The following is a 57,671-nucleotide window of genomic DNA, read 5'->3' on the forward strand; positions in this document are numbered from 1 at the left end:
ACCTAACACAGTAGAGGGTAATGGAAGAGCTTGCAAGCCTTTTTTAATGCATTTATGCTATCTATGCACAAATACTTCGCAATATTCTGTACTTTTATTCTGCACTAAACAATTCATGCCCCGATTCCAAAATAAAGAGCCCCTCAAACGAGCGACTCTAATCCTTTTCTTATCTAACATCAAAATGCTCTTCTTTTAACCATGTACTGTTTCCAAGACATAACATAGGTTGTCCCATACCAAGCTGCACTTAAAATAAAATACGGTGTTTTATCATTAATTACGTTACCCGTAAAATATCCACTGCCTTATGAAATACACTGTCTTACTTTTAGGTGTCACTTCAATAAAAGCCCACTCTTTTTTACCGAATCCAACGAATGATTTTTTCGTCAAATTCTACCCAGCCTTTATCTTTAATGTAAATCCAGTTGTTATCTCTAAACTCAATTTCCCACTGACCAACACCTACACGATCACGTATGCCACTGTTATAATTAGCATGATGGTAACACTCTAATCCATCCCATTCATTCCAAATGACACCTTTACTTTTACCGTCTTTTTCGATACGCATTGCTGTTTCGGGAACCCAACTATCATTTGCAATTTTGAACCAAAATCTTTTTCCATCCCATGCGGCCTCTAAATAAACATGCCCACTTTCAAGAGGAATCTTTCCTACTACTTCTGCAAACTTATTCGGCTCTTTATATACCCAAGATTGGCGTTCAACACATTACAGCCAACCTAAGTTATTGGTTAGCCAATCAGAAGGTAACGAGACATTCTGACGTGTATCTACATCTGTAGGATCAGTTCCTCCATTAAAATCCACATATTGTTTAACAATTTCAGCGTAGAAAAATTCCCCACCATTGTATGCCACAGCGATAGGGTGACTATACCGGACCATAGTACCATTTGTATTTCCAAGAGATGGTGCAACAACAGTTTTAGAATACTGATTTGCCACCTGTAGTGAATGCTGTTTATTGTTATAAGCCTTATTAAAAAGAGGTGATACATTTTGATAATTGATTTAACCACTGAAAGAGAAAAACGAAAACACCCCATTAAACAATTAGAAGTTAAAAAGGTACCTATCGTTGAAAGAATTTATGAAGTAGATGGAGAATTTAAATTTGAAATTTCGGATTTTAAAGAAACTCCCGTAAAGTGGTTAGATGATTAAATCTAACCACTTAAAAATTACCAAGAGAGAGGTGGCTAGCTTCAGAAAGTTTGGGGACACTTGGGAATTTCGAGTTAGATATAAAGATCCGTATACCCAAAAGTACAAAGAAAAATCAAAACGTGGATTCAAAGCTAAAAAAGAAGCTCGAATTGCGGGTGAATAGCTTCTTCCAGAAACAAAAGTGTTTCACCCACAAAAAAACCCTCAACACGTTTCGCGTCAAGGGTTCGAGTCTCTTATATTAATCGCGCTCCCATTGGTGAGCTTGTGTACGGAACATATCCCATTCAATTTCTTTCGCTTTAATGAAATGTAAATGGCCACCTAACGTACCGCAACTTACCTCACCTACTGTTTTTCATTTCATATTTATACTAATATAGCTCGTAAATCAACTATATATATTCATTTTAATTTCTCGACATATAGGTCGCTACTATGCAGGATACAATATGTACTCCTTTTGTTTTAAACATTGCATGTGGCAGGAAAAGGCCCTGACCGTTTCTATGCGCGGCCAGATGCTCTCGTCCCCTCCTAAAAAGAAAGAAGGTTTTTATGTCGGTTTTTCAATTTGTATTTATTTAGTTCTGTCAAGACGTGCTACTAATACCTACTATCTCTAGACGCTAACTTCTACCTGATTTCCTAACAGTTTACTAAACATACCTCTTTCTTCTTTTGCCAATTGGACAAAGGCTCCTTTTTGAACGATTTCTCCCTTGTCTATTACGATCACTTGATCAGCATTGCGTATCGTTGATAAACGATGGGCAATCACGATAATGGTCATCTTTCCTTTTAATCGTTCTAGAGCAGTTTGAATTTTCGCTTCATTTTCCGTATCTAACGCACTTGTCGCTTCATCTAGCACTAGAATTGAAGGTTTTCTTAAAATAGCTCGTGCTAGTACAAGGCGCTGTCGTTCCCCTCCAGAAAGCCTAACTCCGCGATCTCCAATGAATGTATCAAGCCCTTGCGGAAGTCTTCGTACAAATTCAGCAGCTGCCGAAAATTCCAGCGCCTCCCAAATTTGTTCTTCACTTGCATTTGGTTCAATCATTAACAAATTTTCTCTTATGCTTGCATTGAATAAAAATGGATCCTGCGGAACATAACTAATAGATTTTCTTAATGACAATAAATTATCACTTGTAAGCGGAGTACCATCTATTAATATTTGTCCTTTTTCTGGCTGCATGAGTCCCATTAAAATATCAATTAAGGTACTTTTTCCAGCTCCCGAAGGACCGACAATAGCCGTCATGCAGTTGGAAGGTATCTCGAAATTGATATTTCGAAGAGCATATAATGATTCCTTCGAATTGTAGCGGAAATACATATTCCGGCATTCAATTCCTTGTTCTATAGACATTGGTTTTACATCTTTGTATTGTTGTTCTATATTCTGCAGTTCCGCGGCTTTGTTGCATTCTTCCTGCAATTCGATTAAAGACTTAAAAGCAGGAACACTTGCAGCAAGTTGTTCCAGGTTAGACTGAATAGTTGTAAATCGCGGCCATAATCTAGAAAAAATAAGGATAATTAATATTAATTGCGCCGGCTGAGCTTGGAATAGTTTTACAGATGCAAAAACAAGAAATGCAATTAGAATAGACGATGTAACTTTATAAAAAAGTTGTGAGCTATTTTTCAATTTAATAAATGCCAGTTGCTCTTGCTCTATCTTTTTGCACCAAGTATGTAACCATGTATATCTAGACTCTTCCAACATATTACTTTTAATATCTTTAACTCCATTAAAATAGTCTGTTATACCCCCAAGATAACTTCTGGCTATCTCAGATGTTCGATTTCCTAGCGCTCTTGACTTTTTGATAAAATGTCTAGAAAAATAGGCAAGTACTAAACCAGCGAATAGTACAAAAATTGTTATCTTTACAGATAACCATAAGGCAATTCCAAACTGTATTATTGTAAAAATAAGAGCAGTTAACATCTGAAAAAATAAATTTGTTCCATTTACAACGCGTCCTAATTCATCGGTCATTGCACTAATAAGATCAGACTTCCTCTTTTTCACAAAGAAAGTCCAATTAGCCTGTAATAAAGCACGATAAATTTCCAATCTTATATGATTTGTAAAATTTATAAGAATTTTTGTATTGCGAAGGGTAAGATTTTGCTGTAAGAGGGACTGAGCTATTACCAAAAAGATATAAATGCCTAAAATAAGCAACAAACTTATTGTTTCAGGAATATTGTGCAGAAATTTAAACATCTCTGGAACTGGAGTTGAACCACTATTTACCTTTACAACTCCACTGATACTTATCATAGGAATTAATAAAAGAATTCCTATTCCCTCCAAAAGACTGACTAAAGCCATCCCTAATAAATTTATATACAATATTTTCCCAGAAAAAGAATGTAACTTCTTTGCAAAATATAAGAGATGTTCCACTATTTTGTCCTCCTCATGATAATTCGTGCTTTCTTACTCTTCTCCAGATGCATAAAATAGGACGTAAAGGAAAGTACAACATATGAAGTTGCTTAGGTAACGGCAATGTTTCAGCATCAATTGGATAGGGATAAAGGCAACTTATAGTATATAAAAACTTTTGCTGATAAGACATTAATGAAAATAAGTGACGACTATGATACATTGCTACATCATCTGGAACTGGATCTGTATGTAAGTTCACCATTCTTTCCAAATAAAATACTGCTTCCTGCGCTAACGTCTTCGGACGGTTTCCAGATAACAATGGTTCCACTTCTTCAATTAATGGAGTTTTTAGTAACTGCGAAGTTAAAAACAATGCTTGACCACCTATATGGAAGTAATAATTTTTCTTCAATAACTTAATAGTTTTTTCCCAATCAAGTTGTTGCTTTACAATTTGATTAATGTCTACTAACCAACGCAGCCTTGACCAACCATGACGTGCACCATGAGAAACTAGAAATAAAAATAGATCCTCTCTACCTAAAATGTAAACAGGGGTACTAGTAAGAGAACTTATTCTCTTTCGATTCCATAGTTCCTCAAAATGTGGTTCCTTTCCTGGACCAGGATTTAATCTCCAATGAATTTCGATCTTAATGTTCTTCTGAGGATGAACATATGTTACATGATGATGTCTCCATTTCCAGTCGTTTAAAACGCTCTCAATATAATCATCTTTAACATAGCCAAGGTTTAATAAAAGTTCTTCCGCTCTATCAAGATTATGTAAAGGAATGAGAACATCCAAATCACTCGAAGTACGTAGAGAAATATCACCATAAAGATCATCAGCAAGTACAGGACCTTTTAAAACAAGGAGACGAATTTCGTTTTGAGCAAACAATTTACTCATATGTTCCATTTCTGCACTTAAATGAAGCATTTGAAATGTATTCATCTTAAAATATTGATGTAAAGTTTGTATGACATGTACAGGAACCAAATTTCCATCCAATTCTTTCATCTTTGGATAAATGAACGAATACACACGGTGATGAATCGTTAATTCGAGAAATTTATCCCAATCAATGTTTGCAAACCAAGCCTTATCGATTTCTTGTAGCTCCACAGCAGTTTCTCTTTTCATAATTTCCAGCTGCAATTTGAGCTCCTTAGGCACACATTTTAAATCAAGCCCACAACTATTATGCATGATATTCTCCTTCAAGATTTTTCAACCAATTTTTCTAGCAAATTTACTAACTACAGTGAACCTTTTCATTTCTTCTGCTCCAGTAATATAAAAAGGACCGCTACGCAACCATGCATGAGCAATCATATTTCCGTTCTCATCCTTCGCAGTTCCTAAATATAGTGTACTCTCCATTTGTCGTCTCTCTAGCATTTTCATTCCAGCTATAGCCCTTACAAGACACTTACTTTCCCAAAAGGTATGACGGCTCATAATATGTATCGCTTCGGAAATATCTCTCAATACAAATTTATTAGACTCATTATAACTTAAAGATGTTTCATTCATAGGAACACCTAATGTAGGAGCAATCTTAGAGAATGGCCTACCTTTAAGAATACGAGCCCATCCCAAATAAATATAAGCCTCTATAAATAAAAGTATTGTTTTCATATCTAGTGAAAGAAACGTTCGTATCTTTTTTATAATATTCATACATACTTCCCTACTTCTTATCTAGGATAAAATACTAGACTACTCGGCTGCCTATTCTACGATTTCAATCAAAGCTTCATCTAACAAGAGCTCTAAAAAAGAAATAACTTGCTTTTCACATGTAGACTGATCTATCTCATACTCTTGCATTAATTCAGTAATCACTTTGGTAACCGCTATTGGTTTCTCTATAAGCCCCCATATAGTTCCACCTACTTCACCTAAATTGTAGTATTTCCCATTAGAAATACTTAACATCACTTTTTCTCCATCCATATCACTTACTATATTCCCTGGGACTTGTGTAATAAATTGATTTAATAAATCCTGTTTTTTCGACATCACTTATTCTCCTTTATTTACAGTGTTTATTACTAGGTCAACTAGTTGCGGAGCACTAAATCCAGACAACGGTCGACATAATCGATACACAGCAAGCTTATTTACAATATTTGTAGAGATGTGAAAGTGCCAGTCCATTAATCCTAAACGTGGAATAATAAAATTACGATAAGTTTGACGGAAAATGGTATGTAAACGTTCCAGTTTTTCAACTTGTTGTATTTCAACTATTTCGTTCTCTGTCTTCACTAGTTCAAATACACCCGCAAGTGGTACTGGGGTAGAAAAGTAATGAGAAGAAACTGGGACACTATATTTATTTTCTCTACCATATATTGATTTATATTGACTTTTATCCATACCAAAATTATCAAGACTCTCTTGCCACAGCTTTTGCTGCGGATATGATGGTGTGACAAAAGGAACATTCTCATGAGAAAGAGATACAGGTATTACATCATCACTTAGAAGTTTATATCCTCTCTTTAAAAAAGCTGAAGCCAACGTCGACTTTCCAGCACCTGACTCACCTACAAAAGCATATGCTTTCCCATCAATTACTACAGCACTGCCATGCAGAGGAAGTATTTTGTTTTGCATCAATACCACACCCATACACGTTCCAAGAATATAGAGACGGACCAAACTATCATCAGCACCATCGAGTGGGCAAACTGTTATCCTTTTTCCCTCTTGAGCGGAAAAAAAGCCCACCTCAGGAACATAAAACATCACTTGATTATCTTTAACAACATGTTTATATGGTGCATCTACTAATTCAGAGGGAAAACTCGATATATTATCAATTAGAATTTCAATGTCTATTGAAACCTCTTGTTCATTTATTTGATGTAATTCCGGCAAAGGAATATCACTTGAAATTTTGAAATCAAAGGCTTTATACATGACCTTTTTTCCAGTTTCTAGCATTATTTTCACTCCAATATATCCATGGTTAAATGAAAGACCTTTATACAATAAAAAAGTATAAAGGTCTTTTTAGCATATACGAACTTAAAAATAAGAACATTTTACATAGTTTCATAGATATACATTCAGTAAGATAAATTGTATATGCTACTCCTTACTCAGCTAGTAAAGCGGTTCCAAGTATTAGGATCTTTTGGATCAACAGGGTGACCAGGGTTATATGCTTCATCAGTATATGGACCATAAACTGTTGAAGCCATTGTCATGTTAACATCAAGTACTTCTAATACAGGTTGTTGCCATTCCTTTTTCATATTCTCACCTCCTTTCAAGTAAATTGTTGAATAAATCGATAAACAATTAAGCTACGCATTAAAATCTTATAATCAGGATCGATTGCACGTTCTAAAAGAGGCCCCTCTTTAGCTTTTAATAGCGCTTTCTTTATTGCTTGACCATCTAAAAATTGTAAAGCCCTTTGATCTGTACTCATTCGCTCTAACTCTTCTATAAACGTATTCCAGTGCGGACTCATTCGATGAACCCAATCTGCTCCTTGTACACCTCGAATGTGTTGATTTAATCGTACTTTATCAGGCAAATACTTTTCGGTAGATCTACGAATCAAAGCACGATCCACACCTTTTTGTACATATTGCTCTTCTGGTACAGATAAGCAATAACGAATCACACGAATGTCATTACTTGGATCGCGTTTCCACAATGAGTAGTGCAATGACAATTTTGTTGCCACTGTATTACTTGCATTCCAGTGAAACAACTCTTCAAAGTGACTTTTTCTTTGTTCATATATGTTCGCTGCAGAAAACCATCCCGTTTCATCAATTCCATATTCCCTAAGTTTATTAAACACATCCATCTTTTTTGCAAAATCCGGATTAATTACCATCGGAAATATATACGGCGTACCTGATGAGAACGCTCGATCAATAGACGGAAATGCCAACCTCGCAATGAATGGTAACCTCCGCAATCGAGCCCCACCTACATTTTTACTATATTGATTCAATTCTTGGGCTAGGCGAATCCACTTTAGCCTTTTTAAAAGAAGAGCATAATAATCCAGAGCTGATCCCCATGATATAGATAGATTTCCTCTTCCACCATTTAAAAGGACTCCAACGTCTTCCTTGTACCCTTCCTCAAACATTCCTTTCATCCAAAAAGAATTCTCAAAGAATTTATATGGCATCTCCATTATTCCGAGGAAATCCGTTATTTCAGAAAATGGATCCCTTCCCTTAAAATCTAAATAATTGTCTTTTATACCTCCTACATATCGTACCGTTTCTTTAATAAGCGGTCGCTCATCCGGCATTAGATGTTTAGGTGTAAAATCCTCAAAATCATTTGATGGTATGTAGCTAAATGTATGTAATGGTTTGTTTTCTTCACGTAAAACTTTGGCAGCAAAGCTCGCAATAGAACCCGAATCCAATCCTCCGCTTAGCTGTGCTCCAACTTGTCGGTGAGTTCGTACTCGAGATGTAACAGCCTCTTGAAAAACTTCTTGAAATGCTTCTACATACTCTTCATTTGACTTTAAGCGAAGCTTTCTTTCTGGAACTAGCGTACAATATCTCGAAAGCGTTACTTTATTCCCAACTACTATAATACTATGAGATGGTGGTACTTGTTCTATATTTTTATAAGGCGTTATAGTGGTGTCGGCTACATCAACCATTCCACATATAGCCAAATATTCAGCAAGCCACTGTTCATTTAATTGCTTTTGAATGTAAGGTAAAGACAGCAATGGCTGTATTGTCGTACAAAAAGCAAATTGTTGTTGATTGGAGCAATAATACAGAGTTCGGCTCCCAGAAAAGTCTCTTGCTCCAAACATTTTTCGATTTCGCTCATCCCAAATCATAAAAGCAAAATCGCCTACCAAATACTTAGGAGCTTCTTCCCCCCACTTTTGATAGGAGAGCAAAATTAACTGACTATCTGTTATCTTTTTTCTATCAGCATAATCCACTTGTAACCTCTCGAATAACTCCTCACGATTATCGATTATAGCATCTGCTGTAATCGCCAATTTCCTTTCGTAATCATAAAAAGGCAATTGTTCACCAATAGACTCCGGTGTGATCCATTGTGCGTGACAGCCAAGGAAAACGCTTTCTTTGTGCCATATTTGAACATCATCAGCGGGATATTTTTGTAAATCCCTCATTAATCTAATGCCGTATTCAACCGGTATAGACTCGTTGTTAAAATGTAAAATTCCAGTTATAGCACTCATTTTTTCCTCCTGTTTTGCAGCAAATAAGTAAAATCCAATCGGATAATGTGAGACGTCTATCAATGAGGTTTTCTTCATCTCCACCTATTTTCTATGGATTCCTCAGAATCCGGTGGGAAAGGTTACTGACCGCTAATATGTAATTCACTCTCTATATTATTACTTATATTCGTTCTATTTAAAGAACAATTCTATTTTGTTCAACAAAAACCACAAATAAAATCTATGAATTGATTCTTCACATATGATTTTTATTATATCACTATTTTTGTTCTGTAAAAAGAACAATCACAAGATATAAACTATCACTTTCCCTTTGTTATGTCAATTCATATTCCAGATTTTCAATTAAAAAAGTTTTTGTTCTTAATGTTCATTATAAAGAATTTTTCGCCTTAAAAGTATATTTTATCCATTTCTTTAACTTTTTGGATACACACGAGATTAAGATTATATATTCTTCTATTTGAACAAAAATATTTTCCGCAGGATAAATATTTTTGTTTATCACTGTTCTGTATAACGAACTTGTTTCCATTTTATATAATGATATTCTATTTGTAAATATTTTTTTTATATAATTCGAAATAAATATAACTATAAAAACACTCTTCCCCCTTCCTCATTGCAATTTAAGCGATGAGGGAAATTTCGGAATATTTCGTATTCTATTTTTAGTCCCTTCATTTCTTGTTTTAGATCTAATACCATAAATAAATTCTCTATTTTGTGATAAACTGAAACTTTCATCAGCGGGAGATTAAACACATCTAAGTAGACAACAGCTTATCTCCCGCGTAACTTCATTATTTTCTTTCGAACTTTAAAATGGGGGTAATGCTGTTACTTTTCATAAAAACGCTTACATTTCTAGGTGAAATAAAATTTACTATAGTTAATCTGAAAGATGGTGGTAAAAAAATAATTAGAATGTTACTGTCAACAAAATAAACAAGCTGCACAGAACAGGTGTATGCGAATAAGAAATTTGTGTCATCATAAGAGGAATTAGTCTTCGTTGCTATATTAAGTGATAACATTAGAGAATGAAAGGAAATCTATCTTTTTATGTGTAATTTCTAAATGAAGATAAACTAATTAACACATTTCATACCATAATAAAAAAGAATAAGCCATTTTCTTACTTATCTGCTCCTGCATTCTGCCACTTAATAAAATCAATTAATACTTTATAATCCCCAAGCTTTTCTTTATTAATCCCTGCCTTTTTTAATTCATATATAAAATCAACCCACTCTTTTTCAATCTGCTGTTTTGTTTCCGTATTTGTTTCCGTATTTGTTTTCGTTTCGAGTAATGTATTGAGATCTGCTTCTAATACCAACGCTATCTTTTCCATCACTTGGATAGACGGGTTCTGATTTATACTTCTTTCAATATTACTTAAATAAGATTTTGAAATTCCAGCCCTCCCCGCTAATTCGGATAAAGTAAGTCCCCTTTTCTTTCGAAATTGATAAATATTTCTCCCAATCATCCGTTTATAGTCCTCCCTCTATAAATATTCCTTAGTCCTATCTTTCTATATCGTATAATTCTCTATAAGGGATTCTATATAAATACATTTTGATTTTTCGACATATAGATTACTGCTAGGCAGAAACAGGCCCTGACCGCTTTTATACATGGTCAGATGCTTTCTCTCACCTAAAAAGAAAAGTTTTATGTTGGGTTTTCAATTTGTATTTATATATTTTGTAAAAAAGTGTAATTATAATAGATAAAATTATTAAGAAGTAGTAACACAAAATAGATAATAAGTTACACATTATTGAATATACACTTCCTTGTACTTATACAATTTAGCAAGGAAGTTCAGTTCAACATTATGTTTTCACTTTTAACACTTGTATATAAAAGAAAAAAAGCGATCACCATAATATTTATATATAGTTATAATTATATTATAAATAGGGATTGCTTTGCTATTCCATTTTACAAAAGAAGATAGATTCCCCTATATTTAACCCCCAAGTAAAAAGAACCTTCTGAATTTACAAATCTCATTCAGAAGGTTCTTTATTTTATAAAAGATTTTTAATACATTGAATAACCCTTTGTTGATCTGTCTCTGTCATGTTGGAACCAGAAGGAAGGCAAATACCCGTTTTAAATAATTGTTCAGAGACATCGTTATTTTCGCTATGAGAATAATATTTCACTCCTTCAAAGAGCGGTTGCATGTGAAGTGGCTTCCACACAGGGCGAGCTTCAATATTCTCTTCAGCTAAAGCTTCCAATAATGATTGAATAGATATACCTGTTTCTTTTTCATCGATTGTTAAAGCTGTAAGCCAACGATTCGAATGAGTATTTTCTAATTCAGGCATAAAGCAAAATCCAGGTATACTAGATAATTCCTGGTAATATCGTGCAAATACTAATCTTCTAGCATTCACTCTATCTTTTAATACCTCTAATTGAGCTCTTCCAATACCAGCTAATATATTACTCATTCGATAATTATATCCCATCTCGCTATGCTGGTAATGAGGTGCTACATCCCTTGCTTGGGTTGCAAAAAAGCGCGCTTTCTTTAATGCATCAACGTCATCAGAAACAAGCATTCCTCCACCAGAAGTTGTAATAATTTTGTTGCCATTAAATGAATAGATACCAAATTTCCCAAATGTACCACTGGCTCTTCCTTTATATGTAGAACCAAAAGATTCTGCTGCATCCTCAATAATAGGAACATTATATTTATTAGCTAAAGAACAAATCTCATCCATTTTTGCGCTCTGCCCATATAAGTTAACAACGATAATAGCTTTGGGCAATTTCCCTTCTGTATGAGCATCAGAAAGCGCACGTTCTAGAGCTTGCGGCGACATGTTCCATGTTTCCGGCTCTGAATCGATAAATATTGGTTCAGCCCCTAAATAAATAATTGGATTGGCAGTCGCTACAAAAGTAAGACTTGAACAAAACACTTTATCCCCTTTTTGAACATCTAATAACCGCAGAGCTAAATGAATAGCGGCAGTACCTGAACTAACCGCTGCAGCATCTCTAGTTCCAACAAAAGATGCGACTTCTTTTTCAAAAGCGTCCACATTTGGGCCAAGAGGGGCAATCCAGTTTGTATCAAATGCCTCTTGAATATATTTTTGTTCATTGCCGCTCATATGCGGAGTAGAGAGGTAGATTCGTTTTTTCTGTTGTGTTAGTACCATTTTTATCACTCCTAGTAACTCAATTCATTAATAATTTTGGCAGGGATACCAACTGCTGTACAATTAGGGGGAATGTCATTTATTACAACAGTTCCTGCTCCAATAATAGACCATTCTCTGATTTTAACACTTGGAATCAGAGTAGCCGCTGCCCCTATATGTACCCCTTCTTCAATGATGATAGATCCTGTAAGTGTAACATGAGGAGAAATATGCACAAAATCACCTAATATATTGTCATGTTCAACAACAGAACCCGTATTTATAATAGAATGATTGCCAATTTGAGTATCAGCATTAATCACTGCATTCGGCATAACAACTGTACCGTTTCCTATCTTTGCATTCGGACTTATAACGGCTGTTTTATGTATTAACGTGGCATAACAATTGTCAGGCAGACCCAATTTTTCGGCAATTTTTTTTCTAACTTTATTATTCCCTATTGCGATAACAAATTTTATTTGATTAAAATCGTTAATCATTTCATATACAGTTGAAATTGGACCGAAATAAATATTATCTACTATAGTTATATCTTCATATCGATCATCTAAATATCCAACAATTTCATATTCCTTGTTTGATAAAATAATATCCCGTATAACTTTACTGTGACCACCTTGTCCAATCATTACAATTTTCATTCACTACCTCCTCTCACAGTTTATTTCATACCCGTAAAACGTTCCATTGTTACATGACCATCTTGATTTATTCCTTCTGATTTAAACACTTTTATTAGTGTAAGAAATAATATTTTCATATCGATTAAAAAAGATTGATTATTTACATACCATACATCTAATTCAAATTTTGCTTCCCAAGTAATTGCATTTCTCCCATTCACTTGTGCCCACCCAGTAATTCCAGGTTTTACATGATGTCTTTTTGCTTGTTCACTAGAATATAAAGGTAAGTATTCCATTAATAATGGTCGCGGTCCTACTAAACTTATATCACCTTTCACAACATTTATAAGTTGTGGCAATTCATCTAAACTACATTTCCTAAGAAACTTACCAAATGTGGTTAATCTCACTTGATCAGGCAAGAACTCGCCCTTATTATCTCTTTCATCAGTCATTGTGCGAAATTTGTATAGATGGAACGGTTTTCCATGTAGTCCTGGACGTTGTTGTTTAAATATTATCGGTGATCCTAATTTCAATCTAACCAATACGGCTACTACAAGGATAACGGAAGATAAACACAATAATACAAGCAAAGAAATCAATAAATCAAAAATTCTTTTCATTAATAATCATACTCCTATCCAAGATTCTTGCAAGCGCCTTTTCACAGATCAATAGTATGAAAGGCTCTCGTTCTATATAAATCCATTTAGATTTTTCAATTGGTATTTATATACGTATCATTTCACAATAAATCTTAGAATCAATTTTTTAATCACTACTTATTTTTTAAAATTCACAAATTATTTTGATGTATACATAATCGAAATGAGGTATTGTTTAATTTCTTCGATTAAACGTTCTACTTCCACATTTTTGGATTCTTGACCTCTTTTGTATATATACATGAGTATCTCTTTAAATTGCTGCTGAGTTAATCTCTCAGAAATGTTCATGTTTAAGCCTCTCTTTCGAAAAAGCTGTTTGCATATACAAATTCTAGCTATTTCAAATGAAATTTGTATTTATTTCCCATCCCGTTACCAACCATTATTTCACTCTCTAAAATCCCTTATAGTATATAGTTTTATTCCGCATAACCATTTGGATTATTAAACTGCCATCTCCATGAATCTTCACACATCTCTTCGATTCCTTTTTTAGCAACCCATCCCAATTCTAGTTTAGCCTTTGATGCATTTGCATAACAAAGAGCCACATCACCTGGACGACGATTTACAATTCTATATGGAATTTTCTTACCTGATGCTGTTTCAAAGGCGGTAGCCATTTCTAATACACTATAACCACATCCGGTCCCCAAATTATACGCTTCTACCCCTTGAGATCTCGATATCTTTTCGAGTGCTTTCAAGTGTCCCATTGCAAGATCTACAACATGTATATAATCTCTTACAGCTGTACCATCTTGTGTTGGATAGTCATTCCCAAAAACGCTTAATTCACTTAATTTTCCAACAGCTACTTGTGTAATGTACGGGATAAGATTATTTGGAATACCTTTTGGATCTTCCCCAATTCGCCCGCTTTTATGTGCTCCAATCGGATTAAAGTAACGTAAAAGCGCAATGCTCCACTCATGATCAGACACATACAGATCACGTAATATTTCTTCGATTATCTGTTTTGTGCGCCCATAAGGGTTCGTTGCTCCAAGTGAGAAATTTTCGGAAATCGGTACTTCTTCCGCCATTCCATATACTGTGGCTGAAGAACTGAAGACCATTTTCTTTACACCATGCTTTTTCATGACTTCACATAGTACAAGAGTGCCTGTAATGTTATTATGATAATACCAAAGTGGTAACGTAACCGACTCCCCTACCGCCTTCAGTCCTGCAAAATGGATAACAGCATCAATCTCATTTTCACAAAAAATGGTATCTAACATCTCTTTATCTACTAAATCTGCCTGATAAAATGTAAAATCTTTTCCTGTAATTTCACGAACACGTTTTAAAGCTTCTGGTTTACTGTTTGAAAAATTGTCAACTACGATTATCTCGTTTCCGGCATTTAATAGTTCTACACACGTATGCGTTCCAATGTATCCTGCTCCGCCTGTAATTAGAATTTTCATATGTTTTTTCCTCCTCATTATCAGTATCCTTGTTCATACATTCTTTTAATTGAAACGTGATCAATCTTTACATTAGGTATAAAAAAACATCCCGGTTCGTTGTTGTAAAATAACGAAATGAGATGTTTTTTTATGATTTTGTGCCTTACTGGTTAAAAAAGTTATCTGAAACAATAGCTATCTCAAGATTTCTAGAAGCCTAAATACGCTATTAAAGTGAATATGCTTATAAAAATATATCTTCATTTTAATTTTTCGACATATCAGTCACTACTATACAGAATACAACTTGACCGCTACTTACTTTCTCCTTTTGTTTTAAACCTTGCGTGTGGCAGAAAAAGACCCTGACCGCTTCTATGCATGGTCAGATGCTCTCGCCCGCCTAAAAAAAAAGAGGGTTTTATGTCGATTTTTTAATTTGTATTTATATAGTGATTCTTTCTTTATAATATGAATCTCCACTTAATTAATAACAGTATTATCTATCAATCTCGTACTTGCATTTATATCAGTAGATACATTGTTAAATACACACCGTGCTATCGTTACCGCTTTGTCCTTCGTTAACCACCGTAAGCTAACTGCAGTGTTTTCTAAATAACTATGTGCAATGATGGAAACGGTGGAACTATCTGTTTTCTTGATAATAGAGTTTAAAAATGTACTGTGATTATTTACAACGTTTCCTTCAAAATTTATGCCCACGTTTTGAAATAAGCAGGTGTCTGCATTAATCTTCCTCGTATATTGGGCATTATTAGAACCTAGTGATAGGTCTCCACCGATTCGGCTAGTTTTTGCTCTTAAGAACTTGCCGTTACTTAAATTACAACATTCCAAATCTGCAGCACCTTCTATCAAAGTTAATCCTTCTACTGTGATAGGTCGTCCAGCATAATTAGCAGGTGGCTTGATGTTAATGTCATAGTTCTTGACGATAATGTTCTTAAGAACCCCTCCTGTCATAATGACTGAAAGGTTTTGAGCTACAGTATTATCGACTCTCCACTCTCTTTCAATCGTAATATTTGAAATGTAACATCTACCATAATCATATCTGCTTATATTGAATCCTGTTGTTCCCCCATCTGTTATGGCTACCGGCGGCCCACTTAATGTTTCAGACACTTGGAAGCTTGTTGGTGTTATATTTACTGTATAATACAGTTTATCTACACTAATTCCAGTAGGAACCTTTCCAACCCATTGTTCGAAACATACCTTTGCACCATTTCCCATTCCATGCGGTGAACTATAAGTAAATGTTCCAGTAGTGACATTTACAGCAGGGGTTCCAAAGTAGCCATAAATACTCGAAGCGGAAAGTGAGCCATTCTTTATTTGACAATTTGTAACAACCGCTCCCCTAATATCTTGTAACTTTATATTCCCGTTATTACAAACTACTCCATTGACAAAGTTATCTCCTTTAACAGTGAGTTCACATCCAATAAAAGTGTTATTGAGATATTTAATATACCAGTTATCCTGATAAGAACTAACTCCTCCAACATTAGAACCTTCGAATATATTATTTTCCAAAACTACATGAATACCATCAACGTTTACTAAATGCCCACGTGCATTGCTATAAATGTGATTATTATAAATATAAATTCTAGTGTTCAATTCAAGTCCTGATTGATTTAGTTCAGGCCGCCATGTTGGTATATTACTTTGAGACCACATAGACTCAATATCTATTCCAAACATAGGGGCAGTTCCATCTACTGTAACGCCATCATCAGCCTTACCAATAAAATAAATTTTGTTATCAAAGATGTAGGTATCGTTCGAACTACCAAGAGTAATACCTTGTCTTCTACAGTTGTGGATATCGCAGTTATGAATGTAAATACACGATCCCATCTGTTCTTGCGTATAGTCAGCTGGATTCAGTTTATATTCTAACCAACCCGTGGAAACAGCGTCGCCAGTACAATCACTTATTTCTACATGATCTACTTCAACATGATTTGAACCTCTTATTTCTATCCCTTGTCCCCACTCGTGTGTATAATTCTGACCGTCGACCTTTGCATTGATTTGTGCAATTTGGGCATCACTCAAAGGTGAAGATGTAATATCAATAACAAATATCATCTTATTGGCAGCCTCTATTGGAGCAAACCAACCTCTTCCTGACGGAGATGTTGGAGCAAATTGTCCATCTGTTTTAAATCCAACTAACGTACTAGAAGAAACCGTGTCTTTATATTGATAAAAACTATATCTCGCAGCAGTTACTCCAGGAATGGACCATAGTCTGAAAGATTTTAGTAATCCAGGATTTTCATACCTATCCAATACCTCACTACGGATAAAATTCGGATTACTATTTAATGACCCGTCGGGATTTACACCTCCCCTAACAAACTTTACACCTATTTGATATATATGCCCCTTTTTGTCCCCGACTATTTTTCCACCAGAAATCCTAACATTTCTAACGCCTTTAACGTCAAATATTCTATACCAGGGTGATGAATTCACTTCTAGCTGTAATACACATCCATCCGCCATTTCAAAATGCATATCATTTGGCATGATAATACATGAAAATGATGTACTATCAATCTTTAACTTATATGTGCCACCTGGTAATATAACATGATTATAGCCTTGAGATTGAGCCCAAACTAATGCTTGATTTATTCCTGTTGTTGTAGCAGCAGCATTCGTCCCATCATTCTTAATATTCCACCTAATTAGTTCTATTACATATACAACACTTGAAGCATTTTCTGAACTTGAAATTGAAAGCTTTTTAGGAATCCACTTTGATTTAACATCATCATAAGTTAATACATCACCATGGGCAGGAGACATATTTGTTAAATCAACATCACTCATATCTCCAAGATTAGCGTTTAAATAACTTGTCATGTACTTACACCCTTCTTCTTTTTTTATATATTATGCTTCTATAAATTAAATAGATTGGGTGTATGAGTTAGGATGAAAAAAAAGAAAAAACCATTCTATGAATAGTTTTTTCTTTTCCCCTTTTTAACAGATTTATCCCGCTATTCGTGGGCAGTAAGACCCCCACTGATGGAAGTTTCACTTTATTATAAACGAAGAATCCCCATAAAAATGTGGTAGTGTAGCTATCTTTTGTACATATCTGAAGTTTCTAATTTCAGGACACTTTATTTTTTCAACTACACTCCATGATCGTAATGTTTAAAATATATACCACCTGACTGAAATTAATATGAGATTCCTTTACCTAATTTAAAACGCTTCAATAACTTGCCCACAATGCTTTTCAAAATACCAAATAAATACTTAAACTCATCTGTCTTACGAAAAATGAACACATAAATTATATTTGGCACTATTAGACAAACAATGCCTTTTAAAACTAAGCCCCACCAACCATTTGACAATATAAAGCTACTTATAAATTTTGTTATAAGATAGGTCCCTATACATACAACTACATAATACGTGTATGTTTTATAATAATTGATAATAGGTTTTTCGAACACCTTCTTATACACTAGATAAGGAGTAAACCAAAATGGAACAGTTAATACACTTATAAGTGTACCAATAAAAACACCTACTATACCTATATACTTAACTAAAATAATAGATAGAATAAGGTTCACAGCAGCTTGAAACAATGGAGCGTATCTATCCTCTTGAAAAATTCCTGCTGTAGTCTTCACAGTTGTGATCGCATTTCTCATTCCTCTTTCATAGAAGATAACCATTAATACAAATAATATACCTTCACTCATTAAGAACTTCGGACCTATCCATAAAGTAATAAAGGGCTCTATAGTAACACACAACAGTATACTAAAAAACGAATATAACCAAAAATTGAGAAGTGTATAGACTTTATATATACTGTAAACTTTTTCCGAACTCTCTTTTGCTACTAAATTTCCTACACTATGATAAATATTATTAAACACCTGATAAGTAAAGGTTCTACAAATATCAATTAACATATTGTAATTGGAATACAATCCAACTGCTGCTACACTTACAAATGATGAAATGATAATATTATCTGTGCCTAACACTAGGTAGTTTCCTATATTTTGTAGAACAATCGCTTTTACATTCTTTATAATACCACTTTTCGTTTCGCTATCTAATTTACTAGTCACTTTCTCTTTTAAAAATGGATACAATTTACTTACTATAACTGCTAAAAGGATACTCGTAGTTATAGTAATAATACTATCTATAATTAGATATAAAATGTAGTTTTTTGTAAAATGCAATACCCCTATCTTAAGACAAGTGGATATAATAGAAGATATTGAATATACCCCTGTTACAACATAACCTTTCTGACAAACATTTAAAAATGAACTTCTATGCGAGTACAAATACGGTGCAACTGTGTTCAGTAAAAATATAGCATAAATGAGATGAACATGTTCAACACTTGAGTTTTTAACAAAATAACCTAGAAAAGGCATTAATGCGAGCCCTAATAACAATACTACTAAGGCGATTACCAAGTATGCATTTCGATACAAGCGCATAAGTACTTTTATTCTCTGCTGATCATTCTCGGCTACTGGTTTGTAAAGACTATACATTATACTAGAACCTATTCCTGCCTCTGCTAAAGACAGCATAGACAGTATGTTGGTAAGTAATCCGTTTATTCCTAAGTACTCAACGCCTAAGCTATTAATGAATACAGTTCTTGAAATAAAACTTAATGACGTAATAATAATTTGATTACCAAGACCAGCGGTTATATTAATTATCGAACTTTTTACTCTCATATTTTAAACCTACTTCATCATGATTTTCTTACATTTCACTAAAAATATAGAAAAGATTAAAGTAACAGGTTGAATTTCCAAATATTTCGCAGCCTGTCCTAATTTTAAATTAGACTTCACAAAATCATAGTATAAATTATAATAAGACAATCTGCCTTTTACATTACATTTATAAAACTTAATTTGCTGTTTTATATAATATGCTGTACCTTTAGGACTTTTAGCGAATATCTCTTTCATATTTTTCGTTAAACCATCCTCAAGATAATCACATATATAAATGGTTTTATTAAACCACCTTATTTTATAACCATCATGGGCCATTTTCTCCCACACTGTAGCCTCGGTTATAAATTTCTCTCCCTCAAATTCACAAAACTTATATTTTCTAAGGATGTTCGTATAAAAGACTTCTGCTTTATCACCGGTTATATTATATTTTGTACGTTCAAGTGAAGTTGCATCTACATATTCACCTTCAAACGTTGTTCCTAAAAAGTCAGTAGCCTGCCTTCCTCTATTACCGGAAACACCACAAAATAATTCTTTATTCTCCAAGTTTCGTTCCCAATTTTCTATGTTCTCTAATGCATCTTTTGTCAGATGATCATCAGAATCGACAATGAAGAACAATTCTCCCTCTGCTAAGTCAGTAGCTTTATTAATCGCTCTATGTTTTCCACCATTTTCAACTTTATAATACCGTACGGGGAATGGATTTTCTTCTACTGTCCATAATCTAAATAACTCTTCTGTGTTGTCACTTGAACCATCATCAATAACTAACCATTCAAAATCTGTATATGTTTGTTCTTGTAATGATCTGTACAGTTTTTCTATAATATAGCCTCTGTTGTATGTTGGAGTGAATACTGTTATTCTCATTTAATCCTCCCATTTTTACTGACCATAATCTTTTCTTTTCATCTATTTACAATAATGATTTAAAAATAAGCCCTTATTTAAGGATTTCTTTTGATAAAGGTACTTGTATTTGATGCGTTTGTTTTCGAAACCCAAAACGAATTTTCTTACGTAATGGCTCTTCGTAAAATTGATACATGATTGAACTGAATAATAAAGAAATTATTAAACAAATCAAAAAGTTAAACGGATTTGCTAAATGAAGAAAATCTAAATATCGAATCACCAATTGGTGGATCATATAGAATGAGAAACTAATTTCACCCAAATAAACAAACAACCTCTGTGATAATATTTTTGAAATCATACCACCTTGAAATGCAAAGGTAAAAATTAACAAACACCATAGCGGAACAAAATATACACCGCGAACGATTCCTACGTCTAAGTTTGCCGAATACAATAATAAGACAATGAATAACAATAAACATAGGAGTTCTAAAACAGTGAATATAGTCTTGTTTAAACTTGCCTTATTGGATTTTTCAATATAAATCAATCCTAAAAGCATCCCTGTTGAAAATTCGAACAATCTAACTCCTGGAAAGATATGTAGTAACCAAATATAAAATGGATTATCTACATCCAAACTTTTATTTAATAAAAATAAAACTCCCCATACTATCCAAAATATCAATACGGATTTAACTATATTTTTGTTAACTTTAAGTTTTGTAAATATCCATAGCAGAAAAGGAAACATAAAATAAAAGAACGCTTCAACTGATAACGTCCATGAAACACCATTAAAATTAAAATAAGTACCCTGACTTGGAAAAAAACTTTGTAACAATAGCAAATTGATAATTGACATAAAAGTAAGTTTTACAAAATATAAACTCTTGGGGTGAAAGTATAAAATAACCAATGGTACAGAGAGCAAAAAAGTTAGTACATGAACTGGATATACTCTCGAAAATCTTGCTTTATAAAATTTTTTAATATTATTTTTATTGATTTCTATAAACTTAGAATGATAGTTATAGACTAATATAAAACCAGATAAAACAAAGAAAAACTGAACGCCCGCTGAACCTAATTGATACTGGCTAAACACCCGCATATGGAATAAGAACACCATTAATGCAGCAATAAATCTAAATGACGTTAAAGAATTTAGCAAATAAATTCCTCCTTTTTCACTTCTCCAAAAACAATTTATTTGAATTCTCAAACTAGCTATTACCTTTGTTAATGGATATTCCTTATACAAATATAAGTAAAAGTTTACCTCTTACTTATATATAAATTGATTAATCTCATACAAAATCCTTGCGTAAACGGCAATATATTGAACAACATAGAATATACTCCTATGTCTTTTGTATCTCCTTGCGAAAAGTCAACTGCTCCATTTCTCCTCGTAACCTTCATCAAATAACTGATAGCTTTATCGGTACTATTTAAACATTCTGTAGAAATCTCATCTATTTTTGAGGCGTTTAACAGAAACCAGCCTAATGTAGCTGTTGCAGAAGAATCCGGTCTACATTCACTCCTAGTTACAGTCCAGTTCCAGCTTCCATTATCTTGTTGAAAGTTCATAGCAGCTTTTGCAAATCTCTTTACACATTCTTCTAAAACAAGTTTATATTGATTATCTTGTGGTAATTCACTCCATGCATCTATAAGGCCTATAGCAAACCACCCAAGCCCTCTTCCCCATCCATATAATCCAAGGGGAACTTTATTTTCTAACTTGTACACATGACTTGGAATATAATGTTCATCTAACATTCCATACTGCTCATACTCTTTAATTTGTTTTACTGCTAAATCTACACACTCGTCTTTATTATATTTAGTACCGTAAGCCACTAAAAATGGACATATAAAGCCTATAGTATCTACATATCTATAACTTTTCATATACTTTCTATACTCTACTGATCCATCTTCACCTATATGCTCTTTTATCATTTCCCAAGTATAGTCCAATGCTTTCCTATACTTATCTGTCTCTATAAAATCTATCTTCATAATAGAATATGCTAGTATAGCCCCATCTACATACTTTGGTTTTTCTATCCATTGACCATTACTATCAAATTTCGCATCCAAAAATTTTACAACTGCTTTTTTTACTTCCTGATCATCATTATATTTTAAGTACTCAGACAGCCCTAAAACTAAAGACGCTTCTTGCCAATGTTGTATAGTACTTTTTGTATAATTTTTTTTCAGCATATCTATTACAACTAATCTTGTATTATCTGTTACCTTTATTTTTGGTACATTCAATAAAAATTTAGATCCTTTATTCGTAATAGCTTTATTCCATAACGATTTATCATCGTATCTTCCCATATGAATTCTTAGTACCCAATCTTTTACTAAAGGTACTAAGTCTATAGCTATCGTTATGAAAAGAATAATAATTATCGTGTAACTCAAAATTTGAAATATCATCTCTATAAAGCCCTTTCGATATAGAAATAGTTTAGTTTACTTAACATATCCTATAGTATTCTCCAACTCTTCAACCATCTTATTACACATGTCTAGCGTTATATTCCCGCCAATTGTCCAATCTTTATCATAAACATGAGCAGTTTCCATATTTAATCTGTGCTTGTTAATATAATCCTCAGTTTTCCCGATTATTCTAGCTGGGTTACCGCCAACTATAGACCCTTCAGGTACTGATTTAGTTACGATACTTCCTGCAGCTACAATAGCATTCTTCCCTATTGTCACCCCAGGCATAATTAAGGCCCTTGCTCCTATAAATACATTGTCTTCTATTTTTATTTTTGCTATTTTTGTATAATCTAAATATCGTTTCGTACTAGCGTCATGTGCCAGAAGATACACTTGGGGCGCAAACGTCACATTATCACCAATTTCTATTAACCAGCAATGTGCATAATCGATTGTGCTCCCAGCTAACCCAGAACAATTTTTCCCTACCTTCATACCTCGTTGCAAACACGCTTCTACTGTTAGATCTTCACGGGATAGCATTCCTAATCTTATCATTAACGACTTTTTTATTCGATTAAACATTGTTACCCCCAATAATTTTTATATTTTACTATTTATTAATTTATACAGATTATCAATTTCATCTTCTGTCCCCAGTTCCTCTTCTGTAAGACTATTAATAAACATCCTTCTCAATATTTCATCATTTATTAATTTCTCAAGATTATCAGCTACTGAGATGGCATCCATTTCTGCAATCAACCCATCGATGTTATTTCTTATATGATTGCCCGCTGTTTCAAAATTAGTAATTACTATTGGTTTTGCCAATATTTTCGCTTCATCTATAGAAATTGATTTACCTTCATATCTCGAAGTTTGTATATATATGTCTGATTGCCTTATGTATGGATATGGATTTTCTTTTAAACCTAATAGTATTATTCTTTCTTCTAAATTTCTTTCTTTTATACTTCTTTGCAATTCGTTTCTTACATTACCTTCTCCAATGATATACCACTTAATGTCATACCCTTTTTTAACAAGCCTATCGACTGCTTCTAAAGAAATATCTAATCCCTTTTCTTTAGCCAATCTGCCTACAGAAATTAACGATATGCTTTTGTCACCTTCTGTTTTAAACTCTACCTTCTCTAATGACATTTTCCTTATCATTTTTGAAGAAACGATATTGTATATACATACAAATTTTTTTTCATATTCAGGAAAGTTCGTTTTTAGAATATTAACTAATTCTTCTGATACAGTAACGATGTAATTTAATTTACCAAAATAAACTTTCTCTTTTTTATAATCAATCCCTAACTTATTATAATCTGTGTGTATCCATCCAATTTTTCTTTTTGCTTTTACCTTATCTACACAAAAATATATAGGGTTTTTTTCTTGAAACCCTATAGCTGCATCATACTCTTTATTCATTTCACTTATTGAGTTTGACATATATTTCCATAACTTTTGTTCAATGATAGCTCCATTATCTTCTGTTTTAGCTAAATATCCTAATACAATCCTATAAAAAGCTGTTTTAAAATCTCTTTTTTTAATTAACTCTATTAATGATTTCTTTATAGGCATATCAAAATATTTATAGTTCATAGGCTCGGGTAGTAAATGAACTTCCTTTGGTAGCTTATTTATAAATATCCCTTCATGCTTAAATAAAAACAAATCTACATTGTACAAAGAATAATCTATCGTTTCCAATAAGGATATTAGCGATTTCTCAGCTCCACCACAGGTTAGATTATTCATTACAAATAATAAATTTTTTTTCATGAATCCCACCCACTAAAAAGTCTCATACAGCTTATTTATTTCTCCTTCTGTCCCTAATTTCAATTGGGATAAATTATATTCTAATCGTTCTCTTAAACTTATATCTTTTACAAGCTTTTCAACCCCATTTGCAACAGCATCTGCATTCATATCTACAATTAAGCCATCTATGCCATCATTTATCTGATCTTTTGCAGTACTGAAATCCGTTACAATTATAGGTTTGTTTACTATTTTTGCTTCATCTATAGCAATAGACTTTCCTTCAAATCTAGATGTTTGTATATATATATCAGCTTGCTTTATATATGGATATGGATTGGACCTTAAGCCTAATAAATGAAACGTTCCTTCTAACTTATTTTCTTTAATTAAATTCGTTAATTTCTCTCTCTCTTCTCCTTCACCAATAATATTCCATTTTACGTTATATCCTCTATCTATTAATTTTTTACAAGATTCTATAGCCAATTCAAAATTCTTCTGATAATGTAATCTTCCGATAGAAAGTAGAACAATTTCATTCCCTTTTCTATCATACACATCGATATTATTTTGATTGGCCATTTTATTTATCATTGTCGGTGAAACGATATTATATATAACCTTTACTTTATTCTTTTGGCTCGGAAATCTATTTTTTAGTTTATTTGCGCATTCTTCCGAAACAGTAACGATATGGTCTAACTCTTTAAAGTAATCAATATCAAAATTTGGATCCATACCTAATTTGTCATAATCAATATGAACCCATCCTATTTTTTTAAAAGCATTTACTTTGTCTACACAAAAATATGTAGATGTTTTTTCTAAAAATCCTATAGCTACATCATACTTTTTTGGTAATTTATCCAAAGATTTGGAGACATATTTCCAGTTATATTGTTCCCTTATTGATATATTTCTAGCATTTCTATTTCTTATAGCAAACATTACTCGATTATATGCTAGAGCCATTTTACGCTTTAATATAAGCTGCTTAATAGATTTAAATAATGGTAAAGCAAATAAATGGTAATTATCTGGAAGTGATAGAATTTGCACCTCTTTTGGTACAAATTCCATAAACATTCCATCATGTTTTAACAAAAACAAATCTACATTATATAAATTGTAATCTATTTGAGATAATAAATTTACTAAACTCTTTTCCCCACCAGCAGCCGTTAAACTAGGTATAACAAATAACAAATTCTTTTTCATTGATACACCTCACTTAACTAGTTCAGCTAAATATTCTACCGCTTTATATGACATCTTCTTTATATTAGGGATAGATTTCTGTAATGTCTGTCTCAATTCTGTTTCTTCGCTTACCATCTCATCAAATTTAGCCTTTAGCTTTTCACTGCTTGATATTTCTTCTAACCCTAAAACTAATTTTTCTTCTCCAAATATATCTTTCGATATTCCTTTTGACTTTATGCTATACCCTAACACCATAGTCGGAACATAATTCGAATAAGCTGCTATAGTCGCATGTGTTCTAGCTCCTATGAAGAATCTCATTCTAGCGATATATCCCTTGTATTGTATTGCATTTAAGTCATTTGGCAGTATGATTACTCTCCCAGTATTTTTGAATTCCTCATAATATTTATATAAAACTTCATAATCGTTATTTCCATCGATTATAACATGAGGTGTGAGAGCAATTGTTAAATCTGTAGTATTTAATATATGATTTATTAATTCTCTTACTGCAGCTTGGGAATCTTTATTTCTCTCCCATACAAGTGGGCTAAAGTTTAAACCAACTGTATTTCCTTCTTGCCATCCTTTAGGAAGTTCAAGCTCCTCTTTTGCCATAGTAAATGCTGGATCAGCACATAATTTAACATTATTAAGCCCCTTACTTTTTAGCATATTATAAGTAAGGCTTTCACGAGCTAGTATGGCATCAAACAACTTTAAGTCTTCTAATTTTTTCTCAGACATGTCCTCTTCACCGATCGAACATCCCCATAAAACCAATTTTTTCCCTTGTGCCTTTACTCTTCTATCTATCTCATACAATGCAGGCTGCTCTCCGTAACAATAGTTATCTCCGCCTATAGATAAGCATACATCTACATCTTTTATACGTTTAATGATGTTATTTTCCATTTTAGCTAATGCATAAGATTCATCATTAAAAAACTTTACCTTAAGTAAAGCCATCCACCAATCATATGAAAACTTCTTTATATCACTACTAGAACCATCATATATTTCATCCAACTTTGGAATAATCTTGTCCGTTTCTGGTTTACTTGATACTAAGTACACTTTTGTGTCATCTGTTTTTTCTTTTATAATACTCGTAGAAGAACGAACGATTGCTTCGCACCCTCTGTTTAAACTGCCTCCATGGGCAAACATCATAATTTTCATATTAAACTCTCCCCATACTATTTACTTCGAAATCTACTGTAAGCAACAGCACAATATAGTCCCATTGCCGACTTTTTCCTTATCATGTTTATTACAACTTTCTCATATCTTCCTAACTTACTATAATTTTCACTGCAATAGACAGGTAACGCTTCTCTAACATATTTATTTCGAATCATATTTTTTACATATCTATACCTCGTACTAAAACTTACATCTTTAGATGGGGTAAAGTAAATATATATATAAGACATTACACTATTTATAAATTTTATGGATTTTAGCTGGTGCGCTTTTACTTTGTCAACCTTATCAGTATATATTTGTGGCAATTCCATGATATATACTTCCATAGCTCTCTTAAAATAATCTTTTTCTACTATGTTTCTAGTAGCACTGCCAGTTACCTCTCTATAATGGTATCCAGTATAATTTATATATTTCATACTAGTTGCATGATTAAAAAATTCGATGTTAAACATTCCATCTTCTCCTAATGCAACTTTCTCCGGAAATTTCACATCATTTTCATTTATTATATTTTTTTTATAAATTTTATTCACTGCAGTATTTAAATGATCTGTCTTAAGAAAATAAGGCAATAGTTCTTGATCTATATATTCTTTTTTAAGAACAGTATCTACTGGAAATGGGTACTTTATTGCTACCTTATGTCCTTCCATTTCACCGTTAATATTTGATATAACTACATCACAATCATCTTGCTTTGCAGAGTTATATAATATTTCATACATTTCTCTCTCTATGTAATCATCAGCATCAACAAATCCAACATATTCCCCAGTCGCTAAACACAGCCCTTTGTTCCTTGCAATGCTTACGCCCTGATTTTCTTGATTTATAAGTATTATCCTACTATCTAATTCTTTATAACGCTCAATAACTTCTCTACTATTGTCCGTCGAACCATCATTAATAAATATAAATTCACATTGCTCTAGTGTTTGATTTAAAAGTGATTCTACACACTGTGTAATATATTTTCCTGCATTATAAACCGGTATTATTACACTTACTTTTATGCTCATGCCTAAATCCCGCCTCTACCAGGAAACCCTGCATTATAATAATCAATACATTTTTATTATTATCAGTTCATCACCAAAAGACAGAGGTAACATATAGATAGATGTACACTCCACTCCGAGTGGACGCTTTCCGCGGGAGTCGCCACTTTCCGTTCCGTGTATGAAAGATGTTTCATTTTCGAAAAATCAACCCCATGTTACGGTGAAGAACCTTATTATCTCCTAAATTTATATCCAGTTTAAATTTTCGACATCTTTGTCTAGCTCTGCTTTTCTTTTTTATAAGTCGCTGCTATGTAGAATACAACATGACCGCTTCTATGTATGGCCAGATGCTCTCGCCCGCCTAAAAAGAAAAAGGATTTTTATGTCGATTTTTAATTTGTATTTATATAATTTGTTTTAGGTTTCAATAATTTTATATAACTTATTTAACTCATAACCATTACTATAATCCCTACTTTTTAGATGATGAATCAATGTATTTCTAAGCTGATCATCTTTATATAGAGTTTCAATTCCTTTAACTAACCCCTCTATACTTGAATCGCATATTATACCTTCAACCCCATCTTCCAACTGACTAGCTGCAGTAGGATAATTCGTAATCAATATAGGTCTTTCAAGTATTTTAGCCTCTGTAACTGTAACTGCTTTTCCCTCATATCTAGATGGCTGCACGTATAAATCGCATGCTTTCATATATGGATATGGATTGGTTTGTTTGCCTAATAATATAAAACTATTTTCTAAATTGTTCTTTGCTATTCGTTCTCTAAGAATAGATTCATCTGCGCCATATCCAATCACATACCACTTTATATTATTAAATCCTTTGTCGTGTAACGTTCTAAGTGCTTTTATAGCACGATCAAACCCTTTGGCGTACGACAATCTTCCAACCGATACGATATGAAAAGTAAAATCATCTTCCTTATTAAAATCTACAACATTAGCAGCCATTTTTCGAATAAACTCTGGTGAAGTAATATTTTCTATAAGCAAGATTTTCTCTTTCAATGATGGATATACATTCAAAAACGCTTTTGTACATTCATCTGATATAGATGCAATATAATCAAACTTATTCCACATCGTAAGATCTATTTCATTATCAATTTCTAACGTACTGTAATCTGTATGGATCCAAGCTATTTTTTTATCAGCATTTACATTATCAGCTAAAATATCGTGTGGCCATGCATAACTAATTGCAAAGTCATACTTTTTTTTCTGTCTAGGCAAGAAATATGATACATATTTTGAAACAAGCTGCATCTGAATATATCCTGATCCTTCTTTTAATTGCCTTTGTTTTGATTTTCTACCTGCGATATACTTGCTTGCTATTCTTATAATTGGTGCTAAAAAGTAACCTTCTCGTATGCATTGCCTAATGGATTTTCTAAATACAGTGTATTTACCTATTTGCGGTAACACATTAACTTTATCAGGGATTAAATGCATGAAATCTCCTGTGTGATTTAATATTAGTAAATCTACGTTATATCTGTTGTAGTCAAAGGTTTCTAGCATATTAATTAAGCTTCTTTCCGCACCGCCAATTTCCATATCATACATAGAAATTAAAATATTTTTCTTCATGTAATTCCCCACGTTCATATTTTGTTCTTGATATGAGTGAAATCATTATACATTATGAAAGTATATAGACGACACTTTCACATGAACCGCTTTAACTCGTGCGATTGATACATACGTTTTCTCGCTTATTTACAAACAGTGTATTTGAAGGAATATGCCCTTTTACAACACTTCCAGCAGCTATCACAGTATTATCACCTATAAACGTATCCCTCAATATAACTACATTAGAACCAATCCAAACGTTCTCTCCTATCTTTACTTCACCCTTTATTAAGTGACCATCTTCCATGTTCTTATAATTATGGTCATGATCGTTAATACTTACATTAGGTGCTATCTTTGTATTTCTTCCAATTGATATTTTATTTATACAATTAATGTTACAGTTATCATTAATGAACACTTTCTCACCAATATCTAGTACCCCATTAAAATCAATTCGAATACTCGTATTTCTTCTGACAAACACAAATTTTCCAATATTGATTTTTGAACGCTTATTAAAAACCTCTATCCTACTTTTGGTTTGGAGTGCAAAGATTGAGCAATTTATATTACGGAAGTATAGTAGCTTATAGAAAACGCCTCTTAATACACCGATTAAGTGTGAAATATTCATCAACACTGCAAAGTATAACCCTCTGTTACGACTTTCTGTAACTAGCGCTTGGAATATTTTTTTTAATATATTAATCATGCATTTTCTCCTTAAATCCTTCTTTTCGCGCCGCATGTTTTCTTAACTTAGCAATATTATCTCCACCTATAATTTTTGCTAAAATTAATTTTATTTTACCCTTCATACGCGCTTTAGGTGGTAACCAACTCTTATAAAAATGATGCATAGCATGTGTATTTTCCGTTATAAATTTTCTGCAATTAATATAGTCATATGGTGAGAAATATGTTTGTGGATAGAAAGTTCCTATTCCCTCTATTTCCTGATACTCTCCGTTTGTTTTTAAACCTATATTTTTTAATATCTCTGTCACAATAGCCACATTCGTCAAATCATCATAGCTTCCATTCTCTTTAATGAAGCCCTTCTTTTCATATGAATCTAGAAATGTTTTTATAAGCTTATTTCCTTTAGCCGCTCCTATTGTGCTTGTAGCTATGTAATTTTCTTGTTCAAATCCCCAAAATGAATCATGATGTAATAGATCATTAAAAGATTTAAATACCTCCACATCAGTATCCAAATAAATACCGCCATAATCATATAAAGCATGTACCCTAACATAATCACTTACAAATGCAAATTTGCCAGCTTTGTATGCCTCTTTTACATATAAATTACAGTTTATATCAAAATTATCTTCATTCCACTCTATTATTTCATATTCTGGTAGATTCTTTTTCCAACTCTCTATGCATCTTTTGACAATGTCAGGTTTGTCTTTTCCTCCAAACCAGCAATAATGTATAGTCCTGGGTATTTTTTCGAGTTTTTTCACTTTAAAGCCTCCTCTTTAAAGTAGGAAGTCATCCTTTTATGCTCTATTCGTTATACTTATTCACATATAACTCTAAAGTTTTATAAAGTTACTTCCATATCCAACGCCTGCAAGGCTTACTACACATTCATAGTAGTAATACATAATATAGAATATTAAAATCCCATAATAAATAAGCTTTCGATCTTTTTCAACAAATAATTTTACAACCCAAGAAATTAATATTAGTTGATACAATCCAAAATAAATAGAAAATCTAGCAAATATCCAGTTTTGTGTTGAGATAATCATAAAGACGAGCCCTAATATAGACATATTTACAACAGGATCACTTTTGGGAAACAACTCCCTTAATCTATCTTTCCCTAAGTAAGCGAGAATAATCGGTACGGCATAAACAACAACCCTAAGTATATTTGCACCGCCCTCAGAAAAGTTTTTGTACTCACTATATTGACTATTTTCTATAACCGTAAATAAAGCATCCATAAATTGATTAAATCCTATAACGATAAGTACAGCACAAACGAGAAGAATATACGTTTGCTTTGACCAAGCTTCTTTCCTAACTATAAAATAAATAGGAATGAGGATCAGCGCAGTCTGGTGCACAGTTGATGCAAGCAGGATAATTAAAATATACTTTTTCCAATTACCTTCAAATATATATTTTGTTGCAGCAAATACAATTGCAGCTGCTAAAAATTGCCTTATTCCATTCATTGAAGTTAAAAACATGCCACCTGTTATATACACAAATAAACTTAACTCAAACATTCTTGAATATTTATATAAAACAAGCACTATTAATAGGTTTGTAATCAATGCTGTTACAAAAATCAGCAGTTGCGGATCATGTGAAAAATTTTGTAAAAACATTTGATAAATATTAAATCCAATGTCCTTTTCCGACTTAATCATTTCCCAGCTAAAATTGAGAGTGGCATATGAATGCATATAGGCAAAAGTATCTCCAATATTATTACGAAGGCCAGATACTAATATTAATGTGGTCATAGCACAAAATGCTAAAAATTTATTTGGTCGGATAAAAGATCCCCTCATAATAATCGGTTTAGAAAAATACCTTGCAAAAAAAGAAAAACAATAAACTAAAGCAAGATTCACCCATAATACAGTCATTCACCAATCACTTCCATGTCTTAAATGTATATAACTCCATTCCTATTCTTCTTTACCTGTACCTCTACTCGTTTTATTTTTTTTTCAAAACAGTAGTTCTATGTGTGTTCAGGATATAACAATAAAGTAAAAAACCAAAAGGCGTTGCCACGAAAGTAGTCCATTTACATGGAGACTCTTTTAAAAATTTATAGTTTTTTATCATTAAATTACTGGACACATAATGCATGGCTTCTCGAAATCTGTCTTTAAATGAAGGTGCATATTGCATGGCTATTTTCCTAAAAAAAGAAAAACCACGTGGATTTTTCTTATACTGCTTAATAATGTTCATACTTGACCCATCATCTAAATATTCTACAAAGCACAGCACTTCATTCATAATAAGTAAGGGACATTCTTGATCAATAAGAAGATACTTATAACTAAGTGGACAATACTTTTCCCCCGGAAATATTGGATAGGGCGGGGAGTTACGTGTAAGTTCGGATCGATATACAAGTTTTTTATCCCCTTTCACTTTATGTTTTACATATAAATCTGAAAGTTTAGATTCCCTTAAATCAGACGGCATTTTAGTTCCGATAATGTTTCCATTCTGATTTGCATCCAATCCAACTATACCAGCATAACGATCACTTCCATTTTGTTTCCAAAATGAAAGGATTTTCTCCACAGCGTCATCAGCCATATAATCATCAGAATCTATACAAACATTTAGTTCTGTATCAATTAATTCATAAGCAGCATTGTGGGCCCCGTGCATTCCTTGATTTTCCTGATAATAATAACGAATTGGAACGAAACCCTCTGAAATCCACTTTTCCACAAGTTCCTTTGTGTTATCTGTAGATCCATCATCAATAATTAACCAAATAAAGTCTTTAGAAGTTTGTCTTTTCAAACTGTCGTAGCATAGATGTAGTGTATACGCACGATTAAACGCAGGTGTAAAGACAGTTAAAGTAGGACCCATCACAAAACCTCCAGAAATCTAAGTTTGTTTTACATGTAACTATGATCTAAATAATAATCCGTTAGCCATTTCGCCATCGTAGCAGTGTCATATCCGTTTTTACGTAATAAATCAGACGTATCTTCATGGTCATATGATGAAGTAAGAATTTTTTCTGCCCATACTTCTGGCGTTTCCTTTAAGCCCACAAATTCTATTCGACCTGACACATCCGTTTCATCTGTTATAGTATCGGATACAACACATTGTAAACCGGCAGCCTGCGCTTCAACCAACACAACAGGTAATCCTTCAAAAAGTGAAGGGAACAAAAATAAATCGAACCCTTGCATAAGGTATGATATATCTCCTCTAACTCCTAAGAACCTCACATGAGATGATAAACCTAAGGCAGCTACCTTCTTTTCTATCAATGGTCGTAATTGACCATCCCCTACCATAACAAGCAGAGAGTTAGGATTCTTATCGTGTACAGCTTTAAACACATCAATTAGAAAATCATGATTTTTTTGCTTGTTAAATCTTCCAATATGTCCTAATACTAATTTATCTTCTGCACCTATTTCTTTCCTTATTTGCTTCCTAATTTCTTCATCATATTTAAATTCTTCTACATTAACTGCATTGTTAAGAACAGTTACTCCCTTAGATTCACATGTTTTCCGTCCAAATAACCATTGTCCTGCATTTTTTGAACATGCAAAATACTTGCTTGGATTATCCTTCATTGAAAATCTCGCATACAAACGAAAAGGTAGCTTTATATCGATACCCAAATCGCTTAAATGACTATGCGCAATCCGGCAAGGAACACCCGCGCGTTTGGCTGCTCCAAGTACAAAACTGCTATTTTCGTTAATATGAGAATGTACTACTTTATATTCAGGATGAGCAGTAAAGAATTTATCAAGTAGTTTGAAATATGAACGATAATTACCAGGTCTTATTTGCGGCATTCGATAAATTCTTCCGCCAAGACTCAATATTTCATCATCATAATGCCCTTTTTCTTCTCTATGTACCATGAAGTCAAACTGGATCTTATTGCGATCAAGCTTTCGGTAATAATTCATTAACATCGTTTCAAGTCCGCCACGATTCATAATCGTCACTACTTGCAATATACGATTAGGTTCCAATATTCCCCCTCCTATCTAACTATTTTTCTGAGTTTATCAATTACTACTAAAATGAAATAAAATCCTAGTGTGAATCGGAACTTCGCACAAAAATAAAATGCCCTCCAAGCAACTGAAAAATATTTCATTTCAAATTGCCTAAAGGATTGTTTGATACGTTTATCCTTTAAAATTGAATGTAACTTGCTGATTTTCATCAAAGCAGATGCCTTATTTTCTTTGCTTATTGTGTTTAAACCAAGCCCTAATGTGCCAAGGCATATGCGATTATTTAAGGCTATATAAAAATCTTTTTCCATGTTTTTATCATCTAAGAAATTTTCAATTACACTGTAAAGATGAAACCACTGATTCATTAAACTAGGCTTATAAGAGGATGTAACTGATGTAGTATTTACCCTCCAATAATGATAATAAGGTTTATTGATAAAAACAAAAGTTTTTGCATAATAAAAAGCATAAATATTAAAAAGAGAATCCTCATTAGTCCCTATAATACTAAGGTCTACAAATTCAATATTATTTTCTTTAAGAATATCTGAGCGATATAACTTTGACCATACCGTCCCCCATGCATCGAGAAGTTCTGGATTTGCTATTTCTTCATTTAAAGGACCAATCAAGCGTCTCATAACCTTTAATTGGACTTCTTCATTGTGATAACAAACTTTTTCAGGAAGGTTGAATTCTTTTATCTTTGAATGACTGTCAAACTCTCGAATATATGTACACATAACAATATCGGCTTTTTCATCAACTGCATTATTATACATTGACTCATACATATCTTTATCGACCCAATCATCTGGGTCAACAAAACCAATATATTCCCCGTTTGCCGCACGTATCCCCTCATTCCTAGCTGAAGAAACACCACCATTTTCCTTTTCTATCACCACAATACGACTATCTTTTTTTGCATAATCATTAAGTATTTTTGCACTTCCATCTGTTGAACCATCATTTACAGCTATAATTTCGATATCACTAAAATTTTGTGATAACAAACTATCCAAGCATCTACTTAAGTATTGTTCAACATTATATATAGGCACTATCACACTGATTTTTGGTTTCATCTACATCCCTCAACATATATTGTGTATAAATATTATTCAATTCTGCACCTACTTGGGCAATTGAGTATTTTTTTACTCTATTTACATTTTCAATCCCAATTTTTTCACGGAGTAGCCTTGAATGAATACACTCCTGTATTCGCGTGGCAAAAAGTTCTTCCTCTTTTGGCGATACAAGATAACCATTTATTGCATCCTTTATAAGCTCCCTGTGTCCTCTATTATCAGTAGCTACAACTGGAAGACCACAAGCCATAGCTTCCATAATATTAACTGGCAAACCTTCTCGAAGGCTAGATGCAACGGCAATATCACACATTGGTACTAATGAAGCAATATCCGTTCGATATCCAAGAAAATGAACCATATCGGCAATTCCAAGCTCAATAGCCAATCTCTTACAATCTTCCATTAATGGACCTTTTCCTGCGAGTAAAAGCTTTGCGTTAGGAGCTTCATCCTTTAGTAGGGCTAACGAACGAAGCAAAAATTGCTGATTTTTATTTTTGTTAAATTCAGCAGCATAGAACATCAGGAAATCATCTGGTTTGTATCCAAATTTCATCTTTAAATCTCGTTTATCTTCTTCTTTTACCAATTTGAATTGTTCCGTATCTACACCTATTCCATGAACGTGTTCAATACAATTTGCTTTAAATCGATGTTTCGCTGCAAGATTGTAATCTTCGGTATTGATTGTTATGAGACAATCTGTATAAGAAGCTAATCCTCTTTCAATTGGATAATATGCAAGCCAATTTATAAGGGGGGCACCCTTACAAAAGTGGAATCCATGAGCTGTGTAAATCACCTTTGTTCCTTGTTTTCTCGCTTTTCTTGCAGCTAAGCGGGCAAGCACTCCTCCCATAGGTGTATGACAATGAATAATGCTGTACTTATTTTTATCGATAATTGATGTAAGCTTCTTATATGCCTGGAAGTTTTGCTGTTTAAAAGGTGATCTCTGAATAGGAATATCATATTTTTTATGTACATATGGAAGGTGCATATTACCACTTGCAGCAACATGTACCTCCCATCCCTGTTCTGCAAACCATTTCATATATGGTAAATGAAATGCTTTAAAATGGTAATCTACTGTTGCACAAAACAACACTTTCTTAGGCAATTCAATCACACACCTATTCAACTATATTTTTGATTCAAGTACAGCTTCCACAAACAGTTAACCCAATGTTGGTGTTAACATTTTTGAAGCGTTATGTTTATTAGCCAAATCTAATAATGTGTTTCGTAATTCTTCTTTATCCAAATCAGAGTGTGTAGAAATAATCTTTTCGATTTCTTCTATATAAATATTTGTTTCTTTTCCTACATAAATTCTCGGATAAATTTGTTGTTCAATCATTTCATCATCTTTTAATAGCTCTTCATAAAGCTTTTCTCCCGGTCTTATTCCGGTAAATTCTATGCCAATTTCTTCAACAGAATTTCCTGATAGTTTAATTAAATTTTTGGCCAGGTCGACAATTTTTACTGGTTCTCCCATATCTAATACAAAAATTTCTCCGCCCTTAGCTAAAGCCCCAGCCTGCATAACTAGTCTTGATGCTTCCGGAATCGTCATAAAGTAACGAATCATTTCAGGATGAGTAACTGTAACTGGTCCGCCTTTTTGAATTTGTTTCTTGAATAACGGAATTACACTACCTCTACTTCCTAATACATTTCCAAAACGAACCGCAACGAACTTTGTATCACTTATTTTATTTTTATATTGAACAATCATTTCAGCCAATCTTTTCGTTGCTCCCATAACATTTGTTGGATTTACTGCTTTATCAGAAGAAATCATAACAAACGTCTCAACATCATGCCAACTTGCTGCGTTTGCAACATTCATCGTTCCCATCAAGTTATTTTTCACGGCTTCCTCCGGATTATATTCCATTAATGGGACGTGTTTATGCGCAGCTGCATGATAGACAACGTGCGGACGATATTTATTCATCACTGACATCATTTTCTGACTGTCTTGTATATCCGCAATTACCGGAATAAATATAACCTCCGTATTACCGTATAACTCTCTCAACTCCATTTCAATGGAGTAAATGCTATTTTCACCATGGCCTAATAAAATTAACTGCCTTGGATTAAATTTTGCGATTTGTCTACAAATCTCTGAACCGATTGAACCACCAGCACCAGTCACTAAAATGACTTTGTCAGTTATGTATTCTGAAATACTATTCATATTCAGTTCAACCGGACTACGTCCTAGCAAGTCTTCTACTTGAACATCGCGGAATTCATTAACAGAAACTTTCCCTGTTACTAAGTCTTCTAGCATAGGAAGAATTTGCGTCTTTGCTTTTGTTTTTGAACACTCTTTAAAAATGGCGTTCAATCCCTTTTTACTAAGCGAAGGGATGGCAATTACAATACTCTCAATATTAAGTTCTTGAACAACACGCTCAATTTGATTTACTCCTCCGATTACTGGAATTCCCAGAATATCAAGATAATGCTTCTTCACATTATCATCAATAAATGCAACAGGTAATAATTCAGTATCATTATTCTGCAGCAATTGTCTTGTCACCATTGTTCCCGCAGAACCAGCCCCAATAATTAAGGTTCTCTTTTTCGTATCATCATTTTTAAAATACGCATCCCGAAACATTCGCCAAATAAAACGAGATCCTCCAATTAACAAAATATGTATCATCCAAGTTACTGCAAGTAAACGAAAGTAAACTTCGTGTATCACTATTTTTTGTACAAAAGCTGTAGTAACGATAGAAAGTGTAATAGCTTTAAAAATAATTAATAATTCCCCTATACTTGCATATTCCCACGCCTTTTTGTACAACTTATAAATAAAAGCAAAAAGATGATGGCTAAGTAGTAAAGTTACAGAGCTAACTACAGATGTTAACGTAATAACTCGAAAACTACCATTTACAAAAAAATAACTAAAATAAATCGCACTCAATACTATAAATGAATCCATTAAAAGCAATAACGACAACCTTTGCCGGTACGTCATAAAATCCCACCTTTTTAATCATTACTTTGAAAAAATTAAAACTTTTAACTATGAGATCTTTTCAAAAGCCCATAGTTAAAAGCTTTAATAAAATTCGGGCATCTAACCCACCCTCACACCATACTCTTGACGACTAGCATCTAAGGTTTATTTCAACCCACAGTATAGCCGAGTATCTCCATTGATATTGGTAAGGAGATATCACCATATTGAATCTTCCAAAAGAACCATTTATATGCTTTCTAAAGAACGAGTTCGTTTAAAATCTTTTTATCCCGTTATATAAATAACCTTTTCATTTGCAAGATACTCCTACATATAAGTTGAACTTAATTTTTACACTTCCCAATTGAGTAGCCAATCATCATTCAAATTCCCTATATAAGACAATGTATTTTAGGGAATTTGAATGATGAGGGGACTTGTGACAAAATATTTAATTCAACTTATATAAGTTCCTTTTGATTCTTCAATATACAAGTTGCTGCTATGCAGAAAAAAGTGACTTGCACACGTTTTCTCTCTTCGATTTTCACCGCGCATGTGGAAGAAAAAGGCCCTGGCCTCTTCAATGTATGGCCAGATGCTCTCCCCCACCTAAAAAGATTGATTTTATGTCGTTTTATTAATTTGGACTTATAAAGCTATATATCAAAAAAATCCTTATACCTTATTGTTTAATATAGCTCCTATTAATTTTCCTTTTGTAAAACTTAATGTTCTTTTAGCTTCGACCGCATCCTCATTCATAGTATGATTACAGTTTATTACTAATAATGTTCCATCACATCGATCAGCTAAAATGCTTGTATCTGCTACCTCTAAGATTGGCGGAGAGTCGATTAATATGATGTCATACTGCTCCAATACCTTTTGAATTAAGGTCTCCATTACTGCCGAACTAAGTAACTCAGCGGGATTAGACGGAACTGGACCGCTTGCCAATACATGTAATCTTCCAATTCCTGTTTTCTCTACAGCTCCCTCTATTACTTTTTGGCCACTTAAAACATTTGTTAACCCAATTGTATTTTCAAGCTGGAATATTTCGTGAATTGCCGGTTTCCGTAAATCAGCATCAATTAGTAATACTTTTTCACCCTGTTGAGCTATAGAAACAGCAAGATTCGCTGCAACAGTTGATTTTCCTTCTCCAAATCTCGGAGAGGTAATAACTATAGTCTTGTCTTTACTATTGGCAGATGAAAATTGGAGATTGGCACGAATCGTACGATATTCTTCAGCAATTTTGGAATTTGGCACAGTATTAGTAACTAGGCTTTCATTCTTTCCTTTGTCTCTTTTTCTTCTGTTTTTGAAAACCACTTGCCTATCCTCCTTAATGATGTAGATTTCTGTTCACTGTATTTATCTACCATACTTCTCTCATCCATTTTAGAAATACTTCCTAAAGTAGGGATATCTAATAATTTTTCAATAGCTCGCTCTGATTTAATCGTATCATCCAAAGAATCTAGTAAAAAAGCGAAACCAACACTTAACACTAAACCAGCAATGAAAGCAGTCATTATCGAATTGATATGCTTTATGTTTATTGGCACAGCGTGTTTCTGTGCTGTTGCTTCTGATAAAATATTAATACTATTAAAATTTAATATTCTTGCAGCCTCTTTCTTATAAACAGCCGCTGTAACATTTGCAATTTTAGCAGCCATTACGGGATTCGGATCAACCACATTGATTTTCACAATCTGCGAACCTTGCACAATTTCAGCGCTTATTTGTCCGCTTAACGCACCTGCTGGTCTATTATTATTCAATTCCGCAGCGACTTTCTCCATCACAACTGGTTCATTTATCATTACTTTAAGCGTATTTATACTTTCACTGTTTGCTTGAATAAGTATTCTCGCAGAAGATGCGTATAATGGAGTTTTTAAGAAGATACTATAAATCGCTCCTACTAACGTAATCGCTAGTGTAACTACGACAATTACTGATAGTCGTCTTCTTATCACAGCAAATAAATTTTTAAGATTTATTTCCTTTTCCATAGTTTCCCCCTACATTTTTTATAAATGAACCGGATTTTTTAGACCGACCTCACTCATAAAACATTTTGATGTATAATTTATCCATGCGTAAAACCATGATTTAATAAAACACAAGTGTTCTATTTAAAATAAATTTTAGTTCTTTATACAGAACAAGTCAACATAAATATTCTATACTTTCCCCTTTTATACAGATTCTTTTTCTATTCCATTAGGATTGAATTTTGTTGTTCCGGAATTAATAAAACTTCTTTTCACACGAATCATTCTTCTACGAAAGCTCCAAATAACCATCTATATAAAGTGAAACTTTAATCAGCCCTCACCAATCGGGCTTTTACGGGCAGTTTATCTCCCACCTAACTTCTTAAGAAAATCGGAAGCGGCTCACTCAGAATCGCAGGACGCCCACGCACAGGGCGGAGAGGCGCTTTTCGCCTCGTCCGAGGGGGCGAAAACGACCGGAGATTCTAGCCACTAGAGCTGGACAACAAAGAAATGTGGAAGTGGCTCGTCCAGAATGTGAGGGGGATGGAGCTTCTGACGTAGAGGTGCTTTTTACCTCGCAGGAAGAAGCGAAGCCACCGAACATTCTAGCCACTGGAACTGGACAACGCTTTCGCTGAATTTCGAGGTGGAAGTATTACTGCCCACAAATAGCGGGATAAATACTAAAACCCCTTAATACTTAATGCATCAAGGGGTTAAAACTCTTAGTAAAGAGTCATATATTGATCGCGTTCCCATTGGTGAACTTGTGTACGGAACATATCCCACTCAATTTCTTTCGCTTCGATAAAGTGCTCAAGTAAGTGTTCTCCTAACGCACCGCAAATGATTTCGTTTGATTTTAATTCATTTAATGCTTGTGCTAACGTAGCTGGTAAATCAATAATACCTGCTTGTTCACGTTCTTCTGGAGTCATTACATAAATGTTACGATCTACTGCAGGTGGTACCGCTAGTTTATTTTTAATTCCATCAAGACCAGCCGCTAGTAATACTGCCATTGCTAAATATGGGTTTGCTGCTGGATCTACGCTACGCACTTCTACACGCGTACTTACACCGCGAGATGCAGGGATACGGATTAATGGGCTACGGTTTTGCGCAGACCACGCTACGTAACAAGGCGCTTCATATCCAGGTACTAAACGTTTATAAGAGTTTACAGTTGGATTTGTTACAGCTGTAAAGCTTGGTGCATGTTTTAAAATACCTGCAATGAAGTGGCGAGCATCATGACTTAATTGCAAATCACCATTTTGATCGTAGAATACGTTCTCAGCATTTTTGAATAGCGATAAGTTACAGTGCATACCAGAACCGTTTACACCAAATAGTGGTTTTGGCATAAATGTTGCGTGTAAACCGTGTTTACGAGCAATTGTTTTTACAACAAGTTTAAACGTTTGAATATCGTCACATGCTTTAATTGCACTTGCATATTTGAAGTCAATTTCATGTTGCCCCGGCGCAACTTCATGGTGTGATGCTTCAATTTCAAAGCCCATTTCTTCAAGTTCAAGAACGATATCACGACGGCAGTTTTCTCCTAAATCCATCGGAGCAAGGTCAAAGTATCCGCCATTATCATTTAATTCTAATGTTGGATTTCCTTTTTCATCAACTTTAAATAAGAAAAACTCCGGCTCTGGTCCAAGATTGAAATCAGTGAAGCCTAGTGCTTCCATTTCTTTCAACATACGTTTTAAGTTGTTACGCGGATCACCTTCAAACGGTGTACCATCTGCATTATAAATATCACAAATTAATCTCGCTACTTTTCCTTTTTCAGCAGTCCACGGGAAGATTACCCATGTATCTAGATCTGGATATAAGTACATGTCAGATTCTTCAATACGAACAAATCCTTCAATAGAAGATCCGTCAAACATCATTTTGTTATCTAAAGCTTTCGTTAACTGACTAACTGGAATTTCTACGTTTTTAATACTTCCTAAAAGATCCGTAAATTGCAAACGGATATACTTTACATTCTCTTCTTTCGCCAAGTGGAAAATATCTTCTTTTGTGTACTTTGTCATTTTCAATTCCTCCTTAGTCCCTCTAAACATTCTCAAAATTATCAATCATTAATGAAAAAACCTTGACATATCACCTTGTCGTAAAGATGTTCGATTAAATCTGCCTGTATGTTGCAGTTCATCTCGAAGAATTTTACGAAGCTCAGATTTCGAAATTTCCTTCACTTCTTCTCCTGCTTGTTTCACCTCTGATTGATTTTCCTTCATGAGTAGCACTTGCTTAATACCAGCCATGTTTAAACCTTGATCTAACAAATCTTTAATCTCTAACAATTTATCTACATCGTTAAATGAAAATAATCTACGATTTCCTTTTGTACGAGTTGGGAAAATCAATTTATGTTCTTCATAGTAACGAATTTGACGCGCAGATAATTGTGTTAAATCCATAACTATACTTATTGGAAACAGCGGAGCAGAACGTCGATCATTTTGTGTCACTTCAGTTCCTCCTTCGCCTTAACTTGATTCTCATTTTATACCATGTTATGTATCATGTCAACGGATGTTAGCTTTTCTTACATGATTTTTTCAAAAAATTTTTTCACTCTTATTAAAATGTCTCATTTCATTACTTATATACAAAAAAGCTGCCAAAATTGGCAGCTTTCATTTAAGAAATTACTAATAGATTTTTTTCAATAAGTACATCAATAGCAGAACAAATCGCAATCTTCACATGCGAATATGTTAAGCCCCCCTGTACATAAGCAACATAAGGCGGACGAATTGGACCATCTGCTGATAATTCAATACTTGCACCTTGAATAAATGTACCCGCAGCCATAATCACATCATCTTCATACCCCGGCATGTAATTTGGATACGGTGTAAAATGCGAATTAATCGGTGATGCATATTGAATCGCTTGGCAAAATGCAATCATACGTTCTTTATCATCAAATTGAACAGATTGTATTAAATCTGTTCGCGGCGCATCCCAAGTTGGTGATGTATTCATACCAAGCTTTTCTAAAAAGGCCGCTGTAAAAACCGCACCTTTTAGCGCTTGACCAGCAACATGCGGCGCTAAGAAAAAACCTTGATACATCTCTTGTAAACTATATAAAGATGCACCAGCTTCCGCTCCAATCCCCGGAGACGTTAAACGATATGCACACGCTTCTACATATTGCTCTTTCCCAACAATGTAGCCGCCCGTTTTTACGATGCCACCACCCGGATTTTTAATAAGTGAACCTGCCATTAAATCTGCACCGACATGACACGGTTCTAACTCTTCTACAAATTCTCCGTAGCAGTTATCCACAAACACAACAACATCCGGTTTCATTTCTTTTACAAATGCAATCATTTCTTTAATTTCAGCAATTGTAAATGATGGACGAGTTGCATAGCCCTTTGAACGTTGAATTCCGATCATTTTTGTATTTTCATGGATTGCAGCTTGCACTGCAGCAAAATCAACACGTCCCTCTTCAGTTAAAGAAACTGCCTGGTAACCGATATTATACTCCCTAAATGAGCCAACACCTTTTCCGCGAACACCAACAATTTCTTCTAACGTATCATATGGCTTCCCAGTTATATATAACAATTCATCACCAGGGCGTAAAATCCCAAACAGCGCTGTAGAGATTGCGTGAGTTCCAGAAATAATTTGCGGACGTACGAGACCTGCTTCTGCCCCGAATACATCAGCATACACTTTTTCTAACGTATCACGTCCAATATCATCATAGCCGTATCCTGTTGTTGGAATAAAATGCGCGTCACTAATTTTATGATTACGAAAACTTTCTAACACTCGAAATTGATTACTTTCAATTACTCCATCGATATGTTTATGTATATCCGCAATTTGCATTTCTACTTCTTTTACAATCGGGGCAATCTTTTCCCCATTCTTCAATCGATTAAACATCTTCTTTCTCTTCTCCTTTTCTCGTTGAATATTTATAGATTTGTCCGTTTAGCGGAGAATGAGCAAAAATATACCCTGTACATTCGTATGCTTGCTTCTCTTCTTGAAACGTCATTGTTGTTAATACTGTTTCTGTTTTTAAAAGCGTCAACAATCTACCTTCACGCACTGGAATCATTAATTCATACGAATCCATCCGCTTCATCATTTCTATTTCTACAACTTCTTTTAATTTTTCTAAATCTACCGCATGAAAAGCACTTGTCATAATAAAGTCATTCTTCGGGAACGGAATGAAGTTTGGATGTAACTTATCTTTTTTATTGTACACAGTAATCATTGGGATGTGATCAAATTTAAGATCTTGCAATAATGTTTTCACCGTCTCTTCATGCCCAATATAATTCGGATCAGCTGAATCGATAACATGCAAAATAACATCCGCTTCATTTACTTCTTCTAACGTGGAACGAAATGCTGCAACTAACGATGTCGGTAAATCTTGAATAAATCCAACTGTATCTGTTAATAACACTGTATATCCACATGGTAACTGCATTTTTCGTGTCGTCGGATCAAGAGTTGCAAACAGTAAATCTTCCTCAAATGTATCAGCCGCAGTTAATCTGTTAAACAGCGTAGATTTTCCAGCATTTGTGTATCCAACTAAAGAAACTTGAAAGACCTGATTTTCTTTACGCCGCTCACGATATCTCTTACGGTGCTCTACCACACCAGAGAGCTGCCTTTTAATTTCATCGATACGAGAGCGAATATGACGACGATCCGTTTCTAACTTCGTTTCCCCTGGACCTCTTGTTCCAATACCACCACCAAGGCGAGATAACGCTTGCCCTTGTCCTACAAGACGCGGTAACGCATATTGTAGCTGAGCTAGTTCCACTTGCAATTTACCTTCTCTGGACTTCGCACGCTGAGCAAAAATATCTAATATAAGCTGTGTACGATCAATAACCCTCGCATCTAACTGTGCTGATAAATTTCGAATTTGACTCGGTGTCAATTCATTATTAAAAATAATAACATCTGGCTCTAGTTCTTCTGCAAGTTGAGAAAGTTCTTCTAACTTCCCTTTTCCAACATATGTTGCAGGATGAAACTTAGTACGTTTTTGCACTGTCATAACTAACACTTCTGCTTGTGCTGTTTTTGCTAATGAAGCTAATTCTTCCATTGAATGTTCAAACCGTTCGTTATCATCTTCGGGTAATTGGCAGCCAACTAATATCACTTTTTCTTTTTTTTCTAACAAATATCTTCACTCATCCTTTTCGAAAATTAAACCTTCTAATATAATAGCAGAGTAAAAACATTTCATCTAGTTAGTGGGGGAGAATTTCATGGCATGGGATTTATTTAGCATCATTGGTACAATTGCCTTCGCTTTAAGCGGAGCAATCATCGCGATGGAAGAAGAATATGATATTTTCGGGGTTTATATTTTAGGGATGGCAACCGCATTTGGGGGAGGCGCAATGCGCAATTTATTAATCGGCTATCCAATTGTTTCACTTTGGAAACAAGATATGTTATTTGAAATTGCAATGTTGTCAATGACTATTATATTTTTATTCCCGAACAAACTCATCAAACATTGGAAACGCTGGGAAAATATTACCGACGCAATCGGTTTATCTGCATTTGCAATTCAAGGTGCATTATATGCACAAAAACTAAATCTACCAATTAGCGCAACGATTGTAGCGGCTGTCTTAACAGGAATCGGCGGCGGTATTATCCGTGATTTATTAGCACGCCGAAAACCACTTGTACTACAGGCAGAGATTTATGCACTTTGGACAATTTTAGCCGGATTTCTAATTGGCACTAAAATTGTTACGAGTGACTTGGCATTGTATATTCTATTCATTCTTATCGTATGTTTCCGCATGATTTCTATCTATTACAAATGGCATTTGCCACATCGTAGTGTAGAGAAAATCGAACATTTCAGTGATAGATAACAAATCAACTCTTTACTTTTTGTAAAGGGTTTTTCTTTTTCATCTCACCCTAATCAAAGGAAAAATTTCACTTATAGAAATATTATTTTATTGCATGTTTTTTGCACATATCCGTAAATACTATTTCTTAAAGAGAGGTGAGACAAATGACAAAGCACGTAAATAAAGGTGCGCAAAGAAGTTCCGTAGATCAATTTGGGCATGATATAAATTCCGCATATGAAAAAAGCAAAAAAATGGAGCGCTATCACAAAGCATATCAACAAAAAGCAAAAGAAGAACAGGAGTGAGATAAAATGGCAAAAGGAAATAACAATCGTAATCGCGGCCAAAGCAGCAGCGTTAATCCACAAGGACTTGCTTCAGATGTAGCAGATCAAAGTCCAAAAAGCAAATTAGAACAACGCGCAAAAACAAAGAATACGAAATAAGACACGAAGCATTATGCTTCGTGTTTTATTATAAACAATTTATGAATTGTACGCTTCTTCTTCAAATGTCAAATCACTACTAGAAATTGTTATTAAATCATATTTATCGTACGTTTCTTCCTGAAGTAGCCTCATCGCTTGTGTACGAATGGACTTTTCCACAATATTACGAACGTAACGCCCATTGCTAAAAGAGGTAATCTGTGATGAATATTTTACTGCATTTAAATGTTCACGAAGATTCCACTCTGCTTCTTTTGATAATTGATACTCCCGTTCATCGTACATCCGTTTCCCTATCTCTAATAATTGATTGACGGTGTAATCCGAAAACTCAATAATAAAAGGAAAACGAGATTGCAAACCAGGGTTTAGTGATAGAAAATGGTTCATCTCACGTGAATACCCTGCTAAAACGAGCACAAAAGCATGTTGCTTATCCTCCATATGTTTAACGAGCGTATCAATTGCCTCTTTCCCAAAATCTTTTTCACCACCACGCGCAAGCGAATAAGCTTCATCAATAAACAAAATCCCCCCCATTGCTTTTCGAATGAGGTCACGCGTTTTTTGTGCAGTATGCCCAATATATTCACCGACTAAGTCCGCTCGTTCCGCTTCAACTAAATGCCCTTTCGATAACACATTCATCTCAAATAATAATTTTCCAATCAACCTAGCAACAGTTGTTTTCCCCGTTCCCGGATTACCTTTAAACAACATATGAAGGACTTGTTTCTCCGATTTCAAACCCACTTCTTGCCGTTTTTTATTTACATAAATCCATGCATAAATTTCTTTTATAATTTTTTTGATTTCCTGCATTCCAACAAGTTTGCTCATTTCTTCTTCAATTCGCTGCAACATTTCATGTTTTGTAACAGTTTCATTTGAAAGATTTTGCTTTTGTTCTGGAGAAGAAACAGAAATCTTCTTTCGGTGATTTAGCACAATGTTAATTTGGTTATTATTCTTCTTTCGCATCGACTGTTCCATACAATCACCTCATTTTTATCATTTCACTGACGAATATTGTCAACATTTGCGCTTTCCCAAGAAATAAACATTTTCTGAAAATTTTTGTTATAATGTAAGAAAACTAGGGAGGTGGGACTATGTCAACAAAAGAACTTAATGATACAGTACAAGCTTTCTCTGCTTATTTATTAAACAAGGGACGAAAACCTTCGACTATTAAACGATACGCCTACGACATTGAGGATTTTGTTCATTGGTTACAAAAAAACAAAAAAATTTCTTCTAATAATATATGGGAGACTCTTTGTCCAAAAGACTATGAAGATTATTTTTCGGACTTAAAAATAAAACGTCATTACTCCGAAAAAACAATGCACCGTGTTTTTATTGTGTTAAATCGACTGTATCATTTTTTAAACCTGCCGAGCCCACTAAAAGATATGGAACTTATTATACAGCCAGATCGTACATTGCGAGATGAAGATTTCATTTCGCCACAAGAAGAGCAGCGTTTAAAATATATTTTAACGTCATTAGAAGGACTTTCAGATAAACAACGACCTGTACGTCCGTTACTCATGGATCGAAACGTATGCATTATTATGCTTCTGCTCGATTACGGTTTATCATTACAAGAACTTGTCTCATTGAATATGCAGCATGTCCATTTTGAAAATAATACATTATCCATTCCCGCTGTATCTGGAATAGAACGAGTCATTACATTAACTGAAGAAGATAAAAAAAATCTATATCATTACTATAAAAAAATCCCTGAGCCAGTACGCCCAAAATACCATAGCTCGGATCCATTATTTGTAGCCTTTGATTTTAATCGAAATACATTTCGGTGGGTATATGAAAATGACGCTCCAAAAAGATTAACAGAAATTTCCGTACAAAAAATGATTCGACTTGAAGTAGCACGCGCAGGGCTGCGTAAAGGTATCTCTGGTCAACATTTACGCAATACGTTTATTTTACGACTCATTCAACACCACATTCCTGAACAGGAAATTTTAAAACGTATTGGTTTCAAATCAAAAATTTCATTAAAAAGATATTATAACTATGCAAAACAAAAAGAAAACGCCTCGTAATAGGCGTTTTCTTTATTTTTAAGGGGACTTTCACCAATAAGAAGTGTCCAGCTAAGCTGGGCACGCAAATAAAAAAGAGCGAATGATTCGCTCTTTTTGCTATGTACAATTCTTTACTATTCTAATTCGATTGAAACGTTCTTTTGTGGAACAAATGTAGAAATCGCATGTTTATAAATAAGCTGTTGCTTACCTTCTGTTTCCAACAATACAGTGAAATTATCAAATCCTTTAATTAAACCACGAAGTTGGAAGCCATTTAATAAGTACAGCGTGACAAACGTATTCTCTTTACGGAGTTGGTTTAAAAATTGATCTTGAATATTGATTGATTGCTTCATGTCTAATCCTCCTCTTTTTCTCTACTACTTATTATTCGCCTTAAGTTGTAGCTTTCCTTCTGTGTACTGTAAAATTTCTCGAAATTTTTCACCACTTGTAACGTCAAACCACTCAACATCCATTTTATTACGGAACCAAGTTAATTGTCGTTTTGCGTAGCGGCGGGAGTTCGTTTTTAAAGCGATTACTGCTTCTTCTAACGAAGTTTCCCCTTCAAAATATTCATACAGTTCTTTATAACCAATTGCTTGAATAGATTGGCAATCCTGAATTCCTTCTTCATACAAACGCTTAACTTCATCTAATAAACCTTGCTCCATCATAATGTCTACACGTAAATTAATGCGACTATATAATAAATCTCGATCCATCGTTAGACCAATTAAAGCAACGTCATATAACAATTCATTTTCTTGTTGTTCTAATTGATCACTCATTTTTTGCCCTGTTGTATGAAAAATTTCCAAAGCACGAATGACACGTCTTACATTGTTTGGATGAATACGCTTTGCACTTATTGGATCAACATCTTCCAGCTTCCCATGTATATACTCTACACCATATTCCTCTGCTAATTGTTCTAACTGTTTACGGTACGCATGATCTCCCGGCTCATCAGAAAACTGGTAATCGTATAACACGGATTGCACATATAAACCTGTTCCACCAACAATTATAGGTAGTTTACCACGCTTTGTAATATCTTCTATATGACTGCGTACAAGTTCTTGAAACTCAGCAACAGAAAAGGAGTCTTCTGGATTTTTTATATCAATCATATAATGCGGAATTCCGTCCATCTCTTCTTCCGTAACTTTCGCCGTACCTATATCCATATTACGATAGATTTGCATTGAATCACCGCTTATAATTTCCCCATTTAACGCTTTTGCCAATTCAATGCTAAGCTTCGTCTTTCCAACTGCAGTCGGTCCAATAATAACAACAACTTTGTCCTGTTTTTCTGCTCCCATACACTTCAACTCTCTTTATATAACGTTATACATCTGATTATTATACCCAATCTTACCAATTTTAATAGTCAAAATGCAAGTTATCTTATTACGGTATTTGAAATTATATATAAATTCGTAAAAAACATACTCTATTTTGCATGTTTTGTCCAACCACTTCATATACATAGTAAAAACAAAAATGGAGATGATACTATGAAAGCTGGACAAGCTACTATTGATTTCCGCTCATTAATAGAAGATTTAATTTTAGCAACAGCAACAAATGAAAAACATTGCTCCCAGGAAGAGTTATACTTTGCACTAAATTCTTTACTCCGCTCATTTCATAGAATACTTACAGATGAAGAAACAGACACAATGAATACCGAATATATCCAAACTCAGTTTTGCACCGCATATAACATTTTGACAGGACGAACAATATATCCATTCTAAATAATCCTTTATCTTCATTTATGTATCCATTTTCATTTTTCGACATCTTTGTCTAGCTCTGCATGAATATTAACAAATAAAAAAACACCTCTTTATGAAAGAAGTGTTTTTGTTTGGTTATAATGATGCTCGGTAAATTGCTACAACATCTTGTTTATTTAATTTTTTAAACTGTCCAAACTCACCATATGCCATTGCCTTTTCTGCCATAACATCAATTTGTTCTTCACCAATTTTGTAGTCCGCTAAACGAGCCGGCGCTCCAATAGATGTCCAAAATTGACGCAATGCTTCAATTCCTTCTAATGCTATGTCAACATCAGTTTTCTCTTCTGTTTGAACATGAAATACTCGAATCGCAAATTGTTTAAAACGATCTACATTTTCATGTAAAACATGTTTCATCCAATTTGGGAATAAAATTGCTAAACCACCGCCATGCGGAATATCATACACTGCCGAAACAGCATGCTCAATGTTATGCGTTGCCCAGTCTCCGCGTACGCCCATTGCCAAAATACCATTTAACGCCATTGTACCGCAATATAAAATCGTTTCACGATGCTCATAACTTTCTAAATCATGCAGCAAATTCGGAGCTGTCTCAATAACCGTTTGTAAAATAGATTCACAGTAGCGATCCTGCAATGCTGTATTTGTATCTTGGTGAAAATATTGCTCGAGTACATGCGACATAATGTCAACCATACCGTAAATTGTTTGGTTACGTGGTACAGATATTGTATGGTTCGGATCTAAAATAGAAAATTGCGGAAATGTTACTGGACTCCCCCAGCCATATTTCTCATTTGTTTCCCAATTTGTAATAACTGAACCTGCATTCATTTCAGAACCTGTTGCAGCCAGAGTTAACACTGTTCCAAAAGGTAACGCTTCTTTTGCGATAGCTTTTTTCGTAACAAGATCCCACGCATCTCCTTCATACTTACTACCAGCGGCAATCGCTTTTGTGCAATCTATTACACTTCCACCGCCCACAGCTAAAATAAACTCGATATTATTTTCTTTATAAATTTGAATCCCTTTGTTTACTGTCGATAAACGCGGGTTAGGTTCCACTCCACTTAACTCAAAAATTTCTGCATCAATTTCTTTTAACATAGATATTACGTTATCGTAAACTCCATTTTGTTTAATACTTCCACCACCATATACGAGTAACACTTTTTTCCCGTATTGAGGTATTTCTAATTTCAATTGTTCTAATTGTCCTTTTCCAAAAATAAGCTTTGTTGGATTACGAAATACAAAGTTTTGCATACACTTCATCCTTTCTAGATAAAAGTAACTATACTTTTTATATCACACATTTTGTTTTTTATAAAAAAATCTGCTTATACAAAAAAAGAATCTCAGCTAAAACTGAGACTCTTTTAATAATAAGGTGAAATCATTAAGTATACGATAACTCCAGAAAGACTTACATATAACCAGATTGGCATCGTCCAACGTACAATTTTACGATGGCGAGTCAATTGGTTTGTAAATCCGTACACTAAAGAAAACAATGCAAGCGGCACAATAATAGCAGCAAGGAAAATATGTGTAATTAAAATAAAGAAATATACATATTTAATGATTCCTTCTCCACCAAAATGCGTTGCTGGCGCTAAATAATGGTACGTTAAATACGAAACACAAAATATCAATGTTGTTGTAAATGCAGCAAGAATAAATCCTCTATGTAGCTTTACATTCTTTTTAATAATTGAGAACAACGCTGCTAGTAAAAACACGAATGTAAAACTATTACAAATCGCATTGACAAGTGGCAAAATCGTTACATCAAAATGCACTTCTCCTTTGTATCCAACCGATCCAAAGAACAAAAATAAAATAATCGCATTGACAATCACAGAAAGCGTTATTACAACAGGAGCATAGCTCTTCTGTTTCACAGAACGATCAGTCAAATTATTCACTCCCTCATTTTTCTTAAAATATACAGTAGCTTCATTATTTTAACATATTATCAATATTGTAAATGTGACAAATGTTTGAATAATTATATAAAGTAAAACTCTCATCAGTGTTGTTCTGATCACTCTTAAATAGCAAGATAAAAAATCCTCCTTAAGTCTTTTACCACTTAAGAAGGATTGTATCGTTTCACACTAAAAATTTCAAACTATAACACTCACGTTAGCTTTTATTAAAAAACATATCACTATATGCCTGAAAAATCTCAGTTAATTGAAAACCAATAAGAGACATTGCTGTTAATGAAAAGAAACCAATTAATACGAAACGAATCCACATACGAATCTCCCCCTTGTATCATTCATTTAAAATTCAGATGACAAATCGGATGATAGTGGTCGTCTCCTTCTTTTTTCTTTACAACAGCAGTAATATACCGAATAAATAACATAATAATTATAGGGAAATATACATGCTTCAAATTCGTCGGTCTTAGTGATATTTCTCCTTGCACGTCGGATGGGGACGTTAAAGAAAAATCAGCACTATTCATTCTCCCATATACAAATAGGAATTGAATACATAATAAAATGCTTACAATTGACATGATATCTTCCCAATCAGTCGTATACAAAAAATTATATATATCTAGCACATATTCCTCCAACGTTACCCCTCCTTTCTTTTTTACTATTTTCCTAACATCTGTATAAAAAGTCAAGAAAAATATTTTATATACACTGTGACAATCATGAATACATATAATGGAAACCTTTGATTAACCAACCTTCACCTGCACCTCTTATTGTTATGTAAATTATAATAGGAATATTTTCAGTCCAGGGCACATTACTCAGAGTTTTTTCTGTCCCTATCGACCGGAAAAATCCTGCAATCATTATTCCTTCAAAGCAATCCCCATCCAAAACAATTCAAACAACTCTTTGTAAAATATTATCTTTTGTAGAATCTGCATTTTTCTTTTTTGGCCTTCCTGATTTTTTACTTATTTTTTCCCCATTCATATATACAAGCTCCTTTATTTTAAAAGTTTTATCCCTATTATTTATGGATGAAATATAAAACGTAGCGCCCGGCTTAAAACAGTCGGTACTACAGATCCATGATTTTCTCCCTCAGCTTTATGAAACGAGAATCGTAATCTGCTATGCTGCATCTTGTATAATCGATCAGATAACGCATTTACATCTTGAACCATATGATCTTTTTCTAATGACCCCACTGTAAGAAATACACCAATCTCAGAATTCATTTTATTTAATTCATTTATAAAATTAGATTCTTTTTCTAAAACAGATTGATTATTCCACCAAATAGAAGGACTGCTTATAAAGTATGTTTGAAATGCATGTATGTTTGTAAATAAGACATGTAAAGCAAATAACCCACCTAACGAATGGCCAAATAATGTTTGTCTCTTTGTATCAATCGGAAAATATTTAGTAAGCTCAGGTTTTAGCTCTTCTTGAAAAAACTCTAAAAAATGATTCGCTCCCCCTGTTACCGGCCACGGTTTACCATCTGGTTTTGGCGGCAAAATAAGAGATGATGCTGGAGGAGTGAAATCATAAAATCGATATGTAGAAGAAAAACTTTCTTTTATTTGATAGCCAATTCCAACAATAATTGCTGGTACAATTCCTGTTTTTTCAGATCTAACTGCTTGGATGCGCACAGCTTCTTCAAACATTTGAAAAAAAGCATTCCCATCTAATACATAAATAATAGGATAACCCGAAGGTGGTTCTGGCTGTTTCGGCTTTGCTATATAAATTTGATACTGACGATTTTCTCTTTTCGAATACATCATCCATTGCTCTGCATTAGAAATTACGACATTTTGTGTCTCCGGTACAGGCTGCATTGTCGCCCTCCTCTTACATGTTTAATTTGTTACGTAAACTTTTGCACGTCCTTCTTGTATTTCTACATTTAAATCACGAAATACCGTAAGCTTTTCATAGCTCGTTTCTAAATTTTCTGTGCTTAAAACACTCACTCATCTTCACTCCTTTTACGCTTTCGCTTTAAATAACAAATATAGAAAATACGGTACACCAATGATAGAAATGACAATTCCAACCGGTAACTCTATTGGTGCGAAAACAGTCTTTGCAATAAAATCAGAAACAATAACAAGTAACATACCAATCACACCACATATCGGAATAACTTGATTATGATGAATTCCAACGAGACGTTTTGCAATATGCGGTGCCATCAGCCCAACAAATCCAATACTTCCAGAAACAGAAACGCAAGCACTCACTATCCCAATACCGCTTAATAATAAAATGGATTTCTCTTTTCCAACTGAAATTCCGAGACTTTTTATACTCGTCTCTTCTAGTTGAAACATATCAAGTAAATATGCTTTCCTTTGTATAATAGGCACTAAAATAATTAACCATGGTAACATCGCAATAATATATTTCCAATTTGCATTATATATGCTCCCTGAGATCCAAACTGCTGCCATTTCAAAATCAGTAGCTTTCATTTTCAAAGATAAATATACAGAGAAAGAACTAAGACCGTAACCAATTGCTATTCCTGTTAATACTAGGCGCTGTGAATCTAATCTTCCGCCTTTCCAAGAAAACATATAAATTAAGATTGCAGAACCAAGCCCACCGGCCAAGCCAAATAATGGCATAAGCATAATAGAAAACCAGTTTGTACTCTTGATTTGTCCTTGAAAGAAAAACATAAAGACAACAATAGCCGCCCCTGCACCTGCATTAATTCCTAAAATACCTGGATCCGCCAATCCGTTTCGTGTAACTCCTTGAATAGCAGCTCCCGCAACGCCAAGACCAAACCCTACTAATGCTGCAATTACTATTCTTGGGAGCCTAAAATCAAATATTACTAAATCATGTTCAGGCACGGGATTTATTCGAAATATCGTCCGAATTATATCCATAACTGTCATATCAAATGTACCATTCGTTAAACTAATATAAATGGCAACTATAACTAAAAACAGAATTATACTAAATGTGACCATATAACATAGCCATGAATCTCTATGCATGTTTCTCTCCTCCTCTTGTTCGAATTAAATAAAGGAAGAAAGGAACTCCAATCAATGAAGTAACGACTCCTATCGGTGTTTCAAATGGATAATTTATAAATCTACTCAATACATCACATAAAGCGAGAAAGACTCCGCCTATTATACCGGCACACGGTACAATCCACCTATAGTCTACTCCAATTAAAAAACGAGTAATATGAGGGATGATTAATCCTACAAAACCCACCTTTCCAACTACAGCTACAGCAGTACCTGTTAAACACACAACAGATAGGATTGCAGCAGCTTTCACAATTTTTGTACGTTGGCCCAAATTAATCGAAACCTCTTCTCCTAATGAGAGAATTGTAATAGATTTTGAAATCACAAGTGCCAAAACAATACCAATAACACCAAATGGAATAGATAATTTTAATATCTCTGGATTGATTTGGTCCAACTTCGCATTGTACCAAAAACTAACATTTTGAGAAAGTTGAAAGTAAGATGCGATTGCTATTGCCGTACTATTTAAAAATGTTCCTATAACAGTTCCTATAATAGCTAAACGAACCGGCGATAATCCATTTCGAAGCAATGAACCAAATCCAAAAACAATTCCCGCTCCTAACGCCGAACCAAGCATAGAAAATAGTATCATATTCACTGAAGACATCCCTGGAATAAATACCATGCAAATCGTAATAACAAAAACTGACCCCTCTGTCACACCCATAATAGAAGGGGATGCAAGATAGTTTCTTGTCATCCCCTGCATAAGTGCTCCTGATATGGCCAAAAATGCTCCTACTAATAACGCACCAATTGCTCTCGGTAAACGAGATGTAATAATAATATTATGATTTACATTTCCTGAATCAAAATGGAATAGCGCATTCCAAGCTGTTTCAAAAGTAATGTTTTTTGCTCCATACAATATGGATAACATAATCGTTAATAAAATTAACACAGGTGCCAAACATAAAATCATCATTGGTACTGCATTCATTTTCCGCATATCATTCAACGCACCTTACTATTTATTTAAATAAGTTTTTTTCTGCAGCTTTTAAGAAAGCTGTTTTACTCCAAGCTGTACCGCCTTGTGCCATCGGATCAACAGCGTTTACGAATACTTTTTTATCTTTTACAGCGTTAATACTTTGCCAAATTGGATTGCTTTGTAAATCTTCTAGCGCTTTCGGATTATCTTTATTTTCGCTTCCTTCAAATTGAACAAAGATATAATCCGGATTCATTTCTGCAAACTTTTCTAAAGCAATTTTTTCTTGCTTTTTAACTGCTTTAATCGCTTCAGGAGCCGTTAAGCCTAAATCTTTATAAATTACTGGATTGAAATAAACATCTTCTGGATACAGATTAATGCTTCCTTCTCTCAATCTTATTACAACAACTTTTTTATCTTTTAATTTATCTGCTACTTTTTCTTTCGTTTTCTCAGCATCCTCTTTATAGTCTTTTATAATTTTTTCTGCTTTATCTTTTTTACCAGTTAGCTCACCCATTAATTTTAGGTTATCTTCCCAATGCGTTGAAATATGGGAAACAGGGAATGTTGGTGCTACTTTTGTAAATTTTTCCGCTGTCTCTGCTGGGAATTTGGAACTAGATGTAATAACATCTGGCTTTAATTTAAGTAGTGTTTCAAAATTCGGCTGCATTTTTTCACCAATAGATTCTGCACCTTTTAAATCTTTAGCTAAATAGTCAGGTATTTTCCCACCTACTGTAATTGCAGCTACTGGTTTCACTCCAAGTATGGCTGCATCTTCCATTGATTCTAAACTAGCTGTTGTAATTTTTGTTACTTTTGCAGGCACTGTATATTCTTTACCAAGGTATGTGATTTTCTGTTTTTCATCTTTCTTTGCTGCAGTTTCTACACTTTCCGTTTTCTTCTCACTTGAGCTTTTTTCTGCACTATTACATGCAGCAAGACCTAAACTTAATACT

The 57,671-nt window shown here is 33.9% G+C and carries 55 protein-coding genes and 4 pseudogenes (1 of these 59 running past the window's edge); 7 read left to right on the plus strand and 52 right to left on the minus strand.

The window, feature by feature from the left end; translation table 11 throughout:
* Positions 1-364: 364 nt before the first annotated feature.
* Both MR076_RS26525 and MR076_RS26530 read right to left on the minus strand, forming a co-directional pair.
* The gene (locus MR076_RS26525) at positions 365-577 is read right to left on the minus strand and encodes a hypothetical protein (protein ID WP_244525323.1); all 213 of its coding nucleotides are present in this window, start codon (positions 575-577) and stop codon (positions 365-367) included.
* A 234-nt stretch (positions 578-811) separates the two neighbouring features.
* A pseudogene (locus MR076_RS26530) lies at positions 812-1,006 on the minus strand (lysozyme family protein); the annotation flags it as partial.
* A 24-nt stretch (positions 1,007-1,030) separates the two neighbouring features.
* Here MR076_RS26530 and MR076_RS07350 point away from each other — a divergent pair.
* Both MR076_RS07350 and MR076_RS07355 read left to right on the plus strand, forming a co-directional pair.
* A complete protein-coding gene (locus tag MR076_RS07350; RefSeq protein ID WP_242219232.1) occupies positions 1,031-1,195 on the plus strand; it encodes a hypothetical protein in 165 nt (54 codons plus the stop codon).
* A gap of 31 nt (positions 1,196-1,226) precedes the next feature.
* A pseudogene (locus MR076_RS07355) lies at positions 1,227-1,352 on the plus strand (Arm DNA-binding domain-containing protein); the annotation flags it as partial.
* A gap of 87 nt (positions 1,353-1,439) precedes the next feature.
* Here MR076_RS07355 and MR076_RS26775 read toward each other — a convergent pair.
* The 39 genes and pseudogenes from MR076_RS26775 to hflX form a co-directional block, all read right to left on the minus strand.
* A pseudogene (locus tag MR076_RS26775) lies at positions 1,440-1,526 on the minus strand (hypothetical protein); the annotation flags it as partial.
* 294 nt (positions 1,527-1,820) lie between these two features.
* Complete coding sequence (locus MR076_RS07360) at positions 1,821-3,623, minus strand: ABC transporter ATP-binding protein (protein WP_242219234.1); 1,803 nt, start codon at positions 3,621-3,623, stop codon at positions 1,821-1,823.
* 13 nt (positions 3,624-3,636) lie between these two features.
* Complete coding sequence (locus MR076_RS07365) at positions 3,637-4,824, minus strand: nucleotidyltransferase domain-containing protein (protein ID WP_242219236.1); 1,188 nt, start codon at positions 4,822-4,824, stop codon at positions 3,637-3,639.
* Between the two features lie 21 nt (positions 4,825-4,845).
* Positions 4,846-5,298, minus strand: a complete 453-nt coding sequence (locus tag MR076_RS07370; protein WP_242219238.1) for a lasso peptide biosynthesis B2 protein — start codon at positions 5,296-5,298, stop codon at positions 4,846-4,848.
* 51 nt (positions 5,299-5,349) lie between these two features.
* Positions 5,350-5,640, minus strand: a complete 291-nt coding sequence (locus MR076_RS07375; RefSeq protein ID WP_242219240.1) for a lasso peptide biosynthesis PqqD family chaperone — start codon at positions 5,638-5,640, stop codon at positions 5,350-5,352.
* Between the two features lie 3 nt (positions 5,641-5,643).
* Positions 5,644-6,570 (minus strand): phosphoenolpyruvate carboxykinase (ATP), encoded by a 927-nt coding sequence (locus MR076_RS07380; RefSeq protein WP_242219242.1) that lies wholly within the window; start codon positions 6,568-6,570, stop codon positions 5,644-5,646.
* Between the two features lie 158 nt (positions 6,571-6,728).
* Positions 6,729-6,884: a paeninodin family lasso peptide gene (locus MR076_RS07385; RefSeq protein ID WP_139207593.1), complete on the minus strand. Its 156-nt coding sequence runs from the start codon at positions 6,882-6,884 to the stop codon at positions 6,729-6,731.
* Positions 6,885-6,898: 14 nt separating this feature from the next.
* Entirely contained in the window at positions 6,899-8,839 is a 1,941-nt protein-coding gene (locus MR076_RS07390) for a lasso peptide isopeptide bond-forming cyclase (RefSeq protein ID WP_242219243.1), read from the minus strand.
* Positions 8,840-9,980: 1,141 nt separating this feature from the next.
* Entirely contained in the window at positions 9,981-10,337 is a 357-nt protein-coding gene (locus MR076_RS07395; RefSeq protein WP_242219245.1) for a helix-turn-helix domain-containing protein, read from the minus strand.
* Between the two features lie 547 nt (positions 10,338-10,884).
* Complete coding sequence (locus MR076_RS07400) at positions 10,885-12,036, minus strand: DegT/DnrJ/EryC1/StrS family aminotransferase (RefSeq protein ID WP_242219247.1); 1,152 nt, start codon at positions 12,034-12,036, stop codon at positions 10,885-10,887.
* A gap of 11 nt (positions 12,037-12,047) precedes the next feature.
* Entirely contained in the window at positions 12,048-12,683 is a 636-nt protein-coding gene (locus MR076_RS07405; RefSeq protein WP_242219249.1) for an acetyltransferase, read from the minus strand.
* Positions 12,684-12,703: 20 nt separating this feature from the next.
* The gene (locus MR076_RS07410) at positions 12,704-13,294 is read right to left on the minus strand and encodes a sugar transferase (protein ID WP_242219251.1); all 591 of its coding nucleotides are present in this window, start codon (positions 13,292-13,294) and stop codon (positions 12,704-12,706) included.
* A gap of 180 nt (positions 13,295-13,474) precedes the next feature.
* A complete protein-coding gene (locus tag MR076_RS07415) occupies positions 13,475-13,627 on the minus strand; it encodes a YwzD family small protein (RefSeq protein WP_242219253.1) in 153 nt (50 codons plus the stop codon).
* Positions 13,628-13,758: 131 nt separating this feature from the next.
* Complete coding sequence (gene galE / locus MR076_RS07420; protein WP_242219256.1) at positions 13,759-14,772, minus strand: UDP-glucose 4-epimerase GalE; 1,014 nt, start codon at positions 14,770-14,772, stop codon at positions 13,759-13,761.
* A gap of 465 nt (positions 14,773-15,237) precedes the next feature.
* Entirely contained in the window at positions 15,238-17,661 is a 2,424-nt protein-coding gene (locus MR076_RS07425) for a right-handed parallel beta-helix repeat-containing protein (protein ID WP_242219258.1), read from the minus strand.
* A gap of 326 nt (positions 17,662-17,987) precedes the next feature.
* Complete coding sequence (locus MR076_RS07430; RefSeq protein ID WP_242219260.1) at positions 17,988-19,535, minus strand: lipopolysaccharide biosynthesis protein; 1,548 nt, start codon at positions 19,533-19,535, stop codon at positions 17,988-17,990.
* Positions 19,536-19,544: 9 nt separating this feature from the next.
* On the minus strand, positions 19,545-20,420 hold the full coding sequence (locus tag MR076_RS07435) for a glycosyltransferase family 2 protein (RefSeq protein WP_242219263.1): 876 nt from the start codon (positions 20,418-20,420) through the stop codon (positions 19,545-19,547).
* 73 nt (positions 20,421-20,493) lie between these two features.
* Positions 20,494-21,582 carry an acyltransferase family protein gene (locus MR076_RS07440; protein ID WP_242219265.1) on the minus strand — a complete coding sequence of 363 codons (1,089 nt, stop codon included), beginning with the start codon at positions 21,580-21,582 and terminating at the stop codon, positions 20,494-20,496.
* Between the two features lie 104 nt (positions 21,583-21,686).
* A complete protein-coding gene (locus tag MR076_RS07445) occupies positions 21,687-22,868 on the minus strand; it encodes a glycoside hydrolase family 88 protein (RefSeq protein WP_242219266.1) in 1,182 nt (393 codons plus the stop codon).
* Between the two features lie 36 nt (positions 22,869-22,904).
* A complete protein-coding gene (locus MR076_RS07450; RefSeq protein ID WP_242219269.1) occupies positions 22,905-23,465 on the minus strand; it encodes an acyltransferase in 561 nt (186 codons plus the stop codon).
* 18 nt (positions 23,466-23,483) lie between these two features.
* Positions 23,484-24,683: a glycosyltransferase gene (locus tag MR076_RS07455; protein ID WP_242219270.1), complete on the minus strand. Its 1,200-nt coding sequence runs from the start codon at positions 24,681-24,683 to the stop codon at positions 23,484-23,486.
* Positions 24,684-24,695: 12 nt separating this feature from the next.
* A complete protein-coding gene (locus MR076_RS07460) occupies positions 24,696-25,886 on the minus strand; it encodes a glycosyltransferase (RefSeq protein WP_242219272.1) in 1,191 nt (396 codons plus the stop codon).
* A gap of 9 nt (positions 25,887-25,895) precedes the next feature.
* Positions 25,896-27,056 (minus strand): polysaccharide pyruvyl transferase family protein, encoded by a 1,161-nt coding sequence (locus tag MR076_RS07465; RefSeq protein WP_242219274.1) that lies wholly within the window; start codon positions 27,054-27,056, stop codon positions 25,896-25,898.
* A gap of 17 nt (positions 27,057-27,073) precedes the next feature.
* On the minus strand, positions 27,074-28,105 hold the full coding sequence (locus tag MR076_RS07470; RefSeq protein ID WP_242219276.1) for a glycosyltransferase: 1,032 nt from the start codon (positions 28,103-28,105) through the stop codon (positions 27,074-27,076).
* Positions 28,106-28,507: 402 nt separating this feature from the next.
* The gene (locus MR076_RS07475; RefSeq protein WP_242219278.1) at positions 28,508-29,710 is read right to left on the minus strand and encodes a glycosyltransferase; all 1,203 of its coding nucleotides are present in this window, start codon (positions 29,708-29,710) and stop codon (positions 28,508-28,510) included.
* A 91-nt stretch (positions 29,711-29,801) separates the two neighbouring features.
* A complete protein-coding gene (locus tag MR076_RS07480; protein ID WP_242219280.1) occupies positions 29,802-30,410 on the minus strand; it encodes an acyltransferase in 609 nt (202 codons plus the stop codon).
* The gene (locus tag MR076_RS07485; protein ID WP_242219282.1) at positions 30,403-31,170 is read right to left on the minus strand and encodes a glycosyltransferase family 32 protein; all 768 of its coding nucleotides are present in this window, start codon (positions 31,168-31,170) and stop codon (positions 30,403-30,405) included. Before MR076_RS07485 ends, MR076_RS07480 begins: the two co-directional genes overlap by 8 nt.
* Positions 31,171-31,242: 72 nt before the next feature.
* Positions 31,243-32,313, minus strand: a complete 1,071-nt coding sequence (locus tag MR076_RS07490) for an EpsG family protein (protein WP_242219284.1) — start codon at positions 32,311-32,313, stop codon at positions 31,243-31,245.
* A gap of 73 nt (positions 32,314-32,386) precedes the next feature.
* Positions 32,387-33,289: a glycosyltransferase family 2 protein gene (locus MR076_RS07495; protein ID WP_242219286.1), complete on the minus strand. Its 903-nt coding sequence runs from the start codon at positions 33,287-33,289 to the stop codon at positions 32,387-32,389.
* A gap of 29 nt (positions 33,290-33,318) precedes the next feature.
* Complete coding sequence (locus tag MR076_RS07500; RefSeq protein ID WP_242219288.1) at positions 33,319-34,428, minus strand: glycosyltransferase family 1 protein; 1,110 nt, start codon at positions 34,426-34,428, stop codon at positions 33,319-33,321.
* Between the two features lie 11 nt (positions 34,429-34,439).
* Positions 34,440-35,507, minus strand: coding sequence for a glycosyltransferase family 2 protein (locus MR076_RS07505; RefSeq protein WP_242219290.1), 1,068 nt, complete (start codon positions 35,505-35,507; stop codon positions 34,440-34,442).
* Positions 35,470-36,636 carry a glycosyltransferase family 4 protein gene (locus tag MR076_RS07510; RefSeq protein ID WP_242219292.1) on the minus strand — a complete coding sequence of 389 codons (1,167 nt, stop codon included), beginning with the start codon at positions 36,634-36,636 and terminating at the stop codon, positions 35,470-35,472. The genes MR076_RS07505 and MR076_RS07510 overlap by 38 nt, the downstream gene beginning before the upstream one ends.
* 57 nt (positions 36,637-36,693) lie before the next feature.
* Positions 36,694-38,520, minus strand: a complete 1,827-nt coding sequence (locus MR076_RS07515; RefSeq protein ID WP_242219294.1) for a polysaccharide biosynthesis protein — start codon at positions 38,518-38,520, stop codon at positions 36,694-36,696.
* Positions 38,521-39,183: 663 nt separating this feature from the next.
* Positions 39,184-39,846: a CpsD/CapB family tyrosine-protein kinase gene (locus tag MR076_RS07520; protein WP_242219296.1), complete on the minus strand. Its 663-nt coding sequence runs from the start codon at positions 39,844-39,846 to the stop codon at positions 39,184-39,186.
* Entirely contained in the window at positions 39,795-40,535 is a 741-nt protein-coding gene (locus MR076_RS07525; protein ID WP_242219298.1) for a YveK family protein, read from the minus strand. The genes MR076_RS07520 and MR076_RS07525 overlap by 52 nt, the downstream gene beginning before the upstream one ends.
* 713 nt (positions 40,536-41,248) lie before the next feature.
* A complete protein-coding gene (gene glnA, locus MR076_RS07530) occupies positions 41,249-42,583 on the minus strand; it encodes a type I glutamate--ammonia ligase (RefSeq protein ID WP_242219300.1) in 1,335 nt (444 codons plus the stop codon).
* A 48-nt stretch (positions 42,584-42,631) separates the two neighbouring features.
* Positions 42,632-42,973, minus strand: a complete 342-nt coding sequence (locus tag MR076_RS07535; RefSeq protein ID WP_242219589.1) for a MerR family transcriptional regulator — start codon at positions 42,971-42,973, stop codon at positions 42,632-42,634.
* 223 nt (positions 42,974-43,196) lie between these two features.
* Complete coding sequence (locus MR076_RS07540) at positions 43,197-44,468, minus strand: methionine gamma-lyase family protein (protein ID WP_242219302.1); 1,272 nt, start codon at positions 44,466-44,468, stop codon at positions 43,197-43,199.
* Positions 44,461-45,741, minus strand: a complete 1,281-nt coding sequence (gene hflX, locus MR076_RS07545) for a GTPase HflX (protein ID WP_242219304.1) — start codon at positions 45,739-45,741, stop codon at positions 44,461-44,463. The genes MR076_RS07540 and hflX overlap by 8 nt, the downstream gene beginning before the upstream one ends.
* Positions 45,742-45,829: 88 nt before the next feature.
* On the opposite strand from hflX, the gene MR076_RS07550 reads away from it, so the two are divergent.
* From MR076_RS07550 to MR076_RS26355, 3 genes are all read left to right on the plus strand, one after another.
* Complete coding sequence (locus MR076_RS07550) at positions 45,830-46,453, plus strand: trimeric intracellular cation channel family protein (protein ID WP_242219306.1); 624 nt, start codon at positions 45,830-45,832, stop codon at positions 46,451-46,453.
* 146 nt (positions 46,454-46,599) lie between these two features.
* Positions 46,600-46,743, plus strand: coding sequence for a hypothetical protein (locus MR076_RS07555; protein ID WP_242219308.1), 144 nt, complete (start codon positions 46,600-46,602; stop codon positions 46,741-46,743).
* A 6-nt stretch (positions 46,744-46,749) separates the two neighbouring features.
* Positions 46,750-46,884, plus strand: a complete 135-nt coding sequence (locus MR076_RS26355) for a hypothetical protein (protein ID WP_017151369.1) — start codon at positions 46,750-46,752, stop codon at positions 46,882-46,884.
* A gap of 39 nt (positions 46,885-46,923) precedes the next feature.
* Here MR076_RS26355 and spoVK read toward each other — a convergent pair whose 3' ends face one another.
* Complete coding sequence (spoVK, locus tag MR076_RS07560; protein ID WP_242219310.1) at positions 46,924-47,880, minus strand: stage V sporulation protein K; 957 nt, start codon at positions 47,878-47,880, stop codon at positions 46,924-46,926.
* 119 nt (positions 47,881-47,999) lie between these two features.
* Between spoVK and MR076_RS07565 the strand changes: the two genes are divergently transcribed.
* Positions 48,000-48,962, plus strand: coding sequence for a tyrosine-type recombinase/integrase (locus MR076_RS07565; RefSeq protein WP_242219311.1), 963 nt, complete (start codon positions 48,000-48,002; stop codon positions 48,960-48,962).
* 116 nt (positions 48,963-49,078) lie between these two features.
* On the opposite strand, the gene hfq is transcribed toward MR076_RS07565, so the two are convergent.
* Positions 49,079-49,303 (minus strand): RNA chaperone Hfq, encoded by a 225-nt coding sequence (gene hfq, locus MR076_RS07570; RefSeq protein ID WP_000813896.1) that lies wholly within the window; start codon positions 49,301-49,303, stop codon positions 49,079-49,081.
* A gap of 24 nt (positions 49,304-49,327) precedes the next feature.
* Positions 49,328-50,278, minus strand: a complete 951-nt coding sequence (gene miaA, locus MR076_RS07575) for a tRNA (adenosine(37)-N6)-dimethylallyltransferase MiaA (RefSeq protein WP_242219313.1) — start codon at positions 50,276-50,278, stop codon at positions 49,328-49,330.
* A gap of 195 nt (positions 50,279-50,473) precedes the next feature.
* Here miaA and MR076_RS07580 point away from each other — a divergent pair, with 195 nt between their 5' ends.
* A complete protein-coding gene (locus tag MR076_RS07580; protein WP_242219315.1) occupies positions 50,474-50,716 on the plus strand; it encodes a hypothetical protein in 243 nt (80 codons plus the stop codon).
* A gap of 117 nt (positions 50,717-50,833) precedes the next feature.
* On the opposite strand, the gene MR076_RS07585 is transcribed toward MR076_RS07580, so the two are convergent.
* The 8 genes and pseudogenes from MR076_RS07585 to MR076_RS07620 all read right to left on the minus strand — a co-directional run.
* Positions 50,834-51,997: an iron-containing alcohol dehydrogenase gene (locus MR076_RS07585; RefSeq protein ID WP_242219317.1), complete on the minus strand. Its 1,164-nt coding sequence runs from the start codon at positions 51,995-51,997 to the stop codon at positions 50,834-50,836.
* 113 nt (positions 51,998-52,110) lie between these two features.
* Positions 52,111-52,650: a DUF420 domain-containing protein gene (locus tag MR076_RS07590; protein ID WP_242219319.1), complete on the minus strand. Its 540-nt coding sequence runs from the start codon at positions 52,648-52,650 to the stop codon at positions 52,111-52,113.
* A 368-nt stretch (positions 52,651-53,018) separates the two neighbouring features.
* Positions 53,019-53,324 carry a hypothetical protein gene (locus tag MR076_RS07595; protein ID WP_242219320.1) on the minus strand — a complete coding sequence of 102 codons (306 nt, stop codon included), beginning with the start codon at positions 53,322-53,324 and terminating at the stop codon, positions 53,019-53,021.
* A 399-nt stretch (positions 53,325-53,723) separates the two neighbouring features.
* Positions 53,724-54,542: an alpha/beta hydrolase gene (locus tag MR076_RS07600; protein WP_242219322.1), complete on the minus strand. Its 819-nt coding sequence runs from the start codon at positions 54,540-54,542 to the stop codon at positions 53,724-53,726.
* 30 nt (positions 54,543-54,572) lie between these two features.
* A pseudogene (locus MR076_RS07605) lies at positions 54,573-54,677 on the minus strand (ABC transporter ATP-binding protein); the annotation flags it as partial.
* Positions 54,678-54,692: 15 nt separating this feature from the next.
* Positions 54,693-55,688, minus strand: coding sequence for a FecCD family ABC transporter permease (locus MR076_RS07610; RefSeq protein ID WP_396021680.1), 996 nt, complete (start codon positions 55,686-55,688; stop codon positions 54,693-54,695).
* A 19-nt stretch (positions 55,689-55,707) separates the two neighbouring features.
* On the minus strand, positions 55,708-56,715 hold the full coding sequence (locus tag MR076_RS07615; protein ID WP_242219326.1) for a FecCD family ABC transporter permease: 1,008 nt from the start codon (positions 56,713-56,715) through the stop codon (positions 55,708-55,710).
* 22 nt (positions 56,716-56,737) lie between these two features.
* Positions 56,738-57,671 carry the 3' portion of an iron-hydroxamate ABC transporter substrate-binding protein gene (locus MR076_RS07620; protein WP_242219328.1) on the minus strand. It continues 35 nt past the right edge of the window, so only the last 934 of its 969 coding nucleotides appear in the window; the start codon falls outside the window, past its right edge — the gene reads right to left on this strand; the stop codon is at positions 56,738-56,740.

The sequence above is a fragment of the Bacillus cereus group sp. BfR-BA-01380 genome (assembly GCF_022663535.1).
Lineage (GTDB): Bacteria > Bacillota > Bacilli > Bacillales > Bacillaceae_G > Bacillus_A > Bacillus_A cereus_BB.

Coding starts and splice junctions, on each gene's coding strand:
- MR076_RS07435 (WP_242219263.1), bottom strand. CDS start 20,420: ATGAGAATAACAGTATTCACTCCAACATACAACAGAGGCTATATTATA.
- MR076_RS07375 (WP_242219240.1), bottom strand. CDS start 5,640: ATGTCGAAAAAACAGGATTTATTAAATCAATTTATTACACAAGTCCCA.
- MR076_RS07410 (WP_242219251.1), bottom strand. CDS start 13,294: ATGAAAAGAATTTTTGATTTATTGATTTCTTTGCTTGTATTATTGTGT.
- MR076_RS07390 (WP_242219243.1), bottom strand. CDS start 8,839: ATGAGTGCTATAACTGGAATTTTACATTTTAACAACGAGTCTATACCG.
- MR076_RS07405 (WP_242219249.1), bottom strand. CDS start 12,683: ATGAAAATTGTAATGATTGGACAAGGTGGTCACAGTAAAGTTATACGG.
- glnA (WP_242219300.1), bottom strand. CDS start 42,583: ATGACAAAGTACACAAAAGAAGATATTTTCCACTTGGCGAAAGAAGAG.
- miaA (WP_242219313.1), bottom strand. CDS start 50,278: ATGGGAGCAGAAAAACAGGACAAAGTTGTTGTTATTATTGGACCGACT.
- MR076_RS07465 (WP_242219274.1), bottom strand. CDS start 27,056: ATGAAAATTATGATGTTTGCCCATGGAGGCAGTTTAAACAGAGGGTGC.
- MR076_RS07495 (WP_242219286.1), bottom strand. CDS start 33,289: ATGGGTCCTACTTTAACTGTCTTTACACCTGCGTTTAATCGTGCGTAT.
- MR076_RS07470 (WP_242219276.1), bottom strand. CDS start 28,105: ATGAGCATAAAAGTAAGTGTAATAATACCGGTTTATAATGCAGGAAAA.
- MR076_RS07580 (WP_242219315.1), top strand. CDS start 50,474: ATGAAAGCTGGACAAGCTACTATTGATTTCCGCTCATTAATAGAAGAT.
- MR076_RS07385 (WP_139207593.1), bottom strand. CDS start 6,884: ATGAAAAAGGAATGGCAACAACCTGTATTAGAAGTACTTGATGTTAAC.
- MR076_RS07365 (WP_242219236.1), bottom strand. CDS start 4,824: ATGCATAATAGTTGTGGGCTTGATTTAAAATGTGTGCCTAAGGAGCTC.
- MR076_RS07610 (WP_396021680.1), bottom strand. CDS start 55,688: ATGGTCACATTTAGTATAATTCTGTTTTTAGTTATAGTTGCCATTTAT.
- MR076_RS07535 (WP_242219589.1), bottom strand. CDS start 42,973: ATGGATTTAACACAATTATCTGCGCGTCAAATTCGTTACTATGAAGAA.
- MR076_RS07505 (WP_242219290.1), bottom strand. CDS start 35,507: ATGAAACCAAAAATCAGTGTGATAGTGCCTATATATAATGTTGAACAA.
- MR076_RS07370 (WP_242219238.1), bottom strand. CDS start 5,298: ATGAATATTATAAAAAAGATACGAACGTTTCTTTCACTAGATATGAAA.
- MR076_RS07445 (WP_242219266.1), bottom strand. CDS start 22,868: ATGATATTTCAAATTTTGAGTTACACGATAATTATTATTCTTTTCATA.
- MR076_RS07415 (WP_242219253.1), bottom strand. CDS start 13,627: ATGAACATTTCTGAGAGATTAACTCAGCAGCAATTTAAAGAGATACTC.
- MR076_RS07430 (WP_242219260.1), bottom strand. CDS start 19,535: ATGAGAGTAAAAAGTTCGATAATTAATATAACCGCTGGTCTTGGTAAT.
- MR076_RS07450 (WP_242219269.1), bottom strand. CDS start 23,465: ATGTTTAATCGAATAAAAAAGTCGTTAATGATAAGATTAGGAATGCTA.
- MR076_RS26525 (WP_244525323.1), bottom strand. CDS start 577: ATGCGTATCGAAAAAGACGGTAAAAGTAAAGGTGTCATTTGGAATGAA.
- MR076_RS07480 (WP_242219280.1), bottom strand. CDS start 30,410: ATGATTAATATATTAAAAAAAATATTCCAAGCGCTAGTTACAGAAAGT.
- MR076_RS07600 (WP_242219322.1), bottom strand. CDS start 54,542: ATGCAGCCTGTACCGGAGACACAAAATGTCGTAATTTCTAATGCAGAG.
- MR076_RS07475 (WP_242219278.1), bottom strand. CDS start 29,710: ATGAAGAAAAATATTTTAATTTCTATGTATGATATGGAAATTGGCGGT.
- MR076_RS07380 (WP_242219242.1), bottom strand. CDS start 6,570: ATGCTAGAAACTGGAAAAAAGGTCATGTATAAAGCCTTTGATTTCAAA.
- MR076_RS07555 (WP_242219308.1), top strand. CDS start 46,600: ATGACAAAGCACGTAAATAAAGGTGCGCAAAGAAGTTCCGTAGATCAA.
- MR076_RS07550 (WP_242219306.1), top strand. CDS start 45,830: ATGGCATGGGATTTATTTAGCATCATTGGTACAATTGCCTTCGCTTTA.
- MR076_RS07400 (WP_242219247.1), bottom strand. CDS start 12,036: ATGGTACTAACACAACAGAAAAAACGAATCTACCTCTCTACTCCGCAT.
- MR076_RS07455 (WP_242219270.1), bottom strand. CDS start 24,683: ATGAAAAAAAATTTATTATTTGTAATGAATAATCTAACCTGTGGTGGA.
- MR076_RS07615 (WP_242219326.1), bottom strand. CDS start 56,715: ATGCGGAAAATGAATGCAGTACCAATGATGATTTTATGTTTGGCACCT.
- MR076_RS07585 (WP_242219317.1), bottom strand. CDS start 51,997: ATGCAAAACTTTGTATTTCGTAATCCAACAAAGCTTATTTTTGGAAAA.
- MR076_RS07515 (WP_242219294.1), bottom strand. CDS start 38,520: ATGACGTACCGGCAAAGGTTGTCGTTATTGCTTTTAATGGATTCATTT.
- spoVK (WP_242219310.1), bottom strand. CDS start 47,880: ATGGAACAGTCGATGCGAAAGAAGAATAATAACCAAATTAACATTGTG.
- MR076_RS07460 (WP_242219272.1), bottom strand. CDS start 25,886: ATGAAAAAGAATTTGTTATTTGTTATACCTAGTTTAACGGCTGCTGGT.
- MR076_RS07565 (WP_242219311.1), top strand. CDS start 48,000: ATGTCAACAAAAGAACTTAATGATACAGTACAAGCTTTCTCTGCTTAT.
- hfq (WP_000813896.1), bottom strand. CDS start 49,303: ATGAAGCAATCAATCAATATTCAAGATCAATTTTTAAACCAACTCCGT.
- MR076_RS07540 (WP_242219302.1), bottom strand. CDS start 44,468: ATGTTTAATCGATTGAAGAATGGGGAAAAGATTGCCCCGATTGTAAAA.
- MR076_RS07525 (WP_242219298.1), bottom strand. CDS start 40,535: ATGGAAAAGGAAATAAATCTTAAAAATTTATTTGCTGTGATAAGAAGA.
- MR076_RS07425 (WP_242219258.1), bottom strand. CDS start 17,661: ATGACAAGTTATTTAAACGCTAATCTTGGAGATATGAGTGATGTTGAT.
- MR076_RS07395 (WP_242219245.1), bottom strand. CDS start 10,337: ATGATTGGGAGAAATATTTATCAATTTCGAAAGAAAAGGGGACTTACT.
- MR076_RS26355 (WP_017151369.1), top strand. CDS start 46,750: ATGGCAAAAGGAAATAACAATCGTAATCGCGGCCAAAGCAGCAGCGTT.
- MR076_RS07490 (WP_242219284.1), bottom strand. CDS start 32,313: ATGACTGTATTATGGGTGAATCTTGCTTTAGTTTATTGTTTTTCTTTT.
- galE (WP_242219256.1), bottom strand. CDS start 14,772: ATGAAAATTCTAATTACAGGCGGAGCAGGATACATTGGAACGCATACG.